We start from the raw sequence: 57,671 nt of genomic DNA on the forward strand, positions 1-57,671 counted from the left end.
ATATGCGCATGGATTGTCTGTAGAAAAGTTAAGGTAATTCTCATGGTTACAGTCGCTCCAATAAGTACTATGGTTCCTATTAGCGCTTTTAATAATGGTAAATCTGCGTAGGCTTTTGCAAAAGTGAGTGCTGGAATGCCAGTGACGGTTTTAAAAAACAATCAACCAATGTACTTCATTATCAATCGCGAAGATTTTGAGCATTACCAATCACTTGAGGAACAACTTCAAAAGTATATTAAAGAAGCCATTGAAAATAAAAACGAGGAAGCTCGTAAACAGGTTCAAAATCACGAATTTACTCATGAATCACATACTGCTTCCGATATGATGGATTACCTCAATGGTCTGTGAAAAGAGACGTCTAATAATCCAAAGATAGCTGAAATATGGAATAATAAATTATAGATAATAAAAAATAGATTATAAAAATAATTAATGGGGATTAAATGACTACTTTTAACAGAACGAACTTGCCAGAATCCGTGCGCACAAACGGCGCTACGCCAAACCCTTGGTGGACGAATGCAGTTGTATATCAGATTTATCCGCGAAGCTTTCAGGACACGAACGGCGACGGAATCGGCGATTTGAAGGGAATTACTTCGCGCCTCGACTATTTGGCTGATTTAGGCGTTGACGTGATTTGGCTCAGCCCTGTTTATAAGTCTCCGCAAGACGACAACGGCTACGATATTTCTGATTATCAAGATATTGATCCGCTTTTTGGCACTTTGGAAGATATGGACGAACTTTTGGCTGGTGCGCACAAGCGTGGGCTTAAAGTCGTGATGGATTTAGTAGTAAATCACACTTCCGATGAGCATGCTTGGTTCCAGGCTTCCCGTGATGCTTCAAGCGATTACGCGGATTGGTATTGGTGGAGGCCTGCGCGCGAAGGGTGCGTTCCTGGAGAGCCGGGCGCGGAGCCGAATAAGTGGGGTTCATATTTCGGCGGTTCTGCGTGGACGTACGATCCAAAGCGCGGCGAATACTATCTTCACCAGTATTCTCCAAAGCAGCCAGATTTGAATTGGGAAAATCCTGCGGTTCGCGCTGCCGTGTACAAGATGATGAATTGGTGGATGGATCGCGGAATTGACGGCTTCCGCATGGACGTTATTACGCAAATTTCTAAGCATGTTGATTCTGAAGGCCGCTTGCCTGGTGAAGATGGCTGCCAAATTGAGGATTTGCCAGCCGGAGCCGACGGTTATTCTTCGCCATTTCCGTTCTGCTCTGACGGTCCTCGCTTAGACGAGTTCTTGCGTGAGATGCGTGCAAAAGTTTTTGAAGGGCGCGAAGGCTATCTTACTGTTGGCGAGGCTCCGGGAATTTCAGCGCATCGCAACAGTTATATAACTGATCCTGCACATAGCGAACTTGACATGCTCTTCCTGTTTAATCACGTGGATATTGATTGCGAAAACGGTACTAAGTGGAATCCTGTGCCGCTTAAGTTGACGGCACTAAAGCGCGTGATGGCCGAGCAACAGCAAGCAGTAGCGGATGCTGGTTGGGCGAGCTTGTTCTTTAATAATCACGATCAGCCGCGCGCGCTTTCTCGCTGGGGAAGTGAGTCTAGCGACGAGATGCGAGTTCGTTCCGCTAAAGCGATTGCCATGCTTCTTCACATGCATCGCGGCACGCCTTACGTGTACCAAGGCGAGGAAATAGGCATGACTAACGCGCACTTTACGCGTCTTGAGCAGTATCGTGACTTGGAAGCATTGAATATGTTTAAGCAGCGCGTAGAAGAAGCGCATATTCAGTCGGCTGAGTCGATGATGGATGCGCTCGCAAAGCGCGGCCGCGACAATTCTCGAACTCCAATGCAGTGGAATGCTTCTAAATATGCGGGATTTATGCCTTTTAATGTCGCATCGAAAAATAACGCAGAACCGTGGATTAGTGTGAATCCTAATTATGTGGATATTAATGCGGCTGAGCAGATGGAAGATTCGGATTCTGTTTACGCTTTTTACAAGTATTTGATTGCTTTACGCCATTCGGAGCCGATTGTTTCTGCTGGTTCTTGGGATTTGGTTGATGCGGATGATGAGTGCGTGTATGCGTTTGTGCGCGAGCTTACATCTGATTGTGAAAAGCAGGATGGCTCTGCAGAGACTGCTGCGGAATCTGCTGCTAAATCTGCTGCGGAATCTGCTGAAAATTCCGCAGAATCTACAGAACGCATGCTCGTAATGGTTAATATGACCGACTCGACCGTCCCTATTCCTACAGAGAGTGCGAAAATGCTGCAAGATCGCACCTCTAACGCTTTTGCAGGGCGTGACGTAATAGTTACAACCTACGACGTAAATCACGCGCTTACATCGCTTAAAAACGGTACGCTTGCGCCTTGGGAGGGTATCGCTGTTACTTTGCAATAATTAATTTGTGATAATTGTTTCGCAATAATCACTTTGCAATAGTTTCGTCTACTAATTTTGGCAGAGCTTTCGCAATATCTTCGCGAATAATACGCTCTGCCAAATAGTCGTATTGCGTAGCACCCAAGTTCATTATCGTAATCGGCACTCCAGCGCGCGCAGCTAACGGCACGAGGCTGGCAGCTGGAAATACTTCTAGCGTGGAACCAATAACCCATAGCTCGTCCGCTTTAACAATTGCTTGCGCACTGCGTTCCATAGTGCCTTCCGGAAGCGCTTCTCCAAAATATACAACGTCTGTTTTTATAAGACCGTTGCAAGGCATATTGCTGCGGTACGGTAGAGCGCGTCTACAATGCGGATCTGGATGCTCGTCTAAGTCGCGCATAATATCGGCAGTTTTATAGCTCGCGTGGCAGCTCATGCAGTGTGATGTTCCAATGCTCCCGTGCAAATTCACTATAATGTCTGGATTATTGCCAGCTTTTTCATGAAGCGCATCAAAATTTTGTGTGGCTATAAGGTCGAGCATGCCTGCCTGTTCGAGTTTTACAAGTGCCTTGTGAGCTGTTCCCGGCTGCGCATTCCAAACGGGCGACTCTTTTTGCCATCGCCAAGAATATATGCGTTCCTCTTTGCTGCTTAGGAATGCGTCTATATCGTAAACGCTCATTTGCTCCGGGTGTTTAGTCCAAACGCCGTCCGGTCCGCGAAAATCAGGAATGCCTGCGCTTGTGGAGATTCCTGCGCCTGTGAGCACAACAATGTGGTGTGCTTTGCTGTTCGATTGCTTGTTGCCCATTCCTCTGCTCCTTCGTTTTATTAATGTCTGTTAATATCTTATTTTTCTTTTTTCTTTATGCGTTTTATGCTTTTGTGTTTTTATGTGCTTTATATTCTTTATAAGAGTTTATTTAATAAGTATCTATTTATACATGTATTTCTTATTCCATATCGCGCTCATACATTTTGTGTGTATCTAATCGTATATTTCATCTTTTTCTGCTTTTATTGTGTCTTTTTCGCGTTGATTTTGCGTTGACTTGCTCGTTGTTAATTACTTTGTTACTCGAGTATCGTTTATTCGTTTTGATTGATGTTTAATGAAGTTACTTTGATGAGTTTCGTAAGTTTTTAGCATCGTGTATTACGCTCATACACTTTGCTTGTACTGCTGCTGAGTTTGCGCGAGCGTTGTAAAGCAAGCGCTACCGCATTAAGCTCACTTTAAGTTAATCTTCTTTGGTCGTCAGATTACGCTTTCTTCATTAGTTTAAAGAAAGCGTAATTGTTTGCGCGCTTGCGCGGAAAGCACACTGTGCTTTCTGTATAAGCAAGCGCTACCGCATCGGGTTGCTTTTCGCGCTACGCTTTAAGCGAAAAGCAAGTCGATGCGACACGCCCGGGTTTGGTGGTTTTGGGGTTGTTTTTTGGTTATTTTTTGTTGTTTTTGGTTATGGTTTTTGGTTTTGGGTTGGTTTTTGAGTGTTTTTTCGTTGTTTTCGACACGCCGGTGGATGCTAGTGTTTTCAAGGGTTTTGGTGTGTTTGTTTTTGTTGGGTTTGCGTTTTAGCGTGGGTTGGTGTAAGTTTATCTCTTGCTGCTCAGCGCGGCTGGTTCTCCTCGGTTGAGGTTGATGAGCCGGCTGGTGTGGTGGTGGTTTGAGAACTCAAGAGCGTGTCTGTACTACTTATTAGTTAATTATTGCCAGTTCATTGCCTGCCTTGCATGTTGCAGGGTGCCTGAGAGATGGTTAAATGGTGGTGAGGTTTTTGTTGGGATGTTCTTTCCTTAAAGAATGTCTCGTCTTTTTCTTTTTATATTGGAGCCTTTTGTTGGCTCTTCATTGAAGTTTTTCGTGGAGGGTTCGATTCTGGCTCAGGATGAACGCTGGCGGCGTGCTTAACACATGCAAGTCGAACGGGATCTGGTCAGCTTGCTGACTGGTGAGAGTGGCGAACGGGTGAGTAATGCGTGACCAACCTGCCCCATGCTCCAGAATAGCTCTTGGAAACGGGTGGTAATGCTGGATGCTCCAACTTGACGCATGTCTTGTTGGGAAAGTGTTTAGTGGCATGGGATGGGGTCGCGTCCTATCAGCTTGTAGGCGGGGTAATGGCCCACCTAGGCTTCGACGGGTAGCCGGCCTGAGAGGGCGGACGGCCACATTGGGACTGAGATACGGCCCAGACTCCTACGGGAGGCAGCAGTGGGGAATATTGCGCAATGGGGGGAACCCTGACGCAGCGACGCCGCGTGCGGGATGAAGGCCTTCGGGTTGTAAACCGCTTTTGATTGGGAGCAAGCTTTCGGGTGAGTGTACCTTTCGAATAAGCGCCGGCTAACTACGTGCCAGCAGCCGCGGTAATACGTAGGGCGCAAGCGTTATCCGGAATTATTGGGCGTAAAGAGCTTGTAGGCGGTTCGTCGCGTCTGGTGTGAAAGCCCATCGCTTAACGGTGGGTTTGCGCCGGGTACGGGCGGGCTAGAGTGCAGTAGGGGAGACTGGAATTCCCGGTGTAACGGTGGAATGTGTAGATATCGGGAAGAACACCAATGGCGAAGGCAGGTCTCTGGGCTGTTACTGACGCTGAGAAGCGAAAGCGTGGGGAGCGAACAGGATTAGATACCCTGGTAGTCCACGCCGTAAACGGTGGACGCTGGATGTGGGGCCCATTCCACGGGTTCCGTGTCGGAGCTAACGCGTTAAGCGTCCCGCCTGGGGAGTACGGCCGCAAGGCTAAAACTCAAAGAAATTGACGGGGGCCCGCACAAGCGGCGGAGCATGCGGATTAATTCGATGCAACGCGAAGAACCTTACCTGGGCTTGACATGTGCCTGTCGACTGCAGAGATGTGGTTTCCCTTCGGGGCAGGTTCACAGGTGGTGCATGGTCGTCGTCAGCTCGTGTCGTGAGATGTTGGGTTAAGTCCCGCAACGAGCGCAACCCTCGCCCTGTGTTGCCAGCGGGTTATGCCGGGAACTCACGGGGGACCGCCGGGGTTAACTCGGAGGAAGGTGGGGATGACGTCAGATCATCATGCCCCTTACGTCCAGGGCTTCACGCATGCTACAATGGCCGGTACAACGGGATGCGACATGGTGACATGGAGCGGATCCCTTAAAACCGGTCTCAGTTCGGATCGTAGTCTGCAACTCGACTACGTGAAGGCGGAGTCGCTAGTAATCGCGAATCAGCAACGTCGCGGTGAATGCGTTCCCGGGCCTTGTACACACCGCCCGTCAAGTCATGAAAGTGGGCAGCACCCGAAGCCGGTGGCCTAACCCTTTTGGGATGGAGCCGTCTAAGGTGAGGCTCGTGATTGGGACTAAGTCGTAACAAGGTAGCCGTACCGGAAGGTGCGGCTGGATCACCTCCTTTCTACGGAGTTTTTGTGCGCGCTCGGTTGAGTGTGGTTACTGGTGTGGAAAACAGTGGTTAACGTTTTAGATGAGTTTGTTGGGCATGCTTTTGGGTTCCCGGATTGCCACCCCTCCTGTTTTTTGGGGGTTGCGGTCCTTGACTCATGGGATTTAGTGTTGATGCTTTTGAGTGTTGATGCTGGTTTTGTGGTGTTGTGGTGGTTTGAGAACTGGATAGTGGACGCGAGTAAAATGCGAGACTTTTTTTTGGTTTCGATTTTTTTGCTTTTATCAATTTCAACCGGCTCCTTTTGTTGGAGTCGCTTGATCGTTTTGTGATCGTTTAGTGTGATGATTTTTTGTCTAGAGAATTTTGCTGATGGGTTCTTGCTTTAGTGTTTGTCACTGGTAAGGGCGTATGGTGGATGCCTTGGTAGACAGGACCGATGAAGGACGTGACGGGCTGCGATATGCCTCGGGGAGCTGCCGAGTGGGCTTTGATCCGAGGATTTCCGAATGGGGAGACCCGGCCACTGTTATGAGTGGTCACCACAGTTTTGTGGGGGGTACGCAGGGAAGTGAAACATCTCAGTACCTGCAGGAAAGGATACTCCGTGAGTAGTGGCGAGCGAAAGCGGATCAGGCTAAACCGGGTGCGTGTGATAGCCGTCAGGTGTTGCGCATTCGGGGTCGTGGGATGGACTGTTCAGCCTCTGACGGGGTTGAGGAGAGTGATAAAATGTCGTGCTAGGTGAATGGGATTGAATTCCCAGCCGTAGAGGGTGATGGCCCCGTAGCTTGTCGTGCGATGTCTCTTTATGTTTATTCCCAAGTAGCGCGGGACTCGTGGAATCCCGCGTGAATCTGCCCAGACCGTTGGGTAAGCCTAAGTATTCCTGTCTGACCGATAGTGTACTAGTACCGTGAGGGAAAGGTGAAAAGCACCCCGGGAGGGGAGTGAAATAGTTCCTGAAACCGTGCGCTTACAATCCGTCGGAGCCTTCTTTGTGGGGTGACGGCGTGCCTATCGAAAAATGAGTCTGCGAGTCAGTGGTATGTGGCGAGGCTAACCCGGGTGGGGGAGCCGTAGCGAAAGCGAGTTTTAAAAGGCGTTTGAGTCGCATGTCCTGGACCCGAAGCGGGATGATCTAGCCCTGAGCAGGTTGAAGCGCGGGTAAGACCGTGTGGAGGACCGAACCCACCTAGGTTGAAAACTGGGGGGATGACTTGGGGTTAGGGGTGAAAGGCCAATCAAATTCCGTGATAGCTGGTTCTCTCCGAAATGCATTTAGGTGCAGCGTCGTGTTATTGCTTACAGGGGGTAGAGCTACTGGATGCTTGCGGGCCCATACCGGGTACCAATAGCAGCCAAACTCCGAATACCTGTTAGGTTTATCACGGCAGTGAGTCGGCGGGGGATAAGCTCCGTCGTCAAAAGGGAAACAGCCCTGATCGTCGTCTAAGGTCCCGAAGCGCGTGCTAAGTGGGAAAGGATGTGGAGTCGCATAGACAGCCAGGAGGTTGGCTCAGAAGCAGCCATCCTTGAAAGAGTGCGTAACAGCTCACTGGTCTAGTGGTTCCGCGCCGACAATGTAGCGGGGCTTAAGCACGCCACCGAAGACGCGGCTGCATGAATTTTGTTCATGTGGGGTAGGAGAGCGTCCTGTATGGGGTGAAGCGGCAGTGTGAACTTGTCGTGGACTTTACAGGAGTGAGAATGCAGACATGAGTAGCGAGAGACAGGTGTGAATCCTGTCCGCTGAATGACTAAGGGTTCCGGGGCCACGTTCGTCGTCCCCGGGTGAGTCGAGTCCTAAGGCGAGGCCGACAGGCGTAGTCGAATGGATGAACGGGTTGATATTCCCGTACCGGTGTTACACCGTTCGAACTGAATCTGAGAGTACTAACCTTCATTTGCTGGTTGATTTCCTTTCGGGGTTGTTGGCTGGTTTGTGTTGGGACTGTATCGGTAGTAGGTTAGCGTGGGAGTGACGCGGGTAGGTAGCCGGCTGCGGAGGTGGTTTTCCGTGGCTAAGCGTGTGGGCTGTCTCCTAGGTAAATCCGGGGGATGTTTAAGCTGAGGCGTGATGGGTAGGCTGTAAGGCTGATTCCGGTGATCCTGCTTGCCGAGAAAAGCTTCAACGTGAGGTGTGATTCCGCTCGTACCCTAAACCGACACTGGTGGTCTGGTAGAGTATACCGAAGCGATCGGGCGAATCCTGGCCAAGGAACTCGGCAAATTACTCCCGTGCCTTCGGCATAAGGGAGACCCTTGATGGTGATATGGTTTTACGCTGTTGAGCTGTTGGGGGTGGCACAAGCTAGGGGGTAGCGACTGTTTACCAAAAACACAGGAGCGTGCGAAGGCGTAAGCCGCTGTATACGCTCTGACGCCTGCCCGGTGCCGGAAGGTTAAGAGGATCCGTTAGCTTCGGTGAAGCGGTGAATTTAAGCCCCGGTAAACGGCGGTGGTAACTATAACCATCCTAAGGTAGCGAAATTCCTTGTCGGGTAAGTTCCGACCTGCACGAATGGCGTAACGACTTCCCCACTGTCTCGGCCAGGAGCCCGGCGAAATTGCAGTACGAGTAAAGATGCTCGTTAAGCGCAGAAGGACGAAAAGACCCCGGGACCTTTACTATACCTTGGTATTGTCGTTAGGTGTGGATCGTGTAGCATAGGCGGGAGGCTGTGAAGCGTGGGCGCTAGCTTGCGTGGAGTCGACAGGTGAAATACCGCTCTTTCCATATCTGGCGTCTAACCTCGACACGTTATCCGTGTTAGGGACAGTGCCTGGCGGGTAGTTTAACTGGGGCGGTTGCCTCCTAAAGAGTAACGGAGGCGCTCAATGGTCCGCTCAGCCCGGTTGGCAATCGGGTGTTGAGTGTAATCGCACAAGCGGGCTTGACTGTGAGACTGACGGGTCGAGCAGGGACGAAAGTCGGAGATAGTGATCCGGTGCCGGCGTACGGACGTGGCATCGCTCAACGGATAAAAGGTACCCCGGGGATAACAGGCTGATCATTCCCAAGAGTCCATATCGACGGGATGGTTTGGCACCTCGATGTCGGCTCGTCGCATCCTGGGGCTGGAGCAGGTCCCAAGGGTTCGGCTGTTCGCCGATTAAAGCGGCACGCGAGCTGGGTTCAGAACGTCGTGAGACAGTTTGGTCTCTATCCTCTGCGCTCGTTGGAATGTTGAGGAGACCTGCCCATAGTACGAGAGGACCTGGGTGGACGAACCTCTGGTATGCCGGTCGTCACGCCAGTGGCGCTGCCGGTTAGCTACGTTCGGAAGGGATAACCGCTGAAAGCATCTAAGCGGGAAGCCTGCTCCAAGATAAGCATTCCTTGCACTTGAGTGTGTGAGCCCCCATGTAGAACACGTGGTTGATAGGCTAGACGTGGAAGCCCTGTAAGGGGTGGAGCTGACTAGTACTAACGGGCGATGGTGACATTCTTCCTCACTTTTATTGGTGGGGAGGGTGAGTTTCTGTGAGTATTTTTCTTCTAGCGTTAATGAGTACTGAATGTTTTGCTTAACGATCGGTTGGTAAAAGAGTTTTTATTCGCGTTCATGTCCGGTTCCCTAACCGCCACGTGTTGCCACTCACGGTTTGTGAGTGTATAATTTAGTTTTGCGGTGGTCATGGCTCAGGTGAGACGCCCGGTCCCATTCCGAACCCGGAAGCTAAGGCCTGACACGGCGAGGGTACTGCACTCGATAGGGTGTGGGAGACTAGCACGCTGCCGCATTATTCTTCTAGCGGGGAACTTGATTGTTCCCCGCTTTTTTATTATCCGCATACCGTTTTTCGGGGTTATAGGCTGAAAAGTGTGTAAAACTATGCTGATGAATATTCTGTGGCATAAACTAGCCCCAGTACTGTTAAAAACTCAGTCAATGCACTGAGTTAGTAATGGTAATCACTCAAATATTGTTAAAACTCAGTCAAGTATTTTAAGAAAGTAACGGTCATATGTTACTGGTGCAGTACGTAATCTGCGTTAATAACGAATAATTGCTATTTAGCGTTACTCGCGCAGTACGCTATCTGCGTTAATAACGAATAAGTGGGGTTATATGTTACTGGTGTAGTACGTATTCTGCGTTAATAACGAATAATTGCTATTTAGCGTTACTCGCGCAGTATGTAATCTGCGCCAGTAACAAATAAGCAGTACCACTCGCGCTTTAAATCGCAACGCGAAAGCAGGTCGTCAGCGCACACAGAACACAACCGAATTACCAATGAACTACCACGCGAGCCTGCCCTGCCTTCGTCAATCGAGACGAAAGCAGACCTCGCTTGCGTTGAAAGCACACCGTGCTTTCAACCCTGAGCAAGCTCAGCGAATCGAAGTGACTTCTCGCGCATTATGCAGCTCGAAGTCATCGATTCGCAAATCAGCCGAACGGCTATGCCGTGAGGAATAAGCGCTCAAGCACGTCGTCAGCGCAAATGGAGCGTAGAGCGAGGGTTAACCCTCCAAACACGAGGAAAAACTTACGGCAAATGTGGTCAAAATCTGCCGAAACGACTACAAACTCTGAAAAGTACTGCGTGCGTATTTGGTGCGATATACTAAAAGACATGACTACACAAACTTTTGAAGCACTCGCAAAGTCGCGATTTTCTGCACGTGATTTTCTAAATAAACCAGTCGATTCTAAAATACTTGAAACTATTTTGCAAACAGCTGCACAATCGCCGAGTTGGTCTAACACTCGTGGCTACATGCTTGCTATTGCTCAAGGAGAACTAAAGCAGCAGCTAATCGACTCATATGTGCAAAAATGCAAAGCAATGTTTCGTACTAAAGACGCTACCCTTAGCGAAGAAGAGCGCCTTATAGCCCAGAAAATGAGCCAGCCGGATGGAGATTTTCCTGTAATGGCTCCGTATCCGCAATCACTTAAAGAGCGCAGCGCTCGTTTAGGGTTGGCGTTGTATAAACATCTAAATATTGATCGTAAAGATTTTCCTGCTCGAAATGCTCACACTTTGCGCAACTTCCAGGCGTTCGGTGCGCCAGTTATGGGATTTGTGCTTGTTCGTCGCGATTTTCTGCCGTTTGCTGCGCTGGATGCTGGAATTATGCTGCAAACGTTACTGTTGGCTGCTAAAGAGCAAGGCGTAGATTCATGCCCGCTTGGCGTTCTTGCCACGTGGCGTTCACCGCTTGACGAAGTATTCGACATTCCGCCGGAGTATGCGCTGATTACTGGTTTTGCGCTGGGATATGCGTCTGAAGCGCACGTAAATGCTTTCCGCGCGGAGCATCCGCCAATCGAGCTTGCGCAAGAAAAGTGACTTTGCATAAACCAATCTATCTTGCAAAACCCAAAGTACTTTGGAAAATATCAGATAGAAGTGCGCACATTGCGGTTATGGATTTATACGATTTTTATATGCAATGCCTATTTACTTAATTGATAAATTAGATGCAAAATCGGCAGCTATAAAAACTCAGCAAGAGGCATCTAGGCTTATGCGTGAAACGGTTCGCATACTAAGGAATCAGGGCTTGACGGTTCGTGATGTTGCAGAGCTTACGGGGGTTACTCCGCAGCGAATAAGTTCGATTAAAGCTTAGTGATTTAATGCAATATGCTTTAGTCTCTGAGCAAATCAGTCGCTCAGTAGTGTATAAACTTTATGCAAAACAAATCATTAACAGATAAATAATCAAAGGCCAAGTCGTAGGATGCATGTTTACAGCTTGGCCTTTGAAAATTGCGATATGTTTTAAGTTAAAATCGCAGTCTAATGCTTTTATTTATTCTTGGCAATTCCAAGAGCTTTTGAACTTTCATCCTTATCAAGGCCTATAAATAAAAGCACGATTATGCCAATAATCAGCGGAACATAACCGTATCCAGATCCGTGGATTATGCCAAATATTTCCATAAGCCCATTTGCTATTACGGCTAGTGAAGATACTATAAAATATAGTTGCGCGCACCACGGTTTTTTAATGAGAAACATGGTTGCAAGACCAAATAATCCAGCGATAATTTGAGGCACTCCCCATAGATAATCATTACGCATTACAATCAGCGCAATTCCGCTAGCAAGAAATACACCATTGGCTATTGTCCAAAATACGGATGGAATTTGTGCTTTTGTATCTTCTAAATTACTCATATTCTTCTCCTTCTAATACAAGAAAATAATTGTGTATATCAAACCTTGACAATTTATAAATTAATGGCGTGCTAAAAGGTAAACAATATCTTGTATATGAAAACCTTTACAAATAATTACTATCTAAAACTGCTTAAGATTCATTAATCTTTTAAACTGAATCAGTAAGGCATACTATCTATATAGTTATGTTTATTTTTTAAAGGTATAACTGCATTACATTCCCAATACTTACCAAAGGCTCGAAAATAGAGTGAACCGCCTAAATGCTTTATGGTATCGCGATGAAGCAGAAGTCCTTTTTGAGATACTGAACGAATTGCATCTTTACTTTTCCTGTCCAAAAATCGAACATTGAACTGTTTTATAACAATTTGTTTTTTACGTATCGAAATTCTGATGTAATAAACTAAAGAAGCATATTTTCGCATGTTCAAATATAGTTCTTCGATTAATTCAATAACTTCACAGATGATTTCATCGTTAATATTTTCAGGAATATCGTTACCAGATATATTGCATATGGATCTTCCTTTTAATCCACAAGATGTATTGATTGAGTCGTTCATTTGTAGTGTATCTTCAATGTGTTGAATGAACTCGCTTCGAGCATCTTGCTTAGCAGTATTTCCACGTAGAATGTCGATAATATTATGACCTTCTTCAAAAGCCTGATCTGCCAAATCATTTATTGCCTCAATAGCACTTCGCTGTTTTTTAGAAATAGACTTGTCAAGTAATGCTATTTTACTTTGTAGTGCAATATCTGCAATCTTATTAGTTAATCTATCGTGCATTCGCACAGCCAGATGAAGATTATTAATTGTTTGCTTATCTTTTTCATAAAGAACCATTTTTTGGTGAGAAATGCGCAAAATAATACCAGTGCAAACGCAAAATATATTTATTAAAAGGTAAGCAATAAGATACTTGAAAGACAAAGTTGATAAGTATCGGTATGCAACGTAGTGTAATGCATCTATTACTAAGAATAAAGGTAGTGTAAATTGAATCGGATATAAATACGAAATAAAAACAAATGATATGATGAGCCCGAAAGTTACTGGTGGAAGATTCAGACTAGGAATAACAAGAATGCTGAGGTGTACAAAAATATAGCACATGCTCATAAAATGCGGGAGCAAGCAAAGAAACAAATTTATAGCAGCAAGAATCATGTAAACTATGACAAGTTGTATTGTGCTATTGTCGCTATTTGAGTAAATATATGCATCCATTGTGCTCGACAAACATCCCAATAGTAAAAATGTTTTATTGTCAATAATCTTTTCTCGCAAACGACGCATTAAGAAAATAATCATTGTGTATCATTTCCTAAATATTCATCATGCAGCCATGTGGTAATAAGTTGTGAACGATTTGTCACATTCAATTTTTTGAACACGCGACGAAGGATAGTTTCCACAGTACAAGTTTCAACAAATAAACGTTTGGCGATTTGCGCATTAGTCATGCCTTTACTGCACAACTTTATAATTTCAGTCTCATGATTCGTTAAAGCAAGGCGTCCATTTTTTGGCTTATTTTGCAAACGCTGAAATGCTGTCGTCGTGTCGTCAAAATGAAAATCTCCTATTATTTGTGGCTTGAACGTGCTATGGGCAATACTGCTAAGCATGGCGCAAATAGTTTCTGGGTGGTTCTTTCCAACAATGCCTTGCGCGCCTGCTGTTGATGCTTTTAAAGCATAATCGTTGATAGGGAATGAAGTTATAGCAATTATTATTGGGAGTGAGTATCTTCTTCGCAATTCGTATAATATTTTAATTCCCGAAACTCCAGACATATACATGTCAATTAGCAGCACGTCTGGGCATTGATTTTGACAAAACTGAATTGCTTGATCGGCGCACGTGGACAACCAGCAAATGTTGCAGGACGGAACAACCTGTTCAATATATGTTTTTAGGCCGTGTAGACAAAAACAATCATCATCAACAATGCCAACAGTAATATGCTTTGCTATCATATTGCTCCTTTAGAAAAGCATTATTTAAGTAATAATAGTACTTGAATTTGTATGATGAATATCTTGTCTAGGAAAACCTTTACAAAGCAGATTGTATAAAGGTAGTTGCTTGGAGCTTACGGGGGTTACTTCGCAGCGAATAAGTTCGCTTAAAGCTTAGTGATTTAATCACAATGTGGTTGAGGCTATGCGCAAGTAAGTCGCTCGGTAGTGTATAAACTCTATGCAAAATAAATCATTCTCTGGTATTACGCAAGCTCCAATAATCATAAATAAAATCATCATTTAGTGTGATGCAAACTCTTTACGGCGATTATAAGCTATTAACCAAAAGCTGAAATTCTAAATGAAGTGGTAATCATAAAAGCGTTAATTGCAGCATTACCGAGCCCTTTATTTATTTTGGATCAGTTTGAGAGGCTCGTTGCAACGCATTCTATGCGTTTACGAGTTTGGTGAGTAAGGAGCTTTGTGTTATGCGTAAGTTTACGAAAGCACTCTTGTTAGCTGCTCTGCCAGCGTGTTTGCTTACTGCATGCGCTGGTAGAGCAGTTGATAATAGTCAACAGCAGGCATCACATGATTCAGTTCCACTTGTTTCAGTCAAAAAACAGCCTTTAACACAAGTTGTGTCGGGTAAAGCAGCAATAGAACAATCGTCTACCTTTGTTATCACTGCTGTAAGTAGAGGGAATTTTTCTCCATCGGTAAAAGCAGGAAGTGCTGTAAAAGCTGGAAGTGTTCTAGGCTACAATGCTGGTAACAAAATTATTGCTCCCGTAGACGCTAAAGTTGTGTCAGTAGCTGAATCATCTGCGGACGTGCCTAAATCTTTCCCACTATTCACTCTTAAATATGAAGGTTTTTCAATAAGCCTTAACGCAAAAGCTTTACTTCGTTCTGCGGATATTACAGACGTTAAAGGTCGCTTCCAAGTTGAAGATGGTGTTGGACCAACCAATTGTTTGCAAATAGTACAAAGCGGTGGAACTTCTACCGATGTTGCAGCCTCGGGTAGTAGCAAGAATGATAATGCTGATTCGACTCAAACAGATGAGTCGAGCGCGCAAAGTACACCTAGTGTATCGTCAAAAGTTTTAACGTGTTTAATAGATAAAAGCACAGAAGTAGAATCAGGCCAAAATGCGACGCTTGTTTTTAATGGCAAGCATAAACAATCGGTTCTAACACTGCCTGTTAGTGCGATTGCTGGAAGAGTCCAAAAAGGCTTAGTCTCATACAAGAAAGGCGATAATTGGGAGCGTAAAGAAGTTGGTCTTGGAATCAGTGACGGCGCTAATATTGAAATTACGTCTGGCTTGCATGAGGGTGATGTTGTAGCAGGTGTTTCTCCTGATCTCATTCCAGGAGTGCAATGATTATGGGAAACAATCCTGTTCCACTGGTTGAACTACAAGACGTGTCAGCGCGTGTAAAACTAGGCAATGGCGAATGGCTTACCACTGTTAACTCTGCTTCTATGTTACTTAATCAAGGTGAAACATACGCGGTAGTTGGTAGGTCTGGTTCCGGCAAAACAAGTCTTATTTCTATTATTGGATTTTTGAATAAAAATTTTACTGGAAAATACTATTATTCTGGCAAGTCAATCCAAAAGTGTAGTGATACTACAGTATCGCATATGCGCGCTAGAAATATTGGTTTTGTTTTCCAAAACTATTCGCTTATTAAGCATTTAAGCATTAGAGAAAATGTTGAGTTGCCGCTTTTGTACGCAGGGCTACAACAAAGCAAGCAGACAAGAAGAAAAACGATAGAAGAAGCATTATGTGCTGTTGGATTGCAAGATAAACTAAACGAATACCCTGGAAGTCTATCAGGCGGTGAACAGCAGAGAGTTGCGATAGCGCGTGCTCTCGTTACTAATCCCGAATTACTTATTTGCGATGAGCCAACTGGTGCGCTCGATAGTAGTACGGGAGAAAAAGTGCTTCAAGTGTTGCATGATCGTGTTCAAGAATCTGGAACAACATTACTATTAGTCACTCATGATATGAAAGTGGCTCGTTCTTGCTCTCATATTTTTACTATGGAAGGCGGTGTTCTTTATGATTATGCTGCTTAAAGATTTGCGCCTGTCTCCTATGAGATCCTTCCTCACAGGTTTTTCAATGTTTATAGGCATCATTGCTGTTATTGCGTCAGTGCTTATTGGCACGGTTGGTAAGGACTATCTTATTGCAACTAACGAACAGCTAAACGGTCGTAGACCAACATACGAGATTACTTTTTCAGCACAAAATTTTGACGAATATTCAGTATTTAACAAATTCTTAAATCGCATTGAATCCGCAAATCGTAACGCTAACGTTATGTTACAACCAAACGCTGGACTACTGTTTAGCGCTCCTATGCCAGCCTCGGAGAGTGTAAAAATAAGCAAAGAATATAAGACCAGCAATCTTCAATATGTTGACGCTGTTTACACTACTGCAGGATACAACAAAGTTTATAACTTACCTATTGTAAGTGGAAGATGGTTTAGTAATAGCGCTAAAAGCAACGCATTAGAAATGGTAGTAAACCAATCTGCTAGCAAAAGATACAAGATTGGTGAAGTAGCATTTATTACTTCTCGCAAAACAACACAAATAAGTCCTATAAGGATTGTTGGAGTTGTGAACGATGGCGTAGACTCAGCAAAAGTATATGTGAATATTCTAGGATTATTACGTTACGCTCCGACTCTTTGGGAATATTCTGGAAAAGAAGCTCAAGGCTCAATCTACTGGTTGAATAAAGAAAATCGTTCTCAAAAATCAATTAAATCTTATGTTTCAGATGCTCTTTATGACTGTTGTGGTGGACAAGTAAACGAAATTAGAAGACATGATAATAGTGATGATTACGAGAATGTGATAACAGTATTGCAATTAAGTTTTGCTATCGTAGCAGCATTATTGCTTTTTGTTTCTGCGTTAGGTTTAATCAATATTGGTTTAGCATCGTTGGAGCAGCGCACACATGAACTGCTTATACGCAGAGCTTTGGGTGCTACTAAATGGTCGATTGCTTCACTCGTGTTAGGCAGTGCGATTATTTTAGCGCTGATAGTTTCGATTGCTGCTGTCGCTGTTTCTTTTGGTCTTGTGTCTATAGCATCAAGTTTTTGGGATGCAGCAAGCCCAGTTAGTCCGCCAGTTTACCCATATGAAGCTGCTATTGGAGCTGTTATTGCGGCTTTTATTACAGCGCTTGCTGGAAGTGTGGTGCCGGCAATAAAAGCATCGCGTTTACAGCCAGCATTAGCATTGCGTTAATTTTCAAAAAATAAGAAAGAAGGAATAATGAATAATCATACTGTTGGTAAAGCAACTCTTATTATTGGTGTGCTTAGTGCGCTTCTTATGTTTAATGCGTGTGGAGGAATAGGCAACAATAATGCGAGTGGTGCTGGTGATGCGCGCTCGCAAAATAGCTCACCTAGAGAGACTGTTGATTTTGCTCATATAGAGAAGGAATATCAGGAGTCCGTTGCAAAGCTTAGTTGGCCTGAAAAATATAAAGCTCCTGCAAACTTGGTTGGAGAAGAAAAAGACAGCCAGTTCCAGAGTGGATATGGTGATACGCAAGCATCTAATTATTATCAGTGTGCTTGGGAACGGCAATGGCTAGACACGTATGCTAGTGATGAACAAGCGGCAAGTAAAGCTTTGCATGAGCTTGAAAAAGTGCCTAGCATGCCGTTTATGGGTCCAGATCGTTGTGATGATGCAACGCGAAACTTTTTCAAAGAGCACATGCGTAAAGCAAAACTAGGAGATCCGTCAGGATTCCAACAGGATGTGCAAACTAATTGTCCTGTGATGTAATTGCATTTGTATAGTTTCATTGTGCTGATTTTGTATGCAATGCCTATTTACTGAATTGATAAATAGGCATATACTTATATGTGTGAAGCGAAGAGAGTTGGAGAAAAGACTTAATCAGCTTGCAAGAAGTATTAATAAACAAATAACTTGGACTGAGGACGGTAATCATAGCAAAGTTTGCATTGGTGAATTTGCTACTACTATTCCGAGGCATAATGAAATCAATGAACTTACTGCTAGAAGCATTATTAGATATTTTGAAAGGAATCTGCAAGCATGATAGAAACAATTGGTATTACTGAGCATGATAATGCAATGACTTGTTTGCCAATAGTGACCGCTATAGCTCGCAGATGCGATGGCTGGTGGGCTATAGAAGTGCCAGAAATACCAGGATTATTTACTCAAGTACGTAGGCTTGATCAGGTTGCAGCAATGGTAAAAGACGCTGCTGCAACGTTAAATGTTAAAGTCAATGGCGTGAAAGTAACTCCGAAGCTTAGTGAGCAAGATGAGCTTATGCTTCAACATATGCTAGATGCAAAATCTGCAGCTATAAAAACTCAAGAAGAAGCGTCTATGCTTATGCGTGAAACAGTTCGCATACTAAGAAATCAGGGATTGACTGTTCGTGATGTTGCAGAGCTTACGGGAGTTACTCCGCAGAGAATAAGTTCTCTTAAAGCTTAGTAACTTAATGCAATATGGTTGAGGCTTGACGATAGTTGAGTGAAGAATGCCGTGTGTGCTTTATAGCTTCATTGTGCTTTCGCACTAAATAGCTTGTTATATGCTTCTTTTTACCCATGTTGATGGTGTCCAATAATCTTTGGTAAGCATTGATGGGTATGTTTGTTTACGAGTTTGAATAATCCATAAGGCTATACCTGTTGAAACAAGTATTACGCCAGAAGCAATCATTATGAATAATGATGAATTTAGATTTCCCCATGCTAGTACGCTTGCATACCCTACGATAATGCCGCATTGCTCCATAATAGAAGTAAAAGTAGTAGTTGCGCCGAGAATGTGTGTTGGTATGCCGTCGAGAAGAGCTGTTTGCCCATAGACGATGGTTGTGTCAAAAATAATACCCGCAATGAAAGCAGAGCAAAGAAAAAGAGCAATCCAGTTATTAAGTGCGAAAATAAGTAAAGGAATAGAAAGGAATCCAGGTAATAAAATAGAGTATAAAATCTCATAATGTAGCACAATATATTTGCATAATAGCGAACCTACAATCATACCAATGTTAAATATGCTGACTATTGATCCCCATGTGGATGCCGAATGAAAAAGTGTGAGACAATGGTGTGCTCCCATTAGTCTGAATGCAGCAAGCCATGAGCCTGATTGTAATGCTGATACTACTCCTAAGACTATTAACCATGGTGTAGATTTCATATAGTGTAGAGAAGCTGCAAAACCAGCAGTTTTATTGCTTCCTGTTTTATTGTTTGCGCTATTTTGTGTTTGCTGGTTTAGATTAACTAACAGTAGAGGTAGCGCCGCTAGTATCATCACAATAGCAATGCTCGTAAAGAAAATGAGCGGATTACATATATCAACAAATATGCCAGTAATCGCAGGTGCAGCAAGCCTGCTGAGATTAATCCACATGCGCATGCTTGCTAAAAATTTGGTTTTTTCGCCAGTCGGTGCGCTATACGCCATCAATACTTTTTGATTAGGCGAAGAAAATGCAGTAAAGAACCCAAATATTATGCCGAGTAGTGTAACCGTAATAGCAATAAGATTATGCTGTGCTACTAAAGCGAAACCGTATCCAGTGCACAACAAGGCAAAGCAGAACGTTAGCGCTATAAACAATCTAGTTGGTGGATATTTATCTGCGATAATGCCGCCAAGCGGTGCTGCTATGCAGGTCATAAGTGCTACGGACACTGCGTTAAGCGCCGCGTGAGATAAGTCGACATGTATTAAAAGGTATAGGTTTACGCCAAATCTACAGCTTGTTATAAGAAAGGCATTAAGCGATAAAACGGATATAATCAAACCCGATCGTACTCGTGCTGCAGCGTTCATTACTTACTCTTCTTACTTTTCTTTCTTTCTTTCATATTCTGAATGATATATGCCTATTGATATGTACACCTTTTTCTGGACTGCGAGTGTAATGAGTATTCTGTTGCAGTTTATAGCAGGAGTTGCAGCTACTGGCGATAGTAGGAGAGGAAGTTGGAGAGTTTGCCCATTGCGTCGCGAAGCGTTTGCAAGCGCGGCAGGTAAACTACGCGGAAGTAGCCTGGAGTCTCCCAATTAAAGCCTTTTCCATGCACAATCAGCAACTTCTGATTGCGTAGCAAATCAAGCGCAAACTGTTCGTCGTCGTGAATGTTGTAGCGAGCAGGATCGAGCTTTACAAACATGTAGAAAGCAGCGTCTGGACGTTCAACGCTTACGCCATCCATCTCCTGAAGTGCGTTATAGCAATACTCGCGCTGCTCATACACGCGACCTCCCGGCTCCAAATATTTCTCAACGCTTTGGTATCCGCCTAAAGCAGTTTGAATAATCGACTGTGCAGGAACGTTCGAGCACAAACGCATATTAGACAGCATGTTAAGACCCATAATGTAGTCGCGAGCCTTGGATTTATCTCCAGAAAGGCTCATCCAACCGATGCGGAAGCCAGCAATCATATGCGACTTAGAGAGTCCGCTAAAGGTTACGCAGAACACGTCTGGAGCGAGAGAAGCAATCGAAATATGCTTCTTGCCGTCCATAACAAGACGGTCGTAAATCTCGTCCGCAAAAATAATTAGATTAAACTCGCGCGCAATCTTAACAATCTCTTCCAAAACTTCGCGACTATACAGCACGCCCGTAGGATTATTTGGGTTAATAATCACGATTGCTTTAGTACGAGGCGTGATTTTAGAGCGAATATCGGCAATATCTGGGTACCAATGCGACTTTTCGTCACACATGTAGTGCACAGGAGTGCCTCCTGCCAAGCTAGCGCACGCAGTCCACAACGGATAGTCTGGGCTTGGAATAAGAATCTCGTCGCCGCAATCAAGCAGCGCTTGCATAGAAAGGTTAATCAGCTCGGAAACACCGTTGCCAGTGTAAATATCTTCCATTTGCACGCCTGGAATGCCCTTAAGCTGATCGTATTGCATAATCGCTTTGCGCGCAGAGAAAAGTCCGCGGCTATCCGAGTAGCCTTCGCAGTCAATAAGCTGCTGCTGCATGTCGTAAATCACTTCGTCTGGAGCGCGGAAACCAAAAGGCGCAGGATTTCCAATGTTGAGCTTTAAAATATGCGTTCCGTTTGCTTCCATGCGGTTTGCTTCTTCAACAACAGGGCCGCGAACATCGTAAAGCACGTGCTCAAGTTTGGTGGATTTGTTGAAGGTTCTATGTTTGAGTGTTTGGGAAAGTTCAGCTTCTGTAAGCTGTGGCTGATTTAATTGTGATTCTTCTGCAGACTGGCAGTTTTGCTCGATTTTTGCGCAAGAATGACCGCCTCTGATTCCATCGCCGCTGATTCCAAGAATTTCAGCTAGCATGTTACGTACGTCTTTGCGAGGCTCAGTTTTGCCGCTTAAATACTGGCTTAACTGGCTTTTGCCAAGCTTATGGCCGTTTTTTGCAGCAAGCGCGATTACGTCAATCTGCTTATAGTTTTGTGTTTTCATAGCTTTCTTAAGCTCATCAGCAAAATTCTGTGCCATAATCTTTCTTTCTCGTAAAATCAACATTTATAAATTGAACAAACCGACAACAAACTCATGACAAAATTCACAATAAAGTTCAAAATATAAGTATTAAATTGAATTATTTGCCTAATGCTAGTCGAAAAAATTATTTTTGTATAGTATTTTTTCAAAAAATGACGAAAAATAGTAAAAAATAATAAAAAAACAGTAGGAAAATTGAACTAAAGTATAAGAAATTGAATTTATTTTGAACTTTTGTGAATGTGTTTGGCGGCTTAAGCTTATGAATGCTGCGTGATTCTGCGCTATTGTACGTAGTATGTAGAAGCTCTGTTAGGCGGTTTGCTACCATAAAAACCATGTATTTCTTTACTCCGAAGCGCTGCGAATCTACCCAAAAAATCATGTATAAGAATAAAGGGCAGGCTCTTATGGCAGCGGAGCAAAGTTTGCGAGAGCGCGGCGCGCAGTTATGGGTGTACGCCTGTGAATATTGCGGCTGCTGGCATTTGACGCATAAAAACCCGGTGGATCGCATGTATTCGGATATGCGCTCGCCGGCTGCAAGCACAAAGCCTAAATCTAGAAAGCGCGGGTATAAGCCAAGACGGCGCTAATCCAAGACGTCGTTAAGCTAATGCTGCGCTAATTACGCAACGTTAAATCCCTGCCTTGCAACTTGCTCAACATCCTCTGCCTCATGTTTTTTCGCACTATTATCCGTTGCCAACGCAACAATTTGCGCACTAAAAGCATCAACTGGTCTGCTAGCATTTCGCAAATCGTAATATTGATGCACGCGAGCGTCAAAATCTGCAATATTTTCTAGTAATTCAGCATCATCAGCAGGGTAGCGGTTCTCAAAAATCTGCATTTTTGTACTCATTCGCGGCTTTAATTCCGGATTTTGCGCAGGCTTACCAATTGCTAAGCCGAGTACAGGGTACGTGTATTCAGGCAAATTCAAAATATCAATAAGCTGAGTTCTACTGTTCAAAATTGAACCAAGAATTACACAGCCAAGCCCCAAAGATTCCGCAGCAGTTTCCATTGCGTGAAGCGCCAAAATAACGTCATTTTGAGCTTGAGTAAAGCGGTAACGAGTTTTAAGCATAAATTCGTCAGTATCGGCATCTACGCCATTTTTTCGCGCAATTGCAGCATTTCTGTGCTGATCAATAATAAAAACGTACAGTAATGGAGCTGTAGCAATATACATTTGATTGCCGATTTCGGAGAGCTTCTGCTTAATTGAGCTATCCGTAATTTTAATCGCTGACCAGTCGTTCAAAAATTGGCTGCAAGCAGCGCGCTGAGCCACGGTTTCAAGAGTTGCGACTGTATTTTCGTCAATTGCTTCGTTGCAGAAAGCGCGAATAGATCGGCGGTTCAGTAAAGTATCAATAGTTTCGTTGTGACGTAAGTTTGGCACGTTATTCTTATCCCCTACTATTTCTTATTATTTCGACTATTTTTCGATTATTATTTCGATTATTTATGCATGTTCAGTTCATGTATTCAAAATTAGAATTTATTTTTTCTAAACTGACGTTTTCTTTGCCTTCGTACAATATAAGACAAGGTTCCGTGGCTTACTAAGCGACCAACAATCGTAGTAAGGATTGCAGAAAATACTGCAAAACCAATAGACATTAGCAACGGCTCTTCTTCCTTAACACGCTGCTTTTGCACAATTTTTTCTTTAGAAAGATTGTTAGGACGATTATTAGAGTTTACATTGATTTTTCTCGTATCAACATGTTTTTTCCATATTACGTGCGCAATCTGTCCAGCAATAAACGTTGCGAAAGAAGGAAGCGCAGCTTTAAGTAACGAATCTCCTAAAGTATTTGGGTTTTTTAATCGGCGCTCGCGAAGTGCGTCAATCTTATGATTGGCTGCATTAAGTCGTTGAACGGTAATTTGAGCCGCGCGATGGCTTCTTGCGGATTTATTATTTGCCGATGGTAATTGCGTCATATTTCTCTATGGTAGTGGTAACGAAATACCAATTTTGGCGGTACCATAGAACAGTAATCTTGATTTGTGGCAAAGCGGCTGCATGTTAGGAGATGCTTATGCGAAGATTATTCGCGTTGTGTAGCGTCCAGCGCGATAACAGGGTACATGGCGCTTGTGAGGAACGTGAAAACTATGCAGAATAACGGTACTCAGGAATCATCTCATAAAAAGTGTGTAAACCTAGAGTTGGCAAAACGGGGAAATTTAGTGCTGCTTAGACATGGCCAAACTGCTTGGAGTGTTTCTGGCCAGCATACTGGGCGTACAGATTTACCGCTTACTGACGTTGGTATGCAGCAAGCATGTGATGCGGGAGAACGTTTGCGTGAGGCGTTCCCTCAGGGCTTTGACCCAGATTGCGTATTGGTGAGTCCGCTTCGCCGTGCTCAGCAAACTGCACAACTTGCAGGTTATGTTACGTATGAGATTTGTAGGAGCGCATTAGAGTGGGATTATGGTGGTGCTGAAGGTCGCACGCGGGGTGATATTGCGGCATTAAGCGGTGTTGACGCATGGGATGTATGGAAACATGGTCCTCAAGTTCTTCCGTCTCATATGATTAGTGACGGCCAAGAGGTTCTTCCTAATGGCGAAGCTGTGGATATACACCGAACTTCCGGAGAAAGCCTACAAGAGGTTTCAGATCGTACACAAAAAATTATTGATGCTGCTATGCCGCAATTAGCACAAGGTAGAAATGTACTAGTTGTTGCACATGCGCATGTATTGCGTATACTTACTGCGCGTTGGCTTGGCGTAAATCCAGATTTCGCACGATTGCTTCGTCTAGATACTGCACATTATGCTGTGTTAGGTGAATATAAAGGTGACAATGTAATTGTGCATTGGAATTGCTAGATTCTGCGCAGTAGTGAATACAGCAATCGTTTGTTGCGTGAATATGAACACATGACATCAAAAATAAAATATTATGAAGATTTGCAACGGAATTATAACTGCATATCATTTATTACTGCGACACGCTTTAATTGAGTTATGCCATCGTTTGCAATCTTCCGCAAGTTGAGGCATAATAAGTATTGTCGATAAGGACACCTAGCGGTGTAGCAGTCCGATGGTGAGATTGCTAGCATAGGAGAAAGGTTCGATGATGAATCGTACGATTAAGTCAACAATTGCATTGGTAGCTTGCTCAGCGATGGCGTTTGGTGCGCTCGCAGCTTGCGGTTCCTCTTCCAGCGATAAAGCTGCTGAGAAGGGTAAGGTTTACTTCCTGAACTTCAAGCCAGAAGCTGCTAACCAGTGGAAGGAAGTTGCTAAGGAATATACCAAGAAGACTGGCGTTCAGGTAAAGGTTCAGACCGCTGCTTCTGGTACATATGAGCAGTCTTTGAAGAGTGAAATCAGCAAGGGTGATGAAGCTCCTACACTCTTCCAGATTAACGGTCCAGTTGGTTATGCAAGCTGGAAAGATTACACGGCTGATTTGAAAGATACAGAACTTTATAGCCAACTTCAGAACAAGGATATTGCTTTGAAGGATGGAGATAAGGTTGTTGGTATTCCATACGCAATGGAAACCTATGGCTTGATTTACAACAAGGCTTTGCTGAAGAAGTATACCGAGCTTAAGGATGCTAAAGTAAAGTCTGCTGAAGAAATTAATTCCTTCGATAAGTTGAAGGCTGTTGCTGACGACATTCAGAAGCATAAGGCTGATCTTGGTGTTGATGGCGCCTTCACTTCTGCAGGTTTCGATTCCAGCTCTGACTGGCGCTTTAAGACCCACCTTGCAAATCTTCCTCTGTACTACGAGTTCAAGGAAGATCACGTTACCAAGCAGCCTGCAAAGGTTAAGGGTACGTTCCTTGATGGTTACAAGAAGATCTTCGATCTTTACATCACTGATTCCACCACTCCTGCAACTCAGCTCAGCTCCAAGACTGGTGAAGATGCAAACTCTGAATTCTCCCAGAACAAGGCTGTGTTCTACCAGAATGGTACTTGGGCTTGGGCTGACCTCTCCAAGGCTGGCATGAAGGCTGAAGATCTTGGAATGCTCCCAATCTACATTGGTGCTAAGGGTGAAGAGAAGCAGGGCTTGGCCACTGGTTCTGAGAATTACTGGTGCATCAATGAAAAGGCATCTGACGCCAATAAGAAGGCTACGAAGGACTTCTTGAAGTGGCTGCTTACCTCTGAAGCCGGTAAAGATGCTTTGTCTAAGAAGATGGGCTTCACAACTCCATTCAAGAGCTTCGCAGACATTAAGTCCGACAATCCATTGACCCAGGCTGCTGTTGAGGATGCAAAGTCCGGTAAGACTCCAGTAAGCTGGAACTTCACTGTCATGCCATCTGATAACTGGAAGAATGATCTTGGTTCTGCTTTGCTTGAGTACGCTCAGGGCACTGGCAAGTGGGATAAGGTCAAGACTGCATTCGTCGACGGCTGGGCTAAGGAATATTCTCAGGCTCACGAAGATGAGGACTAATTTAGTTTATAAATAAATTAAAAAATAGGCGTTACTCCTGCTGACGTAAGCAAGCAAAGGTGACGTAAGCGAATCCGCTAGGATACTGACACACATTAGTGTTAAGTCCTAGCGGATTTTTATGTGGAGCTAGCACTCAATATGCGGTGGTAAGAAAAGTATGTTGAGTATTGTTCTCTTAATTGAGCGTCAGTAAAACAACAGTAAGTAGTGGTTTCGTGTTGTTCAGTTAGTTTCGCGCTGAATAGCTCATAGTAGATACTTGGCAAATGGTGATTTATCGGCGATTGAACTGAATAAGCGATGCAAAATAAATGTTACTCGTTTAATAAAGCTGCTGTACTAGAGCGCACAATAAGTTGTGCTGGCACAATTCTATACGGATTTTCAACTTCCTGACCGTTGATAAGCGCAAGCGTCATTTTTGCTGCGGTAGTAGCAATATCGACAGGATTTTGCCTAATGGTGGTCAATCCAGTTTCATGAGCATAAAAACTATCGTCGAAACCAATAATTGAAATATCGTTTGGTGTAGAATAGCCACTTCGTGCAAGTTGGAACATAAGTGGGATAGCAATTCCATCTTCTTGGCATGCTATAGCTGTGGGCATATTTGTGTCGCCAAGTAATGTAGAAACTATAGCGCTGATGCGATCTAAACCTGTAGTGGCAACGATCTCCGCAGGTGTAATACCGTTGTTGTTGCATTCATCGATAAATGAATGGTAGCGTTGCAATACGCTGAAATGTAACGAAACATCACGTGTTGTACGCACGTATGCAATATTGTGATGTCCTAAACCAATTAAGTGACGTGCCATAAGTCGCGCGCCTTGATCGTCATCAATGTTAATGGTTGCGTCAAAATCACAATTTTGCGGATGCAAACAGTTAATGCCAACAATAGGCACACCTGTTGTTTTTAATTGCGCAATTTCGTTTGTATTTACATCAAAAGAACAAACAATAACAGCATCAGCATTGCGTCTTGTTGGAAGCATAGTAAAAAATTCCCGACGTTCTTCACTGCTAGAAATTTGAAAAATAGACAAATCGTACCCTGCAGTGTGAAATATCTGATTAAGCCCCTGTATAACTGATGCGCCAAACCATAAGCGAATTTGGTCGCTTATGAGTAATGCAATTCGCAGTGTTCTTCCGGATTTTAATGCTGCAGCGGATTTAGAGATGGAAAAATTTAACCGTTCAGCGATGGCTAGCACTTTGTTGCGGGTTGATGCAGAAACTAAATTTGGCCGCGTGAAGGAACGAGATACTGTGGAAACTGATACGTGTGCCTTATCTGCCACATCTTGGATATTTGCTGGCATGTGAACTCCTTCATCCGCATACAACCAACTTCTCGTCACAACGTTGTGCTCGGCGCTATCACTATGAATATTGGTGCCAATATAGTCAAAAGTTTGCAACCGTTTCCATTCTAGCAGATTTTATTAATATGCCAACGATAACAAGCAATTTTTTGAAAGAGAAATGAACGATTGCTTTTTATGAAATGCAAAAAATGACAACGTTTGACATTGCTCATTCATGTAGTAGAATGAAGATATTGGTTCGACATCGACGTCTATGGTGGCGTCGCACTCAAGGAGGAGAAAGTGACGAGTCATGATTAGTATGAGTGGAAAAGCAATACGTAAATGGTGGGCGTTGTTCGCTTTGCCAACGTTTGCGGCTTTTATTATTGGTTTTGTTGTGCCGTTTATTATGGGCGTGTATTTAAGTTTTACCAAATTCCACGCTGTTACGGATAGTAAATTCATTGGCGTTCGTAATTACGTTAAGGCGTTTAAGGATCCACATTTCCTTCATTCGTTAATGTTCACTATAGCGTTTACTGTTGTAACAACTATTCTTATTAACGTGATTGCTTTTGCAATTGCTTATATGCTTACTAAGAAGTTCAGTGGATCAAACGTTTTCCGCACTGTGTTCTTTATGCCAAATCTTATTGGCGGCATTGTGTTGGGCTATGTTTGGCAACTTGTACTTAATGGTATTTTGGCATACTTCGGTCGTTCTATTACATATTCTGCCGTATATGGTTTCTGGGGATTGGTGCTGCTTATTTGCTGGCAGCAAATCGGCTATATGATGATTATTTATATTGCTGGTTTGCAAGCTCTTCCAGGAGATGTTATTGAGGCTGCAGCAGTTGATGGTGCAACCCCGATGCAAACGCTGTTTAAGATTACAATTCCTCTTATGATGCCTTCTATTACTGTTTGCACATTTTTAACAGTCACCAACGGCTTCAAGCTATTCGATCAGAACTTGGCTTTGACGAACGGTATGCCTTCTCATAAGTCTGAAATGTTGGCATTAAACATTTTCAACACGTTCTACGGGCGCACAAATGGTGAAGGCGTCGGTCAGGCGAAAGCAGTTGTGTTCTTCGTGATTGTAGCTGTTATTGCTTTGATTCAGAATATGCTTACTAGGTCTAAGGAGGTAGTGGCATGAACGAGAAAATGAAGCATCCGGTACTTTGGACAATCTTCTTTACTGTCGTAAGCTTACTTTGGATTTTCCCAATCGCTATAGTTTTTATAAATTCCTTCAAGTCGAAGATTTATATTGCTAGCGAGCCTTTTAGCCTTACCCCTAAGTCTTTTATTGGATTTGGTAACTACTACCTAGGCATTGAGCGAACGAATCTTATAATGAGCTTCTGGTGGACTATAGTGATTACCGTTGGAGCTGTGATTTTAATTCTGCTTTGTACATCAATGTGCGCATGGTGGATTGTTAGAGTCAACAATTGGTTCGCTGTAATGCTTTACGTGCTGTTCCTATTTAACATGATTGTGCCATTCCAAATGGTTATGTTCACCCTTTCCGACATCACTAACAAGCTCGGATTGAACACTCCATGGGGATTGTGGATTATCTACTTAGGCTTCGGCGCCGGTCTTGCAGTGTTTATTTTCACTGGCGTGATTAAGGGCATTCCGCAAGAGCTTGAAGAGTCTGCAATGATTGATGGCGCTTCTGTGCCGCGCATATTCTTCCAGATTATTATTCCAATTATGCGACCAGCGATTGTGTCTGTGTCTATTCTGCAAACTATGTGGATTTGGAACGACTTCCTGCTTCCGTACCTTACCTTGGACTTGAACAAGTACAAGACGGTTTCGATTTCAGTTCAGTATTTGAAGGGTGGTTATGGTTCCGTTGAAATGGGTGCCATGATGGGCTGCTTGGTTCTTGCCATTCTTCCAATTATTATCTTCTACCTCATCTGCCAGAAGTATATTATCAAAGGCGTTATGTCAGGTGCGGTAAAAGGCTGAGATTTCTTCTCCTCCAAAATCTCAAGTGGCTAAAATAATGGTGGTGACTACGGTCGTAAGATTTGTAAGTCACCACCATTGTATTGTTGGTAGGGGTATTGTTAGTAAGTATTGCTAGTAAGTCAGCTATAAATAGCGCAAACAAAGCGTAAAGGAGATATATAAATGTTCTCATTTGGAAGCCCGGATTCAAAGTTTGCGCAAGGTATGGAAACATTTGCTAATACAGTGTGGCTTACCATACTTATGATTGTTACTAGCATACCTTTAATCACCATTGGTGCAGCTGTTAGCGCAGCGCACGATGCTGCAAGACGTGTAGAAAATGCTGAAGGACACATGACTTCTGCATACTTCCGCGCTTTTGCCAGTAACTTTTTGAAATCAACTGTAATTTGGATTGTGATGGCTCCATTTTTGGCTCTTATATTATGGGCTTGGATTGCAGTTAGAATACCACCGCTTTTAATACCGCAATTTGCAATAAGCATAATCTGGATTCTTATAGCAGAATGGGTTTTTGCATTACAAGCGCGTTTTGAAAATTCTATTGGCAAGACTATTCTGAATGCTTTTATTTTCAGCGTTGCATACTGGCAAGCAACGCTTGGAATGATTATTGTTGACGCTATTTTTATAGGCCTTGTGGCTGCATCAGTTATTTACTTTCCGCAAGGTTTACCTTTGCTATTATTCATTGGTTGGGGATCGACTATTATGCTTCACACGCCTTTGTTGGAGCGTGTTTTTGCAAAGTATATTAAGAAGTGATTTATGCAAATAATTAATGAGGCGAGCATCATCGTAGACGCTCGCCTCACATAGGACATCATTGCAATCAATACTTTTGATTTGCTACTATGCAAACCGTATTTCTTGCGGGGGATTGAGTCGGTTCACAGTAAACCAACACTTTAATTATACTCACTTCTGTGTATTTTCGCCGCGCATAACTGCTGTCATAGAAAGCACTCGTGGCGACTTAAATACTTCATCAGTGTGGACTACGCGACCTTCTGCATCAGCAAGTGGAATACGCCAATTTGGATACTCCGTACTAGTGCCAGGCTGGTTTTGAGAGCGGTGCTCGCCAACAGCATCAACCAAAGCAACCTGCAACAACAACGATGGGGAAGTGCGCATAATTGCATGCAGAGCTTCCACAATCTCTTGCACATGGCCTTCTACGTCTTCAGCAGCCTCTCTGCTAATCCAGCCGCCGTCAAGAAGCATCTTCATCATTGCATCACGCTCAGCTTGAGCTGTCTCTTGGAAGCTTTCTACGGAGTCTGTAAGAAGGTGAAGCTGTTCGCGAAGTTTTACGTGCTCAAACGCAAGATAACCCGCTGTAGGCGGCATATCGTGCGTTGTAACAGAAGCGAGTGCATACTCGCGGTACTTAGAAGGATTAGCAAATATAATCTGCTTCTTTCCAGCTTTCTTTGTTGCAGCCTCAGCTTCGTCGTCGTGAATAAACCACTCAACAACAGTGCCAAGCACGCCGTGAGAAGCAAGCACCTTAGAAACATACTTTGGTACTGTACCTAAATCTTCGCCAATAACGACACCGCCTGCGCGAGTTGCCTCAATGGTTAGTACTGCAATCATCGCGTCTACGTTGTAATACACGTATGCGCCGTTTCTTGCGCCCTGACCTTGTGGAATCCACCACAAACGGAAGAGGCCAAGCACGTGGTCAATGCGTGCAGCTCCAGCGTGCAAGAATACGTTATGAACCATATCTCGGTAAGCAATATAACCAGTTTCATCAAGATAATTTGGATCAAATGGAGGCTGACCCCAATCCTGACCCTGCTGATTGTAGAAATCAGGAGGAGCGCCAACACTTACGCCGTTAGCAAATCGTTCTGGGCTCCACCAAACATCAGCGCCATAGCCGTGCACACCCACAGCCATGTCTTGCATAAGACCAATTGCCATACCAGCAGCTTTAGCTTCAGCATGTGCAGCAGCAACCTGCTCGTCTGCAATCCACTGCAACCAACGATGGAACTCAAACAAGTCAGCATGTTCTCGCTTGAGACGTTCAATTTGAGGGGTTCCTTTACCAGTAGTGTCGAACCACAAATTTTCACTCCAAGGAGCACCCCAAACCTCAAATGCAACGCACCAAGTTGCAAAAGCATCAAGATCTTCACCCGAACGATGTTTAAATTCAGTGAACTCACGTTCACGCTCTGCAGAACGAGGCTGCTTGAAAATAATACGCAAAGCTGGAAGTTTGGCGTCCCAAGCTGCATTGATATCAATAGGGTTTGGATTATTGTTTTGATGAGCGATAGACTCATGCAATTGCTCTACTTTAGCAAGATCTTCGCTACTTAATTCAGCATATTCTGGAATATCTTGAGGACGAATATAAGTAACATTTAAGAATCTACGAGACTCAGGCAAGTACGGAGAAGGTTCAAGAGGTGTCACTGGGGCGCATGCATGAATTGGATTAATCAGCATAAAATCGGCTTTACCAATTTCGCCTGCATCCTTCAACAAACGACGCAAATCGCCGTAATCGCCAATACCCCAAGAATCCTTGGAACGTACGGAATACATTTGCGTCATAAAGCCCCAACGGTGACGTTCTTGTACGCTTTTTGGTAGCGGGATACGAGCTGGTGCAGCAATCAATGTCGCATCAGCGTGTGTTAGAATTTCTCCGCGATTATCAACAATTTGTGCATGCAAAGTGTGATAGCCCATTGGCAAATCATCAGGAAGCACAATGTATAAATCGCCGTCATCCTCTGCTTTAATATCATCTAACGGTTTTTCGTAAGTTGTTCCGTCTTCAAGGGTAAGCGTAATGCGGATATGATCTAAGTCTGCATCACCTACATGAAGTGGCACACAAGCTTTCGTACCATTAAACGAAACTACAGTCGGCGGAAGTACTTCACTGGCACGTTTGCGTTGTACTTGTTCGTATGAAGCTGCAATATTATCTGGAGTATCTGCTGGCATGCCTAATGCATTGAGTACTCCAACCAATGCTTCATCAGTAATTTCAGTGTAGCTTCCTTGCTGATCAATATAAAAAGTGGCAACGCCGCAAGCTTTAGCAAGTTTAATCAGCGGCCGCTCAAGGCGCTCTGCGCTTTCTTCCATAGGCTTATCAGCGTCAGCTTTGCTAGTAGCTGTTGTAGTCATGGTGCTCCTTCTATCTTGTGATTGGCACATCCCTAACATCGTCGTAAGTGTGCCAAACGTGCAACTATGGCGAGAGAGTGCAACCCAATACATCTCTGGATTGAAATACGCTCTGTCTGTTAATTATATAAACACCTGATATCGTTTGCAAATTAGCGTTGCGATATAACAGGCTAGTTTTACTGCAAAATTGCAACTAAACGCAATTGTTGCGATTATATTGCGCTTAGTTGCAATCAGCTGTAGTTTATTGATACTTATTCAAACAATTACTTATTGCTCAGCACAACGAAAGTGCGTATTGGCAAATGTAAAGTAGTAGTGCTGCCTTCTGTAACAATAGATGCTTCAGTAGCTAGTTTTTCGCCAGTCCACTTGGCATAATAATCGTTTGAATTAAGCACGCAGTGCCACCCATGAGATTTTGCGCTATGAATTACTGGCAGCTCAATCTTTGCATCTTCATGATACATAGGATTGGCACAAACAATGAGATTATTACCAACACGTGTTGCTAAAACAGTGTGGTTAGAAGTTGTTAATTGCTTGCGTTTACCATTATATAATGAACTATATTCTGCGCGTAGTGCAATAAGTGCTCGATACCACTGAATGAGTGGCTGGAATTGCTGAGTACGAGCCCAATCGAGCTGATTCAACAGCATTCCGCGATTATAGGAATTATCGCAGCCATGTTTAGTGCGACCAAATTCTTCACCACTGAGCATAAATGGCATTCCGGCGGAGCATAGAACCATGCCTGCAGCAAACATATTAGCGTTCATAATATCTGCAACGGCTTCTGCATCCTGAGCGTTAAATTCAGCTTCACCAGCGTTATCTCGCATAGAGATGCAAAGCTTATCCCATAGGGTCAAATCATCATGAGCGGATATGTACTGCACAATTTGACCAACTTCTTTACCGGCAGAAGGGGTGTCGCGCCAAGCATCTAACGCTTGACGAGCAGCATCAGAGCACCAGAACTCATTACCGTTAACATAACCGCGGTCACGATGATTCATCACATTACCTTTAAGGGAATCGCGTGATTCATCGCTAAACCAGCCAATGCGTTCGTGCAATAAGTCGCGACCATCTTTATCTGCCAGTGGCAACTTTTCGTCAACAGCAGGATCCGAAGCGCCCCAAGGCTCACCATACATAAGAATATCTTTTCCGCCAGGAAGTTTATCTAATGCAGCTCGTGCCTGGTTCAAAGTTTCAACATCAGTTAAGCCCATAAGATCAAAACGGAAACCGTCAATATGGTAAGAGCGAACCCAATGCAGTAAAGATTCAATAATAAACCTACGGAACATTGGATGCTCAGAAGCCATCTCAGTACCGCAGCCTGAGCCGTTTGCAAAGGAGCCATTCTCTTCACGTCTGCAGAAATAGCCTGGAGCCATGCACTCAAAAGCATTTTCTGCTGCCTTATACATGTGGTTGTATACCACATCCATAATTACTCGTTGACCATTAGCATGTAATGCAGCAACCATTGCCTTACACTCACGAATACGTGTCGTGCCATCATATGGATTACTGGAATATGCACCTTCTGGCACATTATATGCGTAAGGGTCATAGCCCCAGTTGTACAAAGAGTCTAGTTCTTCTGCTGAAGCTCCATTCTTACGAGCTTGGTCAAGCGCTATTTCATCGACAGTAGCAAAATCGTAAATAGGTCCTAGCTGTACATGAGTGACGCCAAGTTGCTTTAAATAATCTAAACCTGTAGGAAGAGTATTATTAACTGAATCTGTGTTTGAAACAGTAGTGTGTTCATCAGTAAAAGCAAGATACTGGCCACGATGTTCAGGTTTAAAACCGCCACGAGGGTCATTGCTAAAGTCGGCAACATGTGTTTCCCATACAACTGTTGCATGACGGACAAATTTAGGTGATTTATCTTTATGCCAATTAGTTGGAGCAACGCGATCCTCATCAATAACAAGGCTGCGTTCGCCGTTAACGCCGCTAGCAATGCCCCATGGATCACTCGTACGATTTACTGTGCCATCAGGAAATTTGACGAGATAATCGTAATACATGCCATCCAAGCGTCTACGGAAATTAGCTTTCCAAGCACCATCGTGCAAAGGCTTCATTTCGTGTATTTGTGTCGGCTCGCTGTTATTGCCGGTTTCAAAAAGTCGTAAAGTTACGGTTTGTGCTGTTGGCGCCCAGACAATAAACGTTGTAGATTTAGCATTTAAAGTAAAACCGAGAGATCCTTCATATACAGGCCATGTTGCTGAGGATGGAATTGTCATGGAGATTATCCTTCTTCTTTCATTATGTTATAAATATTGTTGTACTGTGCTAATTATAGTAAAAATTATACTAATTCTAAATTTTATCTTTAAGTTATTATTCTATTATTGAAAATATTTTATTGTGGAACACTATTTGGCTCAATACGGTAGGGTTGACGCAACTAATATCATCTTGAGTCGAAGAGTGGTAAAACTTTGAAATTATGTTTGTATCAATATGTAATCCAATAAAATTCATCGAAATTGCTTGTATTTGCGAGATATGACAAATATTGAACACTGAGAACAAAAAGGCCGAAACGCTCGGAAAGCGCCTCGGCCTTCTAGGATTTGCAATCTGAAGATTACATCATCCCTTAACAGAACCTGACATGGATTCTTCGTAGAAGCGTTGCATCACAATAAACAGAATTGCAATTGGAATGGAAACGCACACAGCGCCAGCGGAGAAGCGTGCGAACCACTGATTGATGTACTCCTTCTGTAGCATCTGCCACAAGCCCAATGCAACTGTAAAGTTGTCTTGAGTACGAGCGATTGCCTTTGCGAGAACGAAGTCAAGCCATGGTCCCAAGAAGCCAACAATAGCCTGGAATACAATCATTGGCTTGCAGATTGGGAGAATAATCTTATAGAATACTTGCCATGTTGTGCAGCCATCTAAATAAGCAGCTTCATCCAATGACTTTGGAATAGTATCCATGTAACCCTTCATAACGTAGAAGCCGGCGCCACTACCTGCAGAGTATACAATAATCAAAGAGATGAGCACTACTGAGCCATTCGTCAGACCAAAAGCCTTAAGAATGAAGTAGATTGCAATAACAGCCATAATGGATGGGAACATACCGAGAATCAAAGCAATGTTCATGAAGGTGCGACGTCCACGGAAGCGCAAGCGAGACATGCAGAATGCCACAGCAAGCACGAAGAACAGTGAGATAATGCACACAAACACAGACACAATGAAAGTGTTCATAAACATTCGTGGGAAATCAAGCACGTTGCGCTCAGTAAAGAGCTTAACGTAATTGTCAAACGAATACTCGGTTGGGAAGAAGGTCTTCTGATAAGGAGCCTCATGCTTGTTGAAGCTTTCCAACAATACCCATGCAATAGGTGCTAGCCACACGATTGCCATAACAATCAGGAAAAGATGTGTGACAATATCACCTATGATTCGGCGTACTCGCTGGTCGCGGAACAGAGGAACACTACGTTGACTGCGTACCATTCCATTGGAAACTTTCTTATTACTCACCGGAATCCCTCCTCGTTCTTATAAGAGCCAGAGTTGCGGTAGGTTATCAATGCGACTACCGCCAGCACGATGAAGGTCATGATGCCGATTACTGCACCCATGCTGTAGTTATCCTTATCAACAGTCAGCTTATAAAGCCACGTGATGAGCAAATCGGTCTTACCTGCGGAAGATCCGACCGGCGTTGGCTCGCCGCTTGACAAGAGGTAAATAACATTGAAGTTGTTCACGTTACCGGTGAAAGTGGTGATTAAGTAAGGCGTCATCACGAAGAAGATGTAAGGCATCGTAACGTTCATGAAACGCTGCCACCAGCTAGCACCATCAAGCTCTGCGGCTTCGTACAGTTCGGCAGGAACATTTTGCAAAATACCAGTAATTTGCATGATAGTGTACGGAATACCAACCCAAAGATTGATAAGAATTACGGTGACGCGAGCCCAAGTTGCATCTTCAAAGAATGGCAGTGGAGAATGAATCCAACCGTATTCCATGAACAATCTGTTAATGGCACCATCGTGCTGCAACATATTGTGCATAACAAGCAAAGAAACGAACTGAGGTACTGCAATAGTCAGTGAGAAGCAGGTACGCCAGAATCCCTTAAGTCTAGTGGTTCGCCTGTTAATAATCATTGCCATGAACATACCAAAGAAGAAGTTCAAGAAGGTAGCAAAGAATGCCCACACCAAAGTCCAAATCAGCACGTCGATAAACATGCCTGCGTTGATGGTGCCGCTAGTGGAGCCAAGAATCTTGAAGAAGTTCTTTAGACCAACCCACTGGAAAAGTGGTGTGTGATCGCGGTCATAATTAGTGAATGCCATAGAAATCATGAATGCTAATGGCAAAACACTGAATACTATAATGCCCGCAGTTGGCAATGTCATTAAACCGACGTGTGCATTGCGATCAAAGAGTGATTTAACATCTTGAATAAAATCAATTGGCTTCTTGCCGTCCACTACGCACTTTTGTGCCTTATACGCACTGCGTAGTGCCAACGTTGCCAAATAAACAAGCAAAATAATTGCTGCAATAGACATAACGCCATACAGCAAAATTTCTACAGAACTATCGCCGGCCTGATAATGCCAGAAGCCGTTGATTTTTACTTTACCCTGCTTTTTGGTACCAAGCGTACCAAACTTTGGAAGATACTCAGCGCCGGTAGTGAATAAGAATCCAAAAATAGCAGCTTCAGATGCAAGGAATACGAGACCCTTCACGTATTGGCGACGGACGAAATTGCCAAAACCAAAAATAACTACCGAGACCCAAGCAAGAATATCTGCATTCTTCGCAGCCTCCTGCAAAGAATACGGCGAAGGGGCAAAGCGTTCAGAAGCCGGCGCTTTCTGGCGCTTTCCTCGCTTTGTGGATGTCGTGCCAGTCATGACATACCTTTCATAAATGGTGGTGCTCTACTTACGCAGAAAGGACGCCCCGCCCCGTGCACATGAGGTGGGGAGCGGGGCGTCCTTGCCGTATGCTTCAAGGCATTCGCGCCTTGTTAGCATGCTTAAAATTAATTTTTACAGCTAAGTTAATTATGTAATTAACTTTTATTACTTCTTAAGAGCTTCAGCAAAGCCCTTGGCCCAATCTGCAGTCTTAGCAGCAGCATTACCGTCGTTGATTTCCTTGTGAGCAAGGGAAGTGCCGAAGGTCTTGGTTGGATCCCAGAAGCCACCCATTTCAGGAACGGTTGGCTGCAGTACAGAAGTATTAGCGATGGTGTTCATCTGAGCAACTGCAGCTGGATCGCCCTTAACAATGTCAGCAAGAGACTTGTCGGAAGGAATCGTGTTCTGCAACTCGTAGTACTTCTTCTGGGATTCCTTGGAGCCAAGGAATGCAGCAAACTTAGCAGCAATCTCTGGAGCCTTGGAGTTAGGGTTGTATGCAACAGCCTTAGAACCTGCGAAGGACTTCATCTGGAATTCGCCGGCCTCAGTCTTGAACTTTGGAAGCTGAGCAGCAGCGTAGTTATCGCCCAAAGCCTTCTTTACATCGTTTGCCTGCCAAGAACCAGAGAAGAATGCATCTGCAGTGTGGTTCTGAATTGCAGCCAAGCCGGCGCCTTCATCATTATCCATGACGAAGTTCTTGTTCTGGATAAGCTTTGCAACATACTTGGTGACTGCTGCGGCCTTATCGCTAAGCTTAATGCCAGCCTTGCCGTCATTGCTCTTTGGACCAAAGAGGGTCATGTTGCCATCAAGGTAGAAGCCTGGGAGATACCAAGCGTTAGCGATGTTGAAAGCAACCTTGCCCTTCTCAAGCATCTTATCGAGGGACTTAACGTCTTCGTCCGTGAACTTGGACTTATCGTAGTACATGAACCAAGTGTTGCCAGTGAATGGTACGCCATACATCTTGCCGTCTTGTGCAGTTACGGACTGGATGAGTGGTTCAGCATCCTGCTGCTTTACCTGAGCGACAGCATCATCGCTTAATTCGCCAATGGCACCAGCCTGCACCAAATCACCCAACTGATCGTTAGCGAACAAATAAACATCAGCAGCAGCCTTAGCGTCCTGCTTTACTGTCTTAGAAGCATCTGGTGGTGCAACGACAGCATTCTTAAAAGTAATCTTGTATTCTGGATGAGCCTTCTGGAAAGCCTTCTCCATAGTTGGCAACCAAGAATCACCCTTGGCTTGATCTTCAGAAGCTGCCCAAACAGTAAGCTTAGCAGTCTTTGTATCGCTGCTAGCTGTGGAAGTAGTGCTAGAGCCGCAAGCTGCAAATCCAAACAATGTAGCGACTGCAAGACCTGCACCCAGCATCTTCTTAATATTCGTCATCCTTGACCTCCTATATCATGCCAGAAACTGGCATATCATTTGGTGGCGTAGTAACGGATTAATTGTGGCGCAACATCGCTATTGCTGCGTAGAGCAGCGTCACAAGTCTCACAAATCCGTTCGTAAGCACTGTGTAGTATACACGGATATTATGTCGTTTGCAAATGGGTGGCGGGTTAGCTTGTGTATATCTGGGCAGTGAAAAATCTTCAAGTATTTTAGGTAAACTTCGTATATTGAATTGAATTGGGAAGGTGGAACAATGGGACTATATAATCATGCTGATTGGTTGAACGATGCTATTTTTTATGAAATTTACCCGCAGAGTTTTTATGATGCTAATGGTGATGGCATTGGTGACATTTTAGGAATTATAAAAAAATTAGATTATGTAAACTCGATTGGCTGCAACGCGATTTGGCTTAATCCTTGTTATGATTCACCGTTTAAAGATGCTGGTTATGATGTGCGTGATTATAAAAAAGTTGCTGCGCGCTATGGTACCAATGAAGATTTGCAACAACTTTTCAGTGAGGCTCACAAACGGGGAATGCATATTCTGCTTGATTTAGTGCCGGGACACACAAGCGAAGAGCATGAGTGGTTCCGTAAAAGTTCTTGTGCTCAAGAAAACGAATTTAGTAAGCGTTATATTTGGACAGACAGTGCATTTTCTGGGTATTCAATGCCGTTCATCGGCGGTGAAACTGAACGTGATGCAACATATATCCTCAATTTCTTTAAGTGTCAGCCTGCGTTAAATTACGGTTTTGCGCATCGAGATCGTGCTTGGCAGTCTTCCCCTGACTCCTCAGAAGCGGCTGCAACTCGCGCTGCAATGGTTGATGTAATGCGATTCTGGCTTGCGTTGGGTGCTGATGGTTTTCGCGTCGATATGGCGGATTCGCTCGTAAAAAATGATGATAATAATGGTGAAGGAAGTCTTGGTAAAGACAATACAATTCGCGCTTGGCAAGAAATGCTTGGGGCTGTCAAAGAAGAATATCCTGAAGCTGCTTTCGTTTCTGAATGGGGTAGACCTCGTCAGGCGCTTGCTGCCGGTTTTGATATGGACTTTTATTTAAGCTGGCGATGGGATGGAAATCCTAATGGTTACGCGCGTTTGCTTCGTGACGTTGACAACGCTTTAGATCATAATCCGCAGCATGATCACAGTTACTTCTCGGCGCAAGGTGGAGGAAGTATTTGCCCGTTCTTGGACGATTACTGCCCGCAATATGAGTCAACGTGTCATCAAGGTTACTTTAGTTTTATTACTTGTAATCATGACACGCCTCGTTTGGCTCCACGTCTTAGCGATCGCGAGCGTCGCGTAGCTTTTGGCATGTTGTTAACAATGCCGGGTGTTCCATTTGTGTATTACGGTGACGAGATAGGCATGAAATACCGCGATATTCCAACAAAAGAAGGCGGTTATGCTCGTACTGGAACGCGCACGCCAATGCAGTGGGATGACACAAAAAACCTTGGCTTCTCAACGGCTGCAAAATCGAAGCTCTATTTGCCGGTTGAAGCGCAATCGGATGGGCGCACTTGCGCAAATTCGCGAAAACAAGCCGTCGCAAATGGCGAAATTCCAGCAGTTTCTTCTCAAATTAATTGCAAAGATTCTTTCCTGTCTTGGGTGCGCTCGCTTATTGCACTTCGTCATAGTCGCGCTTCTTTGCAAGCTGACGCGTCTTGGCGTGTGCTGTATGCTCCTGTTGATGGTCGTGGTTTTGCATATGAACGTTGTGCAAGAACTATGGATCATGGTGAGACCCAGCGAAGTATTGTAATGATGAATCCTAGCGTGCATGATGAAATAGTTCCGTTGGAAGCGCTAGCGAATCTTACACAAGAATCTGTGAATAATCCATTACTGAAAATTGGTGAGATATCAAGTAATGGCAATACTCTTACGCTCGGCGCACAAAGTTTTGCAGTATTTGATTTGTCATATTAGTGCGCAATATTGCGATACAATAAACATGTAGAAAAAACATGTATAAAGCGACGAGGCTGCAGAAGTAACCAAACTACGCAAATAACGTCATAGGAGTAGAAAACAATGGATGCGGTGACGCCAAAAATTCGAGCAGATAAAAATATAAAACTTGGTATCACTTTGCGTAAGTTCAAGCTGCTTGGTGCTGTTATGATGACGCTTAGTGCTTTTAGCGCCCCCGTTATACCTCACTTATTTGGCGGCCTTAGTGATAATAATATGTGGGCGCTTACGGCTGCTGTGGTGTGCGAAGTGGTTAGTTGGACGGCGCTCCCGTGGTATGCATGGATACTTGTGCGAGGATACCACAATACGCATAATGTGAATTTTTATACGTTGCGCTTGTTGATTTTAGCATTGATTTGTGAAGTTCCTTATGACATTACCACATCTGGTTGCGCTGTTGATATGCGTTCACAAAATCCTGTATTCGGGCTTGTTATTGCGTTATTTGTGCTTTCTGGAATCGATATGATTCGTACTCGACTCAGTGGTGTTTCGCGCGTGATGGCAGGAGTGGGTATTGTAATTGCCGGGTTATTGTGGAATATTATCGGCAAAGTTGGTGTGCGTCAGCATATTTTTTGGGGTGGAGCATTGTTACTTGGCTTTGTGCTGATTTTTGAGCTATTGCAAAAACATGAAATTCGCATGGAACTTATAGCAGGCATGTTTGGTGCTATGTCACTGCTTGCTCCAGGTGTGGGAGTGGCGGTGTTGCATTACCGTAGCGCATATGGTGATGGTCATAAGAATTCGCGAGTATTTCGTTGGGTTATGTATGCTTGGTACCCGATTGTGCTTGCGATTGCTGCATTGTTTGCAGTATTCGTCAGATAAAATCGTGTGCTAATTAATAAAAGGCAAAGGTGCAAAAATGGACTCTTCCAAGTCGAGAATTTTTTATAAGTACGCATCAGACTCAAACGCAAAGGCGCAGGATACTCAGGTAATTAAAGGCGAAAAGTGGCGCATTACGGTTATTACAGATTCGCTTATTCGTCTTGAATGGAGTGATGACGGAAAGTTTGTTGACAATCCTACGCAAACCGTAATTTGCCGAAATTTTGCTTACAAAAGCGCGGACACTCAGCCGCAATTTAGCGCGCGTAAAAACGAAAACGGATGGCTGGAAGTCGAAACTGAAAAGTTGCACCTTGTCTATAATTGCGAAGCTTTTAGTAAAGAAGGCTTAAGTATTGTTGTGCGCGGAGTACCGTGTACTCAATTTAATACGTGGCATTACGGCGACGACTGCCCGGGGAATCTTCTTGGTACTTTTAGAACTTTGGATCAAGCGAATGGTCCGGTAAAACTTGGTAAAGGCATACTTTCGCGTGACGGATGGTCTGTTTTAGATGATTCTGCAACTTGCGAAATTGTGCCAGCTGAGGAAATAAATGGCAAACCGAACCCGTATGGAGCTTGGGTTAAGTCGCGCGCGCAAAAAGTTAGCGAACAAGCTGGAAGATATAAAGATTTGTATTTCTTCGGCTACGGACACCGCTATATTCAAGCAATTCAAGACTTTTATAAGCTTACAGGCGCTCAGCCGTTGCTGCCGCGTTTTGCGTTAAGTAATTGGTGGAGTCGCTACTATCGTTATCGTCAAGACGAATATTTGCAATTGCATAATCGCTTTAAGCGCGAAGGCATACCTTTTAGTACGGCTGTTATTGACATGGATTGGCATGTGACGGATGTTGATCCGAAGTATGGTTCCGGTTGGACGGGCTACACGTGGAATGAGGAGCTTTTCCCGGATCATCGTGCTTTTTTGCGTAAACTTAACGTTGCTGGATTGTCTCCAACTTTGAACTTGCATCCGCGTGACGGTATGCGCGCATTTGAAAAAGACTATCCGCAAGTTGCGCGAGATATGGGAATTGATCCTGCAAGCGGTAAAGCTGTGGAATTTGATTTAACAAATCCGCAGTTTGTTGAAGCTTACTTCAATATGCATCATCGTATGGAAGATGAAGGTGTGCGATTCTGGTGGATTGATTGGCAGCAGGGAGGAGTGACGCGCGAGCCTGGATTGGATCCGCTTTGGATGTTGAATCATGTGCATTATGGAGATGCTGCGCGCGAAGGCCGCTGGCCTCTTACGTTCTCTCGTTATGCTGGCCCTGGCTCGCATCGCTACCCGGTTGGATTCTCGGGAGATACTGTTACTACTTGGGATTCGCTTGCTTTCCAAACTTACTTCACTGCTACAGCTTCCAATATTGGCTACGGGTGGTGGAGTCACGATATTGGTGGGCACATGCTTGGCGTTAGAAATAACGAGTTAGAAGCGCGATGGTACGCTTTCGGCGCATTGAGTCCTATTAATCGTCTTCACTCGACTTGCTCGCCATTCGCTGGAAAAGAGCCGTGGAATTTCCCTCAGGAAACTCGCGAAGCAATGGTGAAAATGCTTCGTTTGCGCGCGGAACTTTTGCCATATGTTTATACGATGAATTATCGCGCAGCTTTTGAGGGCAGACCGATTGTTGAGCCAATGTACTGGCAGTCTCCGGAAGTTGGTATGGCTTACGAAATCCCTAACGAATACCGTTTTGGAAGTGAGCTTATAGTAGCGCCGATTACTTCGCCTAACGATGCGACTACTTTGCGTGGGTGCGCTGGAGTTTGGTTGCCTGAAGGTGATTGGTATGATTTGTTCGACGGGCGTAGGTATGTGTCTCGCGGTTGGAATGGTCGCAGATTTGAAGCGTGGCGTGCACTTGACCGAGTGCCGGCTTTCGCTCGTGCTGGTGCAATCATTCCAATGCAAGTTTTGCCGGAGATTGCAGATTGCGCGCGTAGCGCTGAGGTCGCTGAATCGGTTAATAGTATTGAAAATCCTCACGATTTGCGCGTTCTTGCGTTCCCTGGAGCTGACGGCGAATTTGTGATGCGAGAAGATAATGGTGACTTTGCTGTTGCATCTGCTGGTAGCACTGCTGATACGAGAATGAATTTTGTGTGGCGAGATGGCAATGGTTCTTCGCAATTTATTATTTCCGGTGTAGAAGGTGCGGAAGCTGCTGTGGAATCTGTGCCACAAAATCGCAACTGGAATGTGGTATTTAGAGGAGTTGCTTGCGCAGATTTTGCTCACGTGCGTGTATTTGTAGGAAGTCGAGAGCTTAACACAAGCGAGTTTGCAATTTCTTACGAAGGTGAAGAGTCGACCTTAAGCTTGTCGGTTTCTGTAAAAGACGTGCCAGCTCGTTCGGAAGTTCGCGTAATTGTTGACGGAGGATTGCAAATTGCTGCTGATCCTAAAGTTGGTGACGCTTATCGATTCTTGTTGCAAACCCAGGTACCGTATCGTGGCAAAGAAATGGCTTTTGATGCAATTCGAGAGACTGGTGGAAGTGCCAGTGCTATTACTGCACTTTCAGCACTTGAATACGACAGTGACAATGAAGCTGTGAGTCAGCGTGAGAGAGTTGATATGCTTAATGCTTACGCAACCAATCAACCTTCAGTAGTGAAGTGGGCGCAGTGGCGTTGTACGTTGCCGGTTGCTGTAAAGCGAGCACTTGAGGAGATTTTGCTGCGCTCAGTTGAGTGATTTCATCTGCGTTTGTAGCGTTTGCCTAAATCGTGAGTTTATTAATGTGTGCGCGTTAGTAACAAAATTGCTTAGTTTTGCGATTTGACATGCCGACTTAATTAACTAGTTTTTGTCAAAAGTGCTAGAATACTGCACGGTAGTGTGACGAAAATCACATAATTTCGTTACGTCTATCTGTAGCGTTTGTAATATCGCTAAAGTTGGCAATATTACAGCGTTTTACAATCGCAGTTTTGAAAGTCAAAGCTACGAAACGCGGGAGCTTGTTCTATACAGGCTGAGAGGGCGAAAGCCGACCGTAAACCTGATGCGGGTAATGCCGCCGTAGGGAAGGAGTATGTATGCGAAATATTCGTATTATTGGTGCAGGTATTATTGGTTTAGCAACAGCGTGGAGACTTACGGAAGCCGGCGTAAAAGTTAGCATAATTGATCCAGATCCAGTCTCTGGTGCTTCTCATCATGCTGCCGGCATGTTAGCTCCTACCGCAGAAATGCAATATCAGCAAGAAGCGTTGTATCCGCTTATGTTTGAGTCCGCAACCATGTATAAGGAATTGGTTGATTCGGTTGCAAAGTACACCGACAAGCCAACCGGCTACTTAGAGTGCGGCTCTTATGTAATCGGCGGCGACGCTGCAGATAACGAGCACGTCAACGAGTTGCTAAACTTGCAGCACCGTTACGGCCGTAGAGCTGAGCATATTTCTGTGAGTAAGCTTCGTGAAATTGAGCCTGCTCTTTCGCCAACTATTGCTGGCGCTGTAAGTGTGCCGGACGATCATCAAATCAACCCTCGTCTTTTCACTGCAGCTATGATTGATGCACTCGAAAAGCGCGGTGTTGTTATTGAGCGTCGCGCGAGCACTCCAGATGATTTAGGTCCTGACACAGTTTTGGCATCAGGTTTGGGTGCCAAGGATATGCTTCCGCAGCTTAAGCTTCGCGCTGTGTGGGGTGATATGATTCGTATGACTATTCCAGAGCCATTGCGTCCAATTTTAAGCTCCGTGGTTCGCGGTTTTGTGCACGATCGCCCAGTGTATTTGGTGCCTCGCGCTAAGGAAACAGGTGAGCTTGTGCTCGGTGCTACTTCTCGCGAAGACGATCGTGATATTCCAAAAGTTGGCGGCGTGCTCGACTTGCTTCGTGATGCTGCAAGCGTGCTCCCAGGCATTCAGGAATGCTCAATTACTGAGGTTACCGCTGGTGGCCGTCCTGGAACTCCGGACGATTTGCCATTCATTGGTATTGATCCTAAGACGCATACCACGATTTCTACTGGCTACTTCCGTCACGGCATTTTGCTCACCGCTTTGGGTTCTTCGTTGACTACCAAGCTTGTGCTTGAGCAAGAGTTGACTGAGAAGGAAAAGGGCTTCTTGGAAAGCTGTGATCCTGCACGTTTTTAATAGCGTAAGTTTCTAGTTACGCGAGTTTTTAGTAAACGTTCTAGTGACACAAGTTTCTAGTAGCGCAATTTTAATAGACGTTAATAAAGGTTGAATTATGCAAATCGTCGTCAATGGTGAAACTATTGAAGTTCAAGATGGGTTAACTGTTGCTGAGCTTATTGCTCAACGCTACGGTTCTGACGCTGGTCCTGGCATAGCTGTTGCGATTGGCGACGATGTGCTTAAGCGTGCGCAATGGGCAGCGACCGCCATCTGCGAAGGTAATCAGATTGAAATTCTTAGCGCAGTGCAGGGCGGCTGATGCAAAATTAAATTGCATCTTGTTGGTCACGTTTAAATAAATGCGTTTAGATAAGTGCGTTTAAATATTTAATCTTAGATACGATATAAAATATTAAATCTTAAATAAAAGGCTTAAAATGGCAGAAAATAATTCTGAAAATAATGCAGAAGAAAGTGTTGATACTTGGCAACTTTGCGGCAAAACTTTACATTCAAGGCTTTTGCTTGGCACGGGCGGCATGACGAGCATTGATATTATGGAAAAGTCGCTTGTGGCTTCGGGTGCGGAAGTAGCTACTGTTGCTTTGCGCCGCCATGCAAAAACAGGCGTGGATATTTATGGAATGCTGCAACGCCATAACATTAACGTTTTGCCAAATACTGCAGGATGCAAAACAGCTCATGACGCTGTGCTTACTGCAAAAATGGCTCGCGAATCTCTTGGAACTGATTGGATTAAGCTCGAAGTGATTGCTGATGACGATACTTTGCTCCCAGATACTCGCGAAGTGTTGCTCGCTGCAGAAAAGCTCGTTGAAGAAGGATTTAGCGTGCTGTGCTACACGAATGACGATCCGATTGTGGCTCGTCGCTTGGTTTCGCTTGGTGTGAAGGCTGTTATGCCTGGTGGCGCTCCAATCGGCACTGGTCTTGGTATTTTGAATCCTCGAAATATTGAGCTGATTGTGCGTGAATGCAAGGAAGCTGGCGTTCCTGTGATTTTGGATGCTGGCGTTGGCACTGCTTCCGACGTTGTTAAAGCTTTTGAAATCGGCTGCTCTGGCGTGCTTCTTGCAAGCGCTGTAACTCGCTGCCCAGATCCAGTGAAGATGGGTTGCGCAATGGCTGCTGCTGTAACTGCTGGCAAGCTTGCTCACGATGCTGGGCGTATTCCAATGCGAAATCATGCTCTCGCTTCCTCGCCTGTTGAAGGTCGCGCTTGGGCTGATTCTGTACTGTAAATTTCATACTATGAATTTCGGCATAAGTATTTAAGCATGACGATTAATAAAATTTACGACAACCTGCAGGAGCTTGAGGCGGAGCGTACTTCTCGCCACTTGCTCCTGCCGGGCTTTACTCTTGAGCATCAACAAATGTTGCGCAATGCAAAAATCTGCATGGTTGGTGCGGGCGGACTTGGTTCTCCGTGCTTACTTTCGCTTGCTGCTGCAGGAGTTGGAGAAATCACAATTTGTGATGACGACGTTGCTGAGCTTTCTAACTTGCAAAGGCAGACTTTGTACACTGTTGATCAGTGTGGCCAATCTAAAGCCCAACTTGCAGCTAAACGCTTGCAGGCGCTATCTCCGGGCTTAAAAATCAACCTTGTGAATAGGTTTAATGAAGATAATGCGAAGCAGCTTGTAGAAAATCACGACTTGATAATTGATGGTTGCGATAATTTTGCTACGCGCTTTTTGATTGCGGATGCTGCGTGGAGTGCAGGAATACCGGAAGTTTATGGCTCGGTGCTTTATTACGAAGGTCAGGTGAGCGTTTTTGTGCCGGGGAAAGGACCTGGCTTGCGCGACTTGTATCCTTGCCCACCTCCGGAAGAAACAGTGCCAAAATCGGCTGTATTGGGCGCAACCGCAGCTATTATTGGCGCAATGATGGCAACTGAAGCAATCAAACTTATAACCGGCATTGGCACACCGCTTATTGGTGTTTTGGCGCGTTATAACGCATTAGATAACTCTTTGCGCCACTTTAAGTTCAGTGCGTGAAACTTGCGTAATTATGACTTGATTTACTGCTTTTGTTTGCTGTGGTGCGAGTTTTAGGTGGTGTTTGGCTGGTGTTTTTCTTGAGTGGCGATTTTATTTTGCGTTATTCTTGAGTATCGTCTATGAGTTTTGGCTAATGTGTTTGGTGTTTAGTGTTGTGAGGTCAAGGAAATTTCAGCATCGTGCACAACGCTCGTACACTTTGCGTGTACTCGCTGCTGAGCTTGCGTTGAAAGCACACTGTGCTTTCAACCTTTAGCAAGCTCACGCTCCGAATTGCCTTCGCGCGCTACGCTTTAAGCGCTTCGGCAGGTCGTCGCGCCAGTCGCTGCGCTCCTCTTTTAGCACTCTGCCCGAAATTTTCTTGACCTCTACTTTGTTAATCTTTAACACAAAACTTATAGACTCGTGCAGTTCGTTGTGAAAGTGCGTGGTTTGCTTAGTGCAACTAGAGTCGAAAAACCGAGCTTCGGATGGGTGCGTGGTAGGAGAGTCTGGTGTGGTGTGTGCAGCAGCAATGATGCTAGTGTTCTCTAAGCAATAAATACTCAGTGTCTGCAGAGCATGAATGTTAAAGTTCTCTAAGCAATAAATACTCAGTGTCTGCAGAGCGCAACTGCAAAACTTGAGTCTAGTTGTATAAAGTTTTTTGTAATTTTTGGGAATAAAAGTTGACTTTTACAAGTTGAGTGTAGTAGGCTCAAGTTTTGGAAAGCAAAAAAGCTGAGATTTTATATAGTTCCCAATACGGAATCTAAATAAAACTCAGCTTACGAACTACAGAACTTAAAGGAAAACGTAATTGCACAAAACGTGCAATCCTGAGTTAAGGAGAAATTATGGGACGTGCAGTAGGTATTGATTTAGGTACAACAAATTCTTGCATTGCTACTCTTGAAGGCGGCAGCCCAACCGTTATTGTGAACGCTGAAGGCGCTCGCACCACACCATCTGTTGTGGCATTTAGCAAGTCCGGCGAAATTTTGGTCGGTGAAGTTGCTAAGCGTCAGGCTGTAACAAACGTTGATCGCACAATTAGCTCCGTAAAGCGCCACATGGGCACTGATTGGACTGTTGAAATTGATGGCAAGAAGTGGACTCCACAGGAGATTTCCGCACAGGTTTTGATGAAGTTGAAGCGCGATGCTGAAGCCTACTTGGGCGAGCCAGTAACCGACGCTGTTATTACATGCCCAGCATACTTCAACGATGCTCAGCGTCAGGCAACTAAGGACGCAGGTAAGATTGCAGGCTTGAATGTGCTTCGTATTATTAACGAGCCAACTGCTGCAGCTTTGGCTTACGGTCTCGAAAAGGGCAAGGAAGACGAGCGCATTTTGGTATTCGACTTGGGCGGTGGTACTTTCGATGTGTCCTTGCTTGAAATTGGTAAGGATGACGACGGATTCTCCACAATTCAGGTTCAGGCTACTAATGGCGATAACCACTTGGGTGGCGACGATTGGGATCAGAAGATTATTGATTGGCTTGTTGGCGAAGTTAAGAACAAGTACGGCGTTGATTTGAGCAAGGATAAGATTGCTTTGCAGCGTTTGAAGGAAGCTGCTGAGCAGGCAAAGAAGGAGCTTAGCTCTTCTACTTCCACCTCAATTTCTATGCAGTACTTGGCAATGACTCCTGACGGCACTCCAGTGCATTTGGATGAGACTTTGACTCGTGCTCACTTTGAGGAAATGACTTCCGATTTGCTCGGTCGCTGCCGTACACCATTTAACAACGTGCTTTCTGACGCTGGAATTTCCGTAAGCCAGATTGACCACGTGGTTCTTGTTGGTGGTTCAACTCGTATGCCAGCTGTGAAGGATTTGGTGAAGGAACTTACCGGTGGTAAGGAAGCTAACCAGTCCGTGAACCCAGATGAAGTCGTGGCTGTTGGTGCAGCCGTGCAGTCGGGCGTTATTAAGGGAGATCGCAAAGACGTTCTGCTTATTGATGTGACGCCACTTTCCTTGGGTATTGAAACCAAGGGTGGCATTATGACAAAGCTTATCGATCGCAATACTGCAATTCCTACGAAGCGCTCGGAAGTATTCTCTACTGCTGAAGACAATCAGCCGTCCGTGTTGATTCAGGTTTATCAGGGTGAACGTGAGTTTGCTCGCGATAACAAGCCTCTTGGCACTTTTGAGTTGACTGGTATTGCTCCAGCTCCTCGTGGCGTTCCTCAGATTGAAGTCACTTTCGATATTGATGCTAATGGCATTGTGCACGTTTCCGCTAAGGATAAGGGCACTGGCAAGGAACAGTCCATGACTATTACCGGTGGTTCTGGTCTTCCAAAGGACGAAATCGACCGCATGGTGAAGGAAGCTGAAGCTCACGAAGCTGAAGATAAGAAGCGTAAGGAAGAAGCTGAAGTTCGCAACCAAGCAGAAGCCTTTGCTTATCAGACTGAAAAGCTTGTGAACGACAACAAGGATAAGCTTTCCGACGAAATTTCTAAGGAAGTTACCGACAAGGTGAACGCTTTGAAGGAAGCTTTGAAGGGCGATGACGTTGAGAAGATTAAGTCTGCTCAGAGTGAGTTGATGACTTCTGCTCAAAAGATTGGCCAGCAGCTTTATGCACAAAATGGTGCCCAAGCTGCTCCTGGTGCTGGCGCTGGTGCTGCTGGTGCACAAAGTGCAGAATCTGCTGCTAAGGATGATGACGTAGTTGACGCCGAAGTGGTGGATGACGACAAGGACGATAAGGACAACAAGTAATGTCCGAGTTTAACGCCAATGAATATTTGCAAGACATGAACGATGCTGATTCGCTCGACGCAAATGTTGCTGGTGAAACTTCACGAGATTGTGAGCAAGTGCCTCATAGCGCAGACAATGCTGCACATGCTAGTGAAGATAGTAAGAATCAAGCAGAAACGCAAGCTGATGCACATATTGACACCAACGTTTCTGCTGATTCTTCCAGCCAAGCAACTGCTGAAAAATCTGAGCTACATGCTACTGCAACACAATCGGCAGAATCTTCTGAAACTGATCAAGATGCAGATGCTAATTCAGATAGTTTGACACCTCTGGGTAAAGCTAAAAAAGAAGCTGCAGAATACTTGGAAGCGTTGCAGCGTGAGCGCGCAGAATTCATTAATTTCCGTAATCGCGCTAAGAAAGAGCAAGATCTTTTCCGTGAACACGGCATTACTGACGTGCTGAATGCATTGCTTCCAGCATTGGATGATATTGATCGTATTCGTGAGCATAGCGAGATGGATGATTCGTTCAAAGCTGTTGCAACGAAGATCGATAAAGCTTTCGCAAAGTTTGGTGTGGAAAAGTTTGGTGAAAAGGGCGAGGACTTCGATCCGACTAAGCATGATGCAATTTTGCACAGACCAGATCCAGATGCAACGAAAGAAACAGTCGATGCTGTTGTTGAAGCAGGATACCGTATAGGGAATCGTGTTATCCGTGCTGCTCGCGTCGTAGTCGCATCTCCTCATAATGAGTGATTGCTTATTTGCTATAACGCGGTTTTGATACTCCGCTGGGGTATGTGAATTGTGGTTTACTCGTGTTAACTCGTCGTCGGGTTAGCACGAGTATGCATATAGTGCGTTGCGTTTATTGCGTAACTATATGCATGAGATGCAAAGCATAAAAGTAAGTATACAAGTATAAAAGCGTGTAGTGTGCCAATGTGCTGATAAGGGAAGGAGGCACACATGGCTGAAAATGAATGGTTAGCTAAGGATTTTTATAAGGTTCTCGGTGTCTCCAAAGATGCTGATGAAGCAACGATTACTAAAGCGTATCGTAAACTTGCACGTAAGTATCATCCGGATTTAAATAAAACAAAAGAAGCAGAGGAAAAGTTTAAGGACGTTTCTGAAGCTTATGATGTTTTAAAAGATAGCCAAACGCGTCAGCGCTACGATGCTATTCGTCAGTTTGGTACAGGAGGTGCTCGTTTCGCCGGTGGCGCTGGTGGAGCGGGCGGCTTTGACGCGTCAAGCTTCTCGGATATTTTCTCCATGTTTAATGGAGGAACCGGTATGGGCGGCAACGGTTCACGCATTCGTTTCACAACTAGTGGTGCAGGCCCGAATATGGGGGATATTTTCTCCATGTTTAGCGGAAGCCAGCAGAATCCAAGCGCATCTGGGTTCCAAAGCGCGAATAATTTTGGTAATGCACAGTACGCACAATCACAGCCGGAAAATATGCCTGAAGTTGGTGAAGATATAACAACGAATATTACGCTCACTTTTAAGCAGGCTTTTAAAGGTGCTACGGTGTCGTTGCGTGCAGCTGGTACAACTTTCAAAACGCATATTCCAGCTGGTGTAAAAGCCGGTCAAAAAATTCGTTTGAAAGGAAAAGGTAAGCCCGGTAAATTTGGTGGTGCTGCGGGAGATTTATATTTACAAGTTCACGTAGATGAATCAAATACATTCACTTTACGTGGTAATAATTTGGTTGCAGCATTGCCTTTGACGTTGAGTGAAGCAGTACACGGTGCAAAAGTTATACTGAACGACGTAGATGGTAACCCTGTGACTTTTAAAGTACCTGCTGGGTCTTCTAGCGGCGATGAAATTCATGTTGAAGGTGCTGGAGTCCCAGGTGCTCATGGTGATTTTATTGGTATTGTACAAATTCATATACCGAAGCGTGCAACTATGCTACTGAAACATGCAGCAAAAGAATTTGATAAAACTGCCGGTGATGCCTACGTTGCAGAAGTTAAAAAACTCAGGCAAAACTAAGTAATACTAAGTAGTATTACTTAGCAACGTTGAATAGCAACAATTCAATAACGTAGTAAGAAAGGCGTGCTATGAAGCCAATAACGCGTGAAACTAAAGCGCTGTATGAGATGTGTGCAGTGGCTTTAGTGCGAGGTAATGCAACGCTTGATGGCGCAGACGAGGTAGGTTTTATCCTTGATTTACCAGTATTCACTGTCAGTCATGTAGCACGCCTTACTAATACACATCCGCAAACCTTGCGTCAATATGATCGACTCCGTTTGATTATGCCTCAGCGAACAGAAGGAGGCGCTCGCCGTTATTCTTTGCGAGATATTGACAGAATTGTACAAACTCAGCATTTAAGCCAAGATGAAGGTATTAATCTTGCAGGAATTATGCAAATTTTGGCATTGCAAGAGGAAAACCGTCAGCTTAAGAGGCGCGTAAGGCATTTAACGGAAATAGTAGAATCTTCTGATCGTAATATTTTTGCGGCAAATGCAGATGGTGACATTGTTGAAATGCATCGTTCGCGTAATGCACGACATTGGAGGCGGGACATACGTACAGAGCGAAAAGCTTTGCCATCATCATATACGTCTTCAGCAAGCATTCACGAAAAAGAAGGCCAATCAGTTTTGGATGATAAATCAGTAGTATTGTGGCGAGCGTGGAGCCTATAGTAACGTAGACAAGGTTACGTATTGTGCTGTAGTGAGAAATTAGTGAGAAGAATGAATAGTACGAAAAGTAATACAGGATTATTGCGAAACATAATGTGCTACAGAAGCTGCAACAAATATATGTGCAGTACAGCAGTATAAAGGATTGTGAATGGCTGAACAGACGACGAATGTGTTGGCAAATACTCTTAACTCAAGTGAAGAAAAACATGCGTTGCGCGCAGTATTTTGGGATATGGATGGCACTCTTATTGATTCCGAACCGTACTGGCATGAGTCTGAGTTTTATTTGGTAAAAAAATTCGGTGGATACTGGGATGAAGATTTAGCTTGGGAGTGTTCTGGCGGGTCTCTTGAAACTGTTGCCAATAAAATGATTCCGTCTGGCACTAAGTTAACGGTTGAAGAAATTGGCAAAGGCATGGTTGATTACGTTGCTGCTCGTGAAGCAGAGGCTGTGCCGTGGATTCCAGGTGTGCTCGAAGTGCTCAGAAGTCTTATTCAAGCTGGTATTCCTTCTATTTTGGTGAGTAATTCGCCGCGACGCTTAGTGGAAAATATTGTGAACCACGCTCCAGAAGGTGCTTTCGCTGGGTATGTGTGTGGAGACGATGGTTTTAAGCCGAAGCCTAGCGCCGAACCGTATCTTGCTGCGGGGAAAATGGTTGGTATTGAGGGCACAGATGAGGAAGTTGCAAAGCAAATGGCTCATTGCATTGCCATAGAAGATTCGTTATCAGGTCTTACTGCCGCAATGAATTCGGGAGCAACTGTAATTGCACAAACAGGTTTCTCGCGCGCAAACATATCCGAAAGTAAGCATCACGCAGAACTCAACGGTTATGCGGGCGTAACTGCGCAAACGTTTAAAGATTTAGTTACAAAACAATGTAATGAATAAAATCAAATGACAATCCAGAATAAGCTGCAAAAATAAACAACAAAAAAGCTGCTCAGCGTGCTCAGAAAGTGTTGATTTAGTATTTTCAACACCCGAACAAAGCTGCGTAAAAAGTAAGCTCATAACCCTTACGGCAGTGGGGCTCACAGTGTGTTGAGTGTGGGCTATTCCTTAAGCTAGGAGTGTTTGAAGCAAGAACTGTCTGAATATTTAATAGCACTTCGGCTTGAGTGTTACTAGTTCAGTCGGCTGACTGAGCTAGTAACGATATTTGGGTTGTGAGTGTTGTTTTCTCAGTCGACTGACTGAGTTTTTAACAGTGTTTTGCCGATCAGCGTTACTAACTCAGTTAGTTAACTGAGTTAGTAACAGAGTGTTGCGGCTGTAGCTTATACCCCCAGAACATCCACCAGCTGAGCTTTGCACACTTTTGGGCCTATAACCCTAAATTCAAGTGCTTATACGTATAGAAAAAACCTCCGCGCACCCACTAGAGGCCACTTACCCTTGCTGCATTTCTGCCCTGGGGGGATTGGGTGACGTAGTGCCACGCGGAGGCTTTTTCTATCTTACACGATTTTTGCTACATGTCGAGAGCTTGTTGTGTTAGGCGCGCCACACGCTTTTACCATGTTCTTTAGCTGTCTCAACGTCAGCAGTAAGTTGCGACTCATTTGCCTCAACTTCACCAGCAATGTAACGTTCAACTAGCTCTCGAGCTTCACTATCTTCATGTTGTACAGCAGGCGACTTCATAAAGTAGGAACTTGGAGCCAAAATTGGACCAGATAAATGGCGATCCAATGCAATCTTTGCAGCGCGTACGGCATCAATAACAATGCCAGCAGAGTTTGGCGAATCCCACACTTCAAGCTTGTATTCCAAATTTAATGGGACGTCACCAAAAGTGGTGCCTTCCAAACGCACGAAAGCAAACTTGCGGTCATCTAACCAAGCAACGTAATCGGATGGCCCAATATGAACATTGTGCTCATCCATTTCGTGAGGAACGATTGAAGTTACTGCACGAGTTTTAGAAATCTTTTTAGACTCAAGCCTAGAACGCTGAAGCATGTTCATAAAGTCCATGTTGCCGCCAACATTTAACTGGTATGTGCGATCTAAGCGTACGCCACGATCTTCAAAAAGACGAGCCATCACACGATGCGTAATAGTAGCTCCAACTTGGCTTTTAATATCGTCACCAATAATAGGTACTCCTGCGTTGCGGAACTTTTGTGCCCAGTCAGGGTCGGAAGCAATGAATACTGGCAAACAGTTCACAAACGCGCAGCCAGCCTCCATAGCAGCTGTTGCATAAGCTTTATCTGCATGTTCAGAGCCTACTGGTAAATAAGAAACTAGCACGTCAACGTGTTTATCTTTCAATACTTGAGTTACATCAACTGGCTCAGCTTCTGATTCGTCAATCATTTCACGATAATAATCGCCTAAACCGTCATAAGTAGGCCCGCGCATAACTTCCACGCCCAAATTCGGCACGTCAGCAAAACGAATGGTGTTATTTTGCGAAGCGCCGATTGCTTCACTCAAATCATGACCGACCTTTAATGCATCAACATCAAACGCTGCAACAAACTCAATATCGCGCACACGATACTTGCCAAAAACAGCGTGCATCAACCCTGGAATTTTCTCACCGTCATCAGCGTTTTTGTAATATTCAACGCCCTGAACCAGCGACGAAGCGCAATTGCCTACTCCGGCAATGGCAACGCGGATGCTCATATAGACTCCTTGTCTGGGACAATAAGCGGCATTGCATTATGCCGCATTTATACATACTTCATCATACTATTGCCTTCACCAATATATGCCAATATGTGCTGCATTTTTAGTTATTTTTAACGATAAAAACGGTAGAATGAATAAAATTCAGCACCGGGCGCTACGGTTGAATATATGGTTGTACATAAAACTGGGCGTCGGTCGGCTTCTTCTCGTGAAAAATCAGCGAGGAGCATATCGTCACAATCGCAAAAAAATACGGATATGCCTGCTACAGTTCCTCCAAATGAACGTGGCTCGTATACTTCTCGTACGCGTGCTTCTTATACCTCTAGTGGCAACCATGGTTCAAGGCGAGAACGTTCACGCGCTTACACTCGTCAACAGCGCCGAAAAACTTGGCATGGAAGGCATCCTATTATTTTCTGGATGTTAATTATTATTTTCGTGCCTATTTTATTTGGTGCAGCAATCTTTGCTTACATGTACGCAACTACTGACATACCTGCTCCTGACAAAGTTGCTATGGCAGATAAAACTAAGGTATATTACGCAGATGGCAAAACAGAATTAGGTTCTTTTGCTGAACAAAATCGCGAAATTATTAACTGTTCTGTGCTTCCTAAATATGTTGGTCAAGCAATTGTTGCTTCAGAAAATCGTTCGTTCTATCATGATGGCGGTATCGATTTTAAAGGTATTGGTCGCGCACTCATTCATAATGTTACTAAACACGGTCGTTGGGGCGGTTCTACTATTACTCAGCAATATGCTGAACGTTATTATCTTGGTGAAACGAAAACTTATCTAGGTAAACTTCACGAAGCTATTCTGGCGTTGAAAATTGCACAAACGCAAGACAAGAATACTGTACTTTGCAATTATATGAATACCATTTATTTGGGTCGTGGCGCATACGGTATTCAAGCTGCTGCTAAAGCGTATTTTGGTATTGAGGCAAAAGATTTAACTTTGCCGCAGGCGGCATTGCTTGCGGGCATTATCCCAGCGCCAAGTAGTTGGGATCCTGCTATTGGTCCAAAAGAAGCGGGTATTCGTTTTAAGCGTGTGTTGCGCATTATGAAAGAAGATGGTTATATTACGGCGTCTGACGCAAAGCAAGCAACAATACCAAAGACGATTACGCAAACTACTCAGAACATGTATGCGGGACCACGAGGATACTTGCTGCGTATGGTTCGTGATGAGTTAACGCACAATGGGGCATTTACACAAGAGGATCTTGATAGTGGCGGATATCGCATTATTACTACGATTGATAAAGCTAAGCAAGACTTAATGTTTAAGGTTGCAAGTCCTACCCAAGAAGGGCGTGGAATTGTGCCACAAGGTTTGCAGGTTGGCGGTATATCAGTAAATGCGAAAGATGGTTCAATTATTTCAGTGTATGCTGGTGACGATTATTTAGCTAAACAGTTGAATAATGCAACACAAGCTTTGTATGAACCTGGTTCCACAATGAAACCGTTTGCGTTATTGGGTGCAATTCAAGCTGGTACAAGTTTAGATACTATGTTCAATGGCAACTCTCCGCGCAAGTTTGAAGGCATTGATAAACCTGTTGGCAATTTTGCTAATATGAGCTATGGCATGATTAATTTATATAGTGCTACAGCAAATTCTGTGAACACTGTGTATATGGATTTGCAACATAAGCTAGGTGCCAGCAAAGTTGCGCATACTGCTGTTACGGCTGGTTTGAATCCTCGGCGAGTAGATGGTAAAAATCCGTTTACGGTGCTCGGCAATGATTTAGTGCATGTGAATGAAATTGCGCGTGCATACGCTACGTTTGCTAATCAGGGCAGGCGTCCAGATTTACATATTGTTGCTAGTGTGAAGAATCCTGATGGCAAAGAGTTTTATCGTGCTCCT

42 protein-coding genes, 3 rRNA genes, 1 other RNA gene and 1 pseudogene (1 of these 47 only partly in view) are annotated in these 57,671 nt (G+C 44.3%); 31 read left to right on the forward strand and 16 right to left on the reverse strand.

From position 1 onward, the window contains the following. The first annotated feature begins 123 nt into the window (after positions 1-123). Both HXT28_RS06145 and HXT28_RS06150 read left to right on the forward strand, forming a co-directional pair. Positions 124-354, forward strand: coding sequence for a prevent-host-death family protein (locus tag HXT28_RS06145; RefSeq protein ID WP_422113392.1), 231 nt, complete (start codon positions 124-126; stop codon positions 352-354). Between the two features lie 95 nt (positions 355-449). Next, complete coding sequence (locus HXT28_RS06150; RefSeq protein ID WP_422113393.1) at positions 450-2,393, forward strand: alpha-glucosidase; 1,944 nt, start codon at positions 450-452, stop codon at positions 2,391-2,393. Between the two features lie 28 nt (positions 2,394-2,421). On the opposite strand, the gene HXT28_RS06155 is transcribed toward HXT28_RS06150, so the two are convergent. After that, entirely contained in the window at positions 2,422-3,195 is a 774-nt protein-coding gene (locus HXT28_RS06155) for an SIR2 family NAD-dependent protein deacylase (protein WP_422113394.1), read from the reverse strand. A 1,053-nt stretch (positions 3,196-4,248) separates the two neighbouring features. On the opposite strand from HXT28_RS06155, the gene HXT28_RS06160 reads away from it, so the two are divergent. From HXT28_RS06160 to HXT28_RS06180, 5 genes and pseudogenes are all read left to right on the forward strand, one after another. Continuing rightward, positions 4,249-5,775, forward strand: a 16S ribosomal RNA gene (locus HXT28_RS06160). Positions 5,776-6,154: 379 nt separating this feature from the next. Continuing rightward, positions 6,155-9,216, forward strand: a 23S ribosomal RNA gene (locus HXT28_RS06165). Between the two features lie 178 nt (positions 9,217-9,394). Then, positions 9,395-9,511: ribosomal RNA gene (rrf, locus tag HXT28_RS06170) — 5S ribosomal RNA — on the forward strand. Together the 16S, 23S and 5S rRNA genes form the textbook arrangement of a ribosomal RNA operon. An 839-nt stretch (positions 9,512-10,350) precedes the next feature. Beyond that, complete coding sequence (locus HXT28_RS06175; protein WP_422113710.1) at positions 10,351-11,070, forward strand: nitroreductase family protein; 720 nt, start codon at positions 10,351-10,353, stop codon at positions 11,068-11,070. 127 nt (positions 11,071-11,197) lie between these two features. Further along, positions 11,198-11,353 (forward strand): annotated as a pseudogene (locus tag HXT28_RS06180) (helix-turn-helix domain-containing protein); the annotation flags it as partial. A gap of 179 nt (positions 11,354-11,532) precedes the next feature. On the opposite strand, the gene HXT28_RS06185 reads toward HXT28_RS06180, so the two are convergent. From HXT28_RS06185 to HXT28_RS06195, 3 genes are all read right to left on the reverse strand, one after another. Beyond that, complete coding sequence (locus HXT28_RS06185) at positions 11,533-11,904, reverse strand: hypothetical protein (protein WP_004112863.1); 372 nt, start codon at positions 11,902-11,904, stop codon at positions 11,533-11,535. Positions 11,905-12,065: 161 nt separating this feature from the next. After that, entirely contained in the window at positions 12,066-13,226 is a 1,161-nt protein-coding gene (locus HXT28_RS06190; RefSeq protein ID WP_016637503.1) for a hypothetical protein, read from the reverse strand. Then, positions 13,223-13,894 (reverse strand): response regulator transcription factor, encoded by a 672-nt coding sequence (locus HXT28_RS06195; RefSeq protein ID WP_016637504.1) that lies wholly within the window; start codon positions 13,892-13,894, stop codon positions 13,223-13,225. The genes HXT28_RS06190 and HXT28_RS06195 overlap by 4 nt, the downstream gene beginning before the upstream one ends. 476 nt (positions 13,895-14,370) lie before the next feature. Between HXT28_RS06195 and HXT28_RS06200 the strand changes: the two genes are divergently transcribed. From HXT28_RS06200 to HXT28_RS06220, 5 genes are all read left to right on the forward strand, one after another. Continuing rightward, positions 14,371-15,273, forward strand: a complete 903-nt coding sequence (locus HXT28_RS06200; protein WP_064347674.1) for an efflux RND transporter periplasmic adaptor subunit — start codon at positions 14,371-14,373, stop codon at positions 15,271-15,273. After that, complete coding sequence (locus HXT28_RS06205; RefSeq protein WP_064347677.1) at positions 15,270-15,980, forward strand: ABC transporter ATP-binding protein; 711 nt, start codon at positions 15,270-15,272, stop codon at positions 15,978-15,980. The genes HXT28_RS06200 and HXT28_RS06205 overlap by 4 nt, the downstream gene beginning before the upstream one ends. Next, positions 15,964-17,175 (forward strand): ABC transporter permease, encoded by a 1,212-nt coding sequence (locus tag HXT28_RS06210; RefSeq protein ID WP_064347678.1) that lies wholly within the window; start codon positions 15,964-15,966, stop codon positions 17,173-17,175. The genes HXT28_RS06205 and HXT28_RS06210 overlap by 17 nt, the downstream gene beginning before the upstream one ends. Positions 17,176-17,202: 27 nt before the next feature. Then, the gene (locus HXT28_RS06215) at positions 17,203-17,727 is read left to right on the forward strand and encodes a hypothetical protein (RefSeq protein ID WP_064347680.1); all 525 of its coding nucleotides are present in this window, start codon (positions 17,203-17,205) and stop codon (positions 17,725-17,727) included. Positions 17,728-18,003: 276 nt separating this feature from the next. Further along, a complete protein-coding gene (locus tag HXT28_RS06220; protein WP_422113395.1) occupies positions 18,004-18,417 on the forward strand; it encodes an XRE family transcriptional regulator in 414 nt (137 codons plus the stop codon). Positions 18,418-18,513: 96 nt separating this feature from the next. Here the strand turns inward: HXT28_RS06220 and HXT28_RS06225 are convergent, their stop codons facing one another. Beyond that, positions 18,514-19,773 carry an MFS transporter gene (locus tag HXT28_RS06225; protein ID WP_422113396.1) on the reverse strand — a complete coding sequence of 420 codons (1,260 nt, stop codon included), beginning with the start codon at positions 19,771-19,773 and terminating at the stop codon, positions 18,514-18,516. Positions 19,774-19,901: 128 nt separating this feature from the next. Next, complete coding sequence (locus HXT28_RS06230) at positions 19,902-21,428, reverse strand: aminotransferase class I/II-fold pyridoxal phosphate-dependent enzyme (protein ID WP_422113397.1); 1,527 nt, start codon at positions 21,426-21,428, stop codon at positions 19,902-19,904. A 344-nt stretch (positions 21,429-21,772) separates the two neighbouring features. Between HXT28_RS06230 and HXT28_RS06235 the strand changes: the two genes are divergently transcribed. After that, the gene (locus HXT28_RS06235; RefSeq protein WP_016637512.1) at positions 21,773-22,030 is read left to right on the forward strand and encodes a hypothetical protein; all 258 of its coding nucleotides are present in this window, start codon (positions 21,773-21,775) and stop codon (positions 22,028-22,030) included. A gap of 32 nt (positions 22,031-22,062) precedes the next feature. Here the strand turns inward: HXT28_RS06235 and HXT28_RS06240 are convergent, their stop codons facing one another. Beyond that, positions 22,063-22,845: a nitroreductase family protein gene (locus HXT28_RS06240; RefSeq protein WP_422113398.1), complete on the reverse strand. Its 783-nt coding sequence runs from the start codon at positions 22,843-22,845 to the stop codon at positions 22,063-22,065. Between the two features lie 92 nt (positions 22,846-22,937). Next, complete coding sequence (locus HXT28_RS06245; protein WP_422113399.1) at positions 22,938-23,393, reverse strand: DUF4235 domain-containing protein; 456 nt, start codon at positions 23,391-23,393, stop codon at positions 22,938-22,940. Positions 23,394-23,567: 174 nt separating this feature from the next. Between HXT28_RS06245 and HXT28_RS06250 the strand changes: the two genes are divergently transcribed. Together HXT28_RS06250 and HXT28_RS06255 are read left to right on the forward strand one after the other, a co-directional pair. Beyond that, entirely contained in the window at positions 23,568-24,293 is a 726-nt protein-coding gene (locus HXT28_RS06250; RefSeq protein WP_422113400.1) for a histidine phosphatase family protein, read from the forward strand. A gap of 250 nt (positions 24,294-24,543) precedes the next feature. Further along, positions 24,544-25,890, forward strand: coding sequence for an ABC transporter substrate-binding protein (locus tag HXT28_RS06255; protein ID WP_016637516.1), 1,347 nt, complete (start codon positions 24,544-24,546; stop codon positions 25,888-25,890). Positions 25,891-26,207: 317 nt separating this feature from the next. Here the strand turns inward: HXT28_RS06255 and HXT28_RS06260 are convergent, their stop codons facing one another. Beyond that, positions 26,208-27,221: a LacI family DNA-binding transcriptional regulator gene (locus HXT28_RS06260; protein ID WP_032814261.1), complete on the reverse strand. Its 1,014-nt coding sequence runs from the start codon at positions 27,219-27,221 to the stop codon at positions 26,208-26,210. Positions 27,222-27,519: 298 nt separating this feature from the next. On the opposite strand from HXT28_RS06260, the gene HXT28_RS06265 reads away from it, so the two are divergent. The 3 genes from HXT28_RS06265 (at position 27,520) to HXT28_RS06275 (ending at position 29,975) form a co-directional block, all read left to right on the forward strand. Beyond that, positions 27,520-28,374 (forward strand): carbohydrate ABC transporter permease, encoded by an 855-nt coding sequence (locus tag HXT28_RS06265; RefSeq protein WP_064347187.1) that lies wholly within the window; start codon positions 27,520-27,522, stop codon positions 28,372-28,374. Next, positions 28,371-29,204, forward strand: a complete 834-nt coding sequence (locus HXT28_RS06270; RefSeq protein ID WP_064347184.1) for a carbohydrate ABC transporter permease — start codon at positions 28,371-28,373, stop codon at positions 29,202-29,204. Before HXT28_RS06265 ends, HXT28_RS06270 begins: the two co-directional genes overlap by 4 nt. Positions 29,205-29,369: 165 nt before the next feature. Beyond that, the gene (locus HXT28_RS06275; protein ID WP_004137098.1) at positions 29,370-29,975 is read left to right on the forward strand and encodes a DUF624 domain-containing protein; all 606 of its coding nucleotides are present in this window, start codon (positions 29,370-29,372) and stop codon (positions 29,973-29,975) included. Between the two features lie 153 nt (positions 29,976-30,128). Here the strand turns inward: HXT28_RS06275 and malQ are convergent, their stop codons facing one another. From malQ to HXT28_RS06300, 5 genes are all read right to left on the reverse strand, one after another. Next, positions 30,129-32,372, reverse strand: coding sequence for a 4-alpha-glucanotransferase (malQ, locus tag HXT28_RS06280; RefSeq protein ID WP_422113401.1), 2,244 nt, complete (start codon positions 32,370-32,372; stop codon positions 30,129-30,131). Positions 32,373-32,641: 269 nt separating this feature from the next. Next, positions 32,642-34,651 (reverse strand): type I pullulanase, encoded by a 2,010-nt coding sequence (gene pulA, locus HXT28_RS06285; RefSeq protein ID WP_422113402.1) that lies wholly within the window; start codon positions 34,649-34,651, stop codon positions 32,642-32,644. A 352-nt stretch (positions 34,652-35,003) separates the two neighbouring features. Further along, positions 35,004-35,915: a sugar ABC transporter permease gene (locus HXT28_RS06290; RefSeq protein WP_422113403.1), complete on the reverse strand. Its 912-nt coding sequence runs from the start codon at positions 35,913-35,915 to the stop codon at positions 35,004-35,006. Next, the gene (locus tag HXT28_RS06295; RefSeq protein ID WP_016636769.1) at positions 35,912-37,312 is read right to left on the reverse strand and encodes a carbohydrate ABC transporter permease; all 1,401 of its coding nucleotides are present in this window, start codon (positions 37,310-37,312) and stop codon (positions 35,912-35,914) included. The genes HXT28_RS06290 and HXT28_RS06295 overlap by 4 nt, the downstream gene beginning before the upstream one ends. Before the next feature lie 171 nt (positions 37,313-37,483). Further along, positions 37,484-38,725, reverse strand: coding sequence for an extracellular solute-binding protein (locus HXT28_RS06300; RefSeq protein ID WP_064347179.1), 1,242 nt, complete (start codon positions 38,723-38,725; stop codon positions 37,484-37,486). Between the two features lie 262 nt (positions 38,726-38,987). Between HXT28_RS06300 and HXT28_RS06305 the strand changes: the two genes are divergently transcribed. The 12 genes from HXT28_RS06305 (at position 38,988) to HXT28_RS06360 (ending at position 54,026) form a co-directional block, all read left to right on the forward strand. Next, positions 38,988-40,691 carry an alpha-amylase family glycosyl hydrolase gene (locus HXT28_RS06305; RefSeq protein ID WP_016636767.1) on the forward strand — a complete coding sequence of 568 codons (1,704 nt, stop codon included), beginning with the start codon at positions 38,988-38,990 and terminating at the stop codon, positions 40,689-40,691. 105 nt (positions 40,692-40,796) lie between these two features. Next, positions 40,797-41,573 (forward strand): TraX family protein, encoded by a 777-nt coding sequence (locus HXT28_RS06310; RefSeq protein WP_016636766.1) that lies wholly within the window; start codon positions 40,797-40,799, stop codon positions 41,571-41,573. 37 nt (positions 41,574-41,610) lie between these two features. Continuing rightward, a complete protein-coding gene (locus HXT28_RS06315) occupies positions 41,611-44,298 on the forward strand; it encodes a TIM-barrel domain-containing protein (RefSeq protein WP_422113404.1) in 2,688 nt (895 codons plus the stop codon). A gap of 344 nt (positions 44,299-44,642) precedes the next feature. Beyond that, on the forward strand, positions 44,643-45,713 hold the full coding sequence (thiO, locus tag HXT28_RS06320; protein ID WP_004129299.1) for a glycine oxidase ThiO: 1,071 nt from the start codon (positions 44,643-44,645) through the stop codon (positions 45,711-45,713). Positions 45,714-45,810: 97 nt separating this feature from the next. Continuing rightward, positions 45,811-46,017 (forward strand): sulfur carrier protein ThiS, encoded by a 207-nt coding sequence (thiS, locus tag HXT28_RS06325; RefSeq protein ID WP_016637065.1) that lies wholly within the window; start codon positions 45,811-45,813, stop codon positions 46,015-46,017. A gap of 118 nt (positions 46,018-46,135) precedes the next feature. Beyond that, a complete protein-coding gene (locus HXT28_RS06330; protein ID WP_064347174.1) occupies positions 46,136-46,960 on the forward strand; it encodes a thiazole synthase in 825 nt (274 codons plus the stop codon). Positions 46,961-46,996: 36 nt separating this feature from the next. Further along, positions 46,997-47,728, forward strand: coding sequence for a HesA/MoeB/ThiF family protein (locus HXT28_RS06335; RefSeq protein WP_422113405.1), 732 nt, complete (start codon positions 46,997-46,999; stop codon positions 47,726-47,728). An 839-nt stretch (positions 47,729-48,567) separates the two neighbouring features. Beyond that, complete coding sequence (gene dnaK, locus HXT28_RS06340; RefSeq protein ID WP_016637067.1) at positions 48,568-50,454, forward strand: molecular chaperone DnaK; 1,887 nt, start codon at positions 48,568-48,570, stop codon at positions 50,452-50,454. Further along, positions 50,454-51,200, forward strand: coding sequence for a nucleotide exchange factor GrpE (gene grpE, locus HXT28_RS06345; protein ID WP_016637068.1), 747 nt, complete (start codon positions 50,454-50,456; stop codon positions 51,198-51,200). The genes dnaK and grpE overlap by 1 nt, the downstream gene beginning before the upstream one ends. 213 nt (positions 51,201-51,413) lie before the next feature. Continuing rightward, entirely contained in the window at positions 51,414-52,457 is a 1,044-nt protein-coding gene (locus HXT28_RS06350) for a DnaJ C-terminal domain-containing protein (RefSeq protein ID WP_016637069.1), read from the forward strand. 71 nt (positions 52,458-52,528) lie between these two features. Beyond that, the gene (locus HXT28_RS06355) at positions 52,529-53,125 is read left to right on the forward strand and encodes a heat shock protein transcriptional repressor HspR (RefSeq protein WP_016637070.1); all 597 of its coding nucleotides are present in this window, start codon (positions 52,529-52,531) and stop codon (positions 53,123-53,125) included. Positions 53,126-53,276: 151 nt separating this feature from the next. After that, entirely contained in the window at positions 53,277-54,026 is a 750-nt protein-coding gene (locus HXT28_RS06360; RefSeq protein ID WP_016637072.1) for an HAD family hydrolase, read from the forward strand. A gap of 467 nt (positions 54,027-54,493) precedes the next feature. Here the strand turns inward: HXT28_RS06360 and ffs are convergent. Further along, an RNA gene (gene ffs, locus HXT28_RS06365) (signal recognition particle sRNA small type) lies at positions 54,494-54,590 on the reverse strand. A gap of 42 nt (positions 54,591-54,632) precedes the next feature. Beyond that, on the reverse strand, positions 54,633-55,775 hold the full coding sequence (locus HXT28_RS06370; RefSeq protein ID WP_422113406.1) for an inositol-3-phosphate synthase: 1,143 nt from the start codon (positions 55,773-55,775) through the stop codon (positions 54,633-54,635). Between the two features lie 174 nt (positions 55,776-55,949). On the opposite strand from HXT28_RS06370, the gene HXT28_RS06375 reads away from it, so the two are divergent. Further along, positions 55,950-57,671, forward strand: partial view of a transglycosylase domain-containing protein gene (locus tag HXT28_RS06375; protein WP_032814231.1) — the 5' portion only. The gene runs 609 nt beyond the window's last position; only the first 1,722 of its 2,331 coding nucleotides appear in the window; it begins with the start codon at positions 55,950-55,952; the stop codon falls past the right edge of the window.

It is taken from the genome of Gardnerella washingtoni, from assembly GCF_049262705.1.
GTDB classification, from domain to species: Bacteria; Actinomycetota; Actinomycetes; order Actinomycetales; family Bifidobacteriaceae; genus Bifidobacterium; species Bifidobacterium vaginale_D.

Excerpts from the sequence above, each read along its gene's own strand:
- HXT28_RS06315 (WP_422113404.1), top strand. The coding sequence starts at position 41,611 with ATGGACTCTTCCAAGTCGAGAATTTTTTATAAGTACGCATCAGACTCA.
- dnaK (WP_016637067.1), top strand. The coding sequence starts at position 48,568 with ATGGGACGTGCAGTAGGTATTGATTTAGGTACAACAAATTCTTGCATT.
- thiS (WP_016637065.1), top strand. The coding sequence starts at position 45,811 with ATGCAAATCGTCGTCAATGGTGAAACTATTGAAGTTCAAGATGGGTTA.
- HXT28_RS06235 (WP_016637512.1), top strand. The coding sequence starts at position 21,773 with ATGTATTTCTTTACTCCGAAGCGCTGCGAATCTACCCAAAAAATCATG.
- HXT28_RS06355 (WP_016637070.1), top strand. The coding sequence starts at position 52,529 with ATGAAGCCAATAACGCGTGAAACTAAAGCGCTGTATGAGATGTGTGCA.
- thiO (WP_004129299.1), top strand. The coding sequence starts at position 44,643 with ATGCGAAATATTCGTATTATTGGTGCAGGTATTATTGGTTTAGCAACA.
- HXT28_RS06195 (WP_016637504.1), bottom strand. The coding sequence starts at position 13,894 with ATGATAGCAAAGCATATTACTGTTGGCATTGTTGATGATGATTGTTTT.
- HXT28_RS06190 (WP_016637503.1), bottom strand. The coding sequence starts at position 13,226 with ATGATTATTTTCTTAATGCGTCGTTTGCGAGAAAAGATTATTGACAAT.
- HXT28_RS06200 (WP_064347674.1), top strand. The coding sequence starts at position 14,371 with ATGCGTAAGTTTACGAAAGCACTCTTGTTAGCTGCTCTGCCAGCGTGT.
- HXT28_RS06330 (WP_064347174.1), top strand. The coding sequence starts at position 46,136 with ATGGCAGAAAATAATTCTGAAAATAATGCAGAAGAAAGTGTTGATACT.
- HXT28_RS06205 (WP_064347677.1), top strand. The coding sequence starts at position 15,270 with ATGATTATGGGAAACAATCCTGTTCCACTGGTTGAACTACAAGACGTG.
- HXT28_RS06305 (WP_016636767.1), top strand. The coding sequence starts at position 38,988 with ATGGGACTATATAATCATGCTGATTGGTTGAACGATGCTATTTTTTAT.
- HXT28_RS06215 (WP_064347680.1), top strand. The coding sequence starts at position 17,203 with ATGAATAATCATACTGTTGGTAAAGCAACTCTTATTATTGGTGTGCTT.
- grpE (WP_016637068.1), top strand. The coding sequence starts at position 50,454 with ATGTCCGAGTTTAACGCCAATGAATATTTGCAAGACATGAACGATGCT.
- HXT28_RS06220 (WP_422113395.1), top strand. The coding sequence starts at position 18,004 with ATGATAGAAACAATTGGTATTACTGAGCATGATAATGCAATGACTTGT.
- HXT28_RS06150 (WP_422113393.1), top strand. The coding sequence starts at position 450 with ATGACTACTTTTAACAGAACGAACTTGCCAGAATCCGTGCGCACAAAC.
- HXT28_RS06350 (WP_016637069.1), top strand. The coding sequence starts at position 51,414 with ATGGCTGAAAATGAATGGTTAGCTAAGGATTTTTATAAGGTTCTCGGT.
- HXT28_RS06230 (WP_422113397.1), bottom strand. The coding sequence starts at position 21,428 with ATGGCACAGAATTTTGCTGATGAGCTTAAGAAAGCTATGAAAACACAA.
- HXT28_RS06185 (WP_004112863.1), bottom strand. The coding sequence starts at position 11,904 with ATGAGTAATTTAGAAGATACAAAAGCACAAATTCCATCCGTATTTTGG.
- HXT28_RS06275 (WP_004137098.1), top strand. The coding sequence starts at position 29,370 with ATGTTCTCATTTGGAAGCCCGGATTCAAAGTTTGCGCAAGGTATGGAA.
- HXT28_RS06300 (WP_064347179.1), bottom strand. The coding sequence starts at position 38,725 with ATGACGAATATTAAGAAGATGCTGGGTGCAGGTCTTGCAGTCGCTACA.
- HXT28_RS06360 (WP_016637072.1), top strand. The coding sequence starts at position 53,277 with ATGGCTGAACAGACGACGAATGTGTTGGCAAATACTCTTAACTCAAGT.
- HXT28_RS06210 (WP_064347678.1), top strand. The coding sequence starts at position 15,964 with ATGATTATGCTGCTTAAAGATTTGCGCCTGTCTCCTATGAGATCCTTC.
- HXT28_RS06335 (WP_422113405.1), top strand. The coding sequence starts at position 46,997 with ATGACGATTAATAAAATTTACGACAACCTGCAGGAGCTTGAGGCGGAG.
- HXT28_RS06250 (WP_422113400.1), top strand. The coding sequence starts at position 23,568 with ATGCAGAATAACGGTACTCAGGAATCATCTCATAAAAAGTGTGTAAAC.
- HXT28_RS06245 (WP_422113399.1), bottom strand. The coding sequence starts at position 23,393 with ATGACGCAATTACCATCGGCAAATAATAAATCCGCAAGAAGCCATCGC.
- pulA (WP_422113402.1), bottom strand. The coding sequence starts at position 34,651 with ATGACAATTCCATCCTCAGCAACATGGCCTGTATATGAAGGATCTCTC.
- HXT28_RS06310 (WP_016636766.1), top strand. The coding sequence starts at position 40,797 with ATGGATGCGGTGACGCCAAAAATTCGAGCAGATAAAAATATAAAACTT.
- HXT28_RS06270 (WP_064347184.1), top strand. The coding sequence starts at position 28,371 with ATGAACGAGAAAATGAAGCATCCGGTACTTTGGACAATCTTCTTTACT.
- HXT28_RS06175 (WP_422113710.1), top strand. The coding sequence starts at position 10,351 with ATGACTACACAAACTTTTGAAGCACTCGCAAAGTCGCGATTTTCTGCA.
- HXT28_RS06260 (WP_032814261.1), bottom strand. The coding sequence starts at position 27,221 with ATGCCAGCAAATATCCAAGATGTGGCAGATAAGGCACACGTATCAGTT.
- HXT28_RS06225 (WP_422113396.1), bottom strand. The coding sequence starts at position 19,773 with ATGAACGCTGCAGCACGAGTACGATCGGGTTTGATTATATCCGTTTTA.
- HXT28_RS06255 (WP_016637516.1), top strand. The coding sequence starts at position 24,544 with ATGATGAATCGTACGATTAAGTCAACAATTGCATTGGTAGCTTGCTCA.
- HXT28_RS06155 (WP_422113394.1), bottom strand. The coding sequence starts at position 3,195 with ATGGGCAACAAGCAATCGAACAGCAAAGCACACCACATTGTTGTGCTC.
- HXT28_RS06370 (WP_422113406.1), bottom strand. The coding sequence starts at position 55,775 with ATGAGCATCCGCGTTGCCATTGCCGGAGTAGGCAATTGCGCTTCGTCG.
- HXT28_RS06295 (WP_016636769.1), bottom strand. The coding sequence starts at position 37,312 with ATGACTGGCACGACATCCACAAAGCGAGGAAAGCGCCAGAAAGCGCCG.
- HXT28_RS06265 (WP_064347187.1), top strand. The coding sequence starts at position 27,520 with ATGATTAGTATGAGTGGAAAAGCAATACGTAAATGGTGGGCGTTGTTC.
- malQ (WP_422113401.1), bottom strand. The coding sequence starts at position 32,372 with ATGACTACAACAGCTACTAGCAAAGCTGACGCTGATAAGCCTATGGAA.